Source organism: Cytobacillus spartinae (genome assembly GCF_042865285.1).
GTDB lineage: Bacteria > Bacillota > Bacilli > Bacillales > Cytobacillaceae > Robertmurraya_A > Robertmurraya_A spartinae.
Genome location: NZ_JBIACK010000003.1, coordinates 230,687 through 288,357 on the forward strand (window position 1 = coordinate 230,687; position 57,671 = coordinate 288,357).

At 37.1% G+C, this 57,671-nt stretch carries 51 protein-coding genes and 1 pseudogene (2 of these 52 running past the window's edge); 17 read left to right on the forward strand and 35 right to left on the reverse strand.

All coding sequences use genetic code 11. The features are described from left to right. On the forward strand, nucleotides 1–24 hold the 3' end of the coding sequence (locus tag ACFYKX_RS09050; protein WP_389360249.1) for a YheC/YheD family protein. The gene continues 1,317 nt to the left of window position 1, outside the view; 24 of the gene's 1,341 nt are visible here — the last part of the coding sequence; its start codon lies off the left edge, out of view; the stop codon is at nucleotides 22–24. A gap of 84 nt (nucleotides 25–108) precedes the next feature. On the opposite strand, the gene ACFYKX_RS09055 is transcribed toward ACFYKX_RS09050, so the two are convergent. After that, complete coding sequence (locus ACFYKX_RS09055; RefSeq protein ID WP_389360251.1) at nucleotides 109–1,362, reverse strand: MFS transporter; 1,254 nt, start codon at nucleotides 1,360–1,362, stop codon at nucleotides 109–111. Between the two features lie 482 nt (nucleotides 1,363–1,844). Here ACFYKX_RS09055 and katG point away from each other — a divergent pair, with 482 nt between their 5' ends. Then, on the forward strand, nucleotides 1,845–4,025 hold the full coding sequence (gene katG, locus ACFYKX_RS09060; RefSeq protein WP_389360253.1) for a catalase/peroxidase HPI: 2,181 nt from the start codon (nucleotides 1,845–1,847) through the stop codon (nucleotides 4,023–4,025). A gap of 84 nt (nucleotides 4,026–4,109) precedes the next feature. Here the strand turns inward: katG and ACFYKX_RS09065 are convergent. The 12 genes from ACFYKX_RS09065 to ACFYKX_RS09120 form a co-directional block, all read right to left on the reverse strand. Further along, nucleotides 4,110–5,665 (reverse strand): IS3 family transposase gene (locus ACFYKX_RS09065; protein ID WP_389360256.1). Its coding sequence is split into 2 segments (ribosomal slippage): nucleotides 4,110–5,029 and nucleotides 5,029–5,665, totalling 1,557 coding nucleotides; the frame shifts between segments, so codons are not numbered across the junction. A 116-nt stretch (nucleotides 5,666–5,781) separates the two neighbouring features. Continuing rightward, the gene (locus ACFYKX_RS09070) at nucleotides 5,782–6,237 is read right to left on the reverse strand and encodes a HEAT repeat domain-containing protein (RefSeq protein ID WP_389360542.1); all 456 of its coding nucleotides are present in this window, start codon (nucleotides 6,235–6,237) and stop codon (nucleotides 5,782–5,784) included. A gap of 810 nt (nucleotides 6,238–7,047) precedes the next feature. Continuing rightward, nucleotides 7,048–7,659, reverse strand: coding sequence for a YpmS family protein (locus ACFYKX_RS09075; RefSeq protein ID WP_389360258.1), 612 nt, complete (start codon nucleotides 7,657–7,659; stop codon nucleotides 7,048–7,050). A gap of 15 nt (nucleotides 7,660–7,674) precedes the next feature. Further along, a complete protein-coding gene (locus ACFYKX_RS09080) occupies nucleotides 7,675–8,598 on the reverse strand; it encodes an SGNH/GDSL hydrolase family protein (RefSeq protein ID WP_389360260.1) in 924 nt (307 codons plus the stop codon). A gap of 265 nt (nucleotides 8,599–8,863) precedes the next feature. Next, on the reverse strand, nucleotides 8,864–9,775 hold the full coding sequence (locus ACFYKX_RS09085) for a MerR family transcriptional regulator (RefSeq protein ID WP_389360262.1): 912 nt from the start codon (nucleotides 9,773–9,775) through the stop codon (nucleotides 8,864–8,866). Nucleotides 9,776–9,795: 20 nt separating this feature from the next. Next, the gene (locus ACFYKX_RS09090; RefSeq protein ID WP_389360264.1) at nucleotides 9,796–11,268 is read right to left on the reverse strand and encodes a phytoene desaturase family protein; all 1,473 of its coding nucleotides are present in this window, start codon (nucleotides 11,266–11,268) and stop codon (nucleotides 9,796–9,798) included. Next, nucleotides 11,265–12,350, reverse strand: coding sequence for a glycosyltransferase (locus tag ACFYKX_RS09095; RefSeq protein ID WP_389360266.1), 1,086 nt, complete (start codon nucleotides 12,348–12,350; stop codon nucleotides 11,265–11,267). Before ACFYKX_RS09095 ends, ACFYKX_RS09090 begins: the two co-directional genes overlap by 4 nt. An 11-nt stretch (nucleotides 12,351–12,361) precedes the next feature. Beyond that, a complete protein-coding gene (locus ACFYKX_RS09100) occupies nucleotides 12,362–13,114 on the reverse strand; it encodes a lysophospholipid acyltransferase family protein (protein WP_389360268.1) in 753 nt (250 codons plus the stop codon). Beyond that, nucleotides 13,083–13,808, reverse strand: coding sequence for a carotenoid biosynthesis protein (locus ACFYKX_RS09105; RefSeq protein WP_389360270.1), 726 nt, complete (start codon nucleotides 13,806–13,808; stop codon nucleotides 13,083–13,085). Before ACFYKX_RS09105 ends, ACFYKX_RS09100 begins: the two co-directional genes overlap by 32 nt. Continuing rightward, complete coding sequence (locus ACFYKX_RS09110; protein WP_389360272.1) at nucleotides 13,798–14,661, reverse strand: phytoene/squalene synthase family protein; 864 nt, start codon at nucleotides 14,659–14,661, stop codon at nucleotides 13,798–13,800. The genes ACFYKX_RS09105 and ACFYKX_RS09110 overlap by 11 nt, the downstream gene beginning before the upstream one ends. Nucleotides 14,662–14,854: 193 nt before the next feature. Continuing rightward, nucleotides 14,855–16,297, reverse strand: a complete 1,443-nt coding sequence (locus ACFYKX_RS09115) for a phytoene desaturase family protein (protein WP_389360274.1) — start codon at nucleotides 16,295–16,297, stop codon at nucleotides 14,855–14,857. Next, on the reverse strand, nucleotides 16,288–17,835 hold the full coding sequence (locus ACFYKX_RS09120) for a phytoene desaturase family protein (protein ID WP_389360276.1): 1,548 nt from the start codon (nucleotides 17,833–17,835) through the stop codon (nucleotides 16,288–16,290). Before ACFYKX_RS09120 ends, ACFYKX_RS09115 begins: the two co-directional genes overlap by 10 nt. A 407-nt stretch (nucleotides 17,836–18,242) precedes the next feature. Here ACFYKX_RS09120 and ACFYKX_RS09125 point away from each other — a divergent pair, with 407 nt between their 5' ends. Continuing rightward, entirely contained in the window at nucleotides 18,243–19,661 is a 1,419-nt protein-coding gene (locus ACFYKX_RS09125) for a hypothetical protein (RefSeq protein WP_389360278.1), read from the forward strand. Between the two features lie 89 nt (nucleotides 19,662–19,750). On the opposite strand, the gene ACFYKX_RS09130 is transcribed toward ACFYKX_RS09125, so the two are convergent. Further along, nucleotides 19,751–21,187, reverse strand: a complete 1,437-nt coding sequence (locus ACFYKX_RS09130) for a YcdB/YcdC domain-containing protein (RefSeq protein WP_389360280.1) — start codon at nucleotides 21,185–21,187, stop codon at nucleotides 19,751–19,753. 146 nt (nucleotides 21,188–21,333) lie between these two features. Between ACFYKX_RS09130 and ACFYKX_RS09135 the strand changes: the two genes are divergently transcribed. Then, nucleotides 21,334–22,533 (forward strand): DUF4085 family protein, encoded by a 1,200-nt coding sequence (locus ACFYKX_RS09135; RefSeq protein ID WP_389360282.1) that lies wholly within the window; start codon nucleotides 21,334–21,336, stop codon nucleotides 22,531–22,533. A 174-nt stretch (nucleotides 22,534–22,707) separates the two neighbouring features. Here ACFYKX_RS09135 and ACFYKX_RS09140 read toward each other — a convergent pair whose 3' ends face one another. Continuing rightward, the gene (locus ACFYKX_RS09140; protein WP_389360284.1) at nucleotides 22,708–22,989 is read right to left on the reverse strand and encodes a DNA-binding protein; all 282 of its coding nucleotides are present in this window, start codon (nucleotides 22,987–22,989) and stop codon (nucleotides 22,708–22,710) included. Nucleotides 22,990–23,167: 178 nt separating this feature from the next. Here ACFYKX_RS09140 and ACFYKX_RS09145 point away from each other — a divergent pair, with 178 nt between their 5' ends. From ACFYKX_RS09145 to ACFYKX_RS09155, 3 genes are all read left to right on the forward strand, one after another. Further along, nucleotides 23,168–23,488, forward strand: a complete 321-nt coding sequence (locus ACFYKX_RS09145; RefSeq protein WP_389360286.1) for a PadR family transcriptional regulator — start codon at nucleotides 23,168–23,170, stop codon at nucleotides 23,486–23,488. Further along, on the forward strand, nucleotides 23,475–24,680 hold the full coding sequence (locus tag ACFYKX_RS09150; protein WP_389360288.1) for a DUF2812 domain-containing protein: 1,206 nt from the start codon (nucleotides 23,475–23,477) through the stop codon (nucleotides 24,678–24,680). The genes ACFYKX_RS09145 and ACFYKX_RS09150 overlap by 14 nt, the downstream gene beginning before the upstream one ends. Nucleotides 24,681–24,887: 207 nt before the next feature. After that, entirely contained in the window at nucleotides 24,888–25,616 is a 729-nt protein-coding gene (locus ACFYKX_RS09155) for a YwaF family protein (protein ID WP_389360290.1), read from the forward strand. A 126-nt stretch (nucleotides 25,617–25,742) separates the two neighbouring features. Here ACFYKX_RS09155 and ACFYKX_RS09160 read toward each other — a convergent pair whose 3' ends face one another. After that, on the reverse strand, nucleotides 25,743–27,854 hold the full coding sequence (locus ACFYKX_RS09160) for a tetratricopeptide repeat protein (protein ID WP_389360292.1): 2,112 nt from the start codon (nucleotides 27,852–27,854) through the stop codon (nucleotides 25,743–25,745). A gap of 778 nt (nucleotides 27,855–28,632) precedes the next feature. Next, the gene (locus ACFYKX_RS09165) at nucleotides 28,633–29,115 is read right to left on the reverse strand and encodes a hypothetical protein (protein ID WP_389360294.1); all 483 of its coding nucleotides are present in this window, start codon (nucleotides 29,113–29,115) and stop codon (nucleotides 28,633–28,635) included. 304 nt (nucleotides 29,116–29,419) lie between these two features. Between ACFYKX_RS09165 and ACFYKX_RS09170 the strand changes: the two genes are divergently transcribed. Then, on the forward strand, nucleotides 29,420–30,796 hold the full coding sequence (locus ACFYKX_RS09170; RefSeq protein WP_389360296.1) for a PAS domain S-box protein: 1,377 nt from the start codon (nucleotides 29,420–29,422) through the stop codon (nucleotides 30,794–30,796). A 62-nt stretch (nucleotides 30,797–30,858) separates the two neighbouring features. On the opposite strand, the gene ACFYKX_RS09175 is transcribed toward ACFYKX_RS09170, so the two are convergent. After that, nucleotides 30,859–31,542 (reverse strand): SurA N-terminal domain-containing protein, encoded by a 684-nt coding sequence (locus ACFYKX_RS09175; RefSeq protein ID WP_389360298.1) that lies wholly within the window; start codon nucleotides 31,540–31,542, stop codon nucleotides 30,859–30,861. Between the two features lie 310 nt (nucleotides 31,543–31,852). Between ACFYKX_RS09175 and ACFYKX_RS09180 the strand changes: the two genes are divergently transcribed. After that, nucleotides 31,853–32,641, forward strand: a complete 789-nt coding sequence (locus tag ACFYKX_RS09180; RefSeq protein ID WP_389360300.1) for a glycoside hydrolase domain-containing protein — start codon at nucleotides 31,853–31,855, stop codon at nucleotides 32,639–32,641. A 42-nt stretch (nucleotides 32,642–32,683) separates the two neighbouring features. Here the strand turns inward: ACFYKX_RS09180 and ACFYKX_RS09185 are convergent, their stop codons facing one another. Beyond that, the gene (locus ACFYKX_RS09185; protein ID WP_389360302.1) at nucleotides 32,684–32,983 is read right to left on the reverse strand and encodes a hypothetical protein; all 300 of its coding nucleotides are present in this window, start codon (nucleotides 32,981–32,983) and stop codon (nucleotides 32,684–32,686) included. A gap of 259 nt (nucleotides 32,984–33,242) precedes the next feature. Between ACFYKX_RS09185 and ACFYKX_RS09190 the strand changes: the two genes are divergently transcribed. Then, entirely contained in the window at nucleotides 33,243–33,638 is a 396-nt protein-coding gene (locus ACFYKX_RS09190; RefSeq protein ID WP_389360304.1) for a VOC family protein, read from the forward strand. 65 nt (nucleotides 33,639–33,703) lie between these two features. Here the strand turns inward: ACFYKX_RS09190 and ACFYKX_RS09195 are convergent, their stop codons facing one another. Both ACFYKX_RS09195 and ACFYKX_RS09200 read right to left on the reverse strand, forming a co-directional pair. Beyond that, nucleotides 33,704–34,075, reverse strand: a complete 372-nt coding sequence (locus tag ACFYKX_RS09195) for a VOC family protein (RefSeq protein ID WP_389360306.1) — start codon at nucleotides 34,073–34,075, stop codon at nucleotides 33,704–33,706. A 140-nt stretch (nucleotides 34,076–34,215) separates the two neighbouring features. Then, nucleotides 34,216–36,714, reverse strand: a complete 2,499-nt coding sequence (locus ACFYKX_RS09200; RefSeq protein WP_389360308.1) for a GGDEF domain-containing protein — start codon at nucleotides 36,712–36,714, stop codon at nucleotides 34,216–34,218. A 297-nt stretch (nucleotides 36,715–37,011) separates the two neighbouring features. Between ACFYKX_RS09200 and ACFYKX_RS09205 the strand changes: the two genes are divergently transcribed. From ACFYKX_RS09205 to ACFYKX_RS09220, 4 genes are read left to right on the forward strand one after another with little or no spacing between them, the layout of a single operon-like run. Then, the gene (locus ACFYKX_RS09205) at nucleotides 37,012–38,085 is read left to right on the forward strand and encodes an iron-siderophore ABC transporter substrate-binding protein (protein ID WP_389360310.1); all 1,074 of its coding nucleotides are present in this window, start codon (nucleotides 37,012–37,014) and stop codon (nucleotides 38,083–38,085) included. Next, nucleotides 38,085–39,119 (forward strand): FecCD family ABC transporter permease, encoded by a 1,035-nt coding sequence (locus ACFYKX_RS09210; RefSeq protein ID WP_389360314.1) that lies wholly within the window; start codon nucleotides 38,085–38,087, stop codon nucleotides 39,117–39,119. The genes ACFYKX_RS09205 and ACFYKX_RS09210 overlap by 1 nt, the downstream gene beginning before the upstream one ends. Continuing rightward, the gene (locus tag ACFYKX_RS09215; protein WP_389360316.1) at nucleotides 39,116–40,147 is read left to right on the forward strand and encodes a FecCD family ABC transporter permease; all 1,032 of its coding nucleotides are present in this window, start codon (nucleotides 39,116–39,118) and stop codon (nucleotides 40,145–40,147) included. Before ACFYKX_RS09210 ends, ACFYKX_RS09215 begins: the two co-directional genes overlap by 4 nt. Beyond that, nucleotides 40,147–40,974 (forward strand): ABC transporter ATP-binding protein, encoded by an 828-nt coding sequence (locus tag ACFYKX_RS09220; protein WP_389360318.1) that lies wholly within the window; start codon nucleotides 40,147–40,149, stop codon nucleotides 40,972–40,974. Before ACFYKX_RS09215 ends, ACFYKX_RS09220 begins: the two co-directional genes overlap by 1 nt. A gap of 130 nt (nucleotides 40,975–41,104) precedes the next feature. Here the strand turns inward: ACFYKX_RS09220 and ACFYKX_RS09225 are convergent, their stop codons facing one another. Both ACFYKX_RS09225 and ACFYKX_RS09230 read right to left on the reverse strand, forming a co-directional pair. Next, nucleotides 41,105–41,509, reverse strand: coding sequence for a hypothetical protein (locus ACFYKX_RS09225; RefSeq protein ID WP_389360320.1), 405 nt, complete (start codon nucleotides 41,507–41,509; stop codon nucleotides 41,105–41,107). Between the two features lie 206 nt (nucleotides 41,510–41,715). After that, the gene (locus ACFYKX_RS09230) at nucleotides 41,716–42,372 is read right to left on the reverse strand and encodes an HAD family hydrolase (protein WP_389360322.1); all 657 of its coding nucleotides are present in this window, start codon (nucleotides 42,370–42,372) and stop codon (nucleotides 41,716–41,718) included. Between the two features lie 505 nt (nucleotides 42,373–42,877). On the opposite strand from ACFYKX_RS09230, the gene ACFYKX_RS09235 reads away from it, so the two are divergent. Next, nucleotides 42,878–45,127, forward strand: coding sequence for an Ig-like domain-containing protein (locus ACFYKX_RS09235; protein ID WP_389360324.1), 2,250 nt, complete (start codon nucleotides 42,878–42,880; stop codon nucleotides 45,125–45,127). A gap of 417 nt (nucleotides 45,128–45,544) precedes the next feature. Here ACFYKX_RS09235 and ACFYKX_RS09240 read toward each other — a convergent pair whose 3' ends face one another. Further along, nucleotides 45,545–46,165 carry a hypothetical protein gene (locus tag ACFYKX_RS09240; RefSeq protein WP_389360326.1) on the reverse strand — a complete coding sequence of 207 codons (621 nt, stop codon included), beginning with the start codon at nucleotides 46,163–46,165 and terminating at the stop codon, nucleotides 45,545–45,547. A gap of 240 nt (nucleotides 46,166–46,405) precedes the next feature. On the opposite strand from ACFYKX_RS09240, the gene ACFYKX_RS09245 reads away from it, so the two are divergent. Next, nucleotides 46,406–47,308 carry a ferritin family protein gene (locus ACFYKX_RS09245; protein ID WP_389360328.1) on the forward strand — a complete coding sequence of 301 codons (903 nt, stop codon included), beginning with the start codon at nucleotides 46,406–46,408 and terminating at the stop codon, nucleotides 47,306–47,308. Between the two features lie 263 nt (nucleotides 47,309–47,571). Here ACFYKX_RS09245 and ACFYKX_RS09250 read toward each other — a convergent pair whose 3' ends face one another. Next, nucleotides 47,572–48,015, reverse strand: a complete 444-nt coding sequence (locus ACFYKX_RS09250; RefSeq protein ID WP_389360330.1) for a hypothetical protein — start codon at nucleotides 48,013–48,015, stop codon at nucleotides 47,572–47,574. Between the two features lie 95 nt (nucleotides 48,016–48,110). Then, on the reverse strand, nucleotides 48,111–49,646 hold the full coding sequence (locus ACFYKX_RS09255; protein ID WP_389360332.1) for a M3 family metallopeptidase: 1,536 nt from the start codon (nucleotides 49,644–49,646) through the stop codon (nucleotides 48,111–48,113). 120 nt (nucleotides 49,647–49,766) lie between these two features. Here ACFYKX_RS09255 and ACFYKX_RS09260 point away from each other — a divergent pair. Next, nucleotides 49,767–50,719: pseudogene (locus ACFYKX_RS09260) on the forward strand (arsenic resistance protein). A 74-nt stretch (nucleotides 50,720–50,793) separates the two neighbouring features. On the opposite strand, the gene ACFYKX_RS09265 reads toward ACFYKX_RS09260, so the two are convergent. From ACFYKX_RS09265 to ACFYKX_RS09305, 9 genes are all read right to left on the reverse strand, one after another. After that, the gene (locus tag ACFYKX_RS09265; protein ID WP_389360334.1) at nucleotides 50,794–51,198 is read right to left on the reverse strand and encodes a hypothetical protein; all 405 of its coding nucleotides are present in this window, start codon (nucleotides 51,196–51,198) and stop codon (nucleotides 50,794–50,796) included. A gap of 57 nt (nucleotides 51,199–51,255) precedes the next feature. After that, nucleotides 51,256–51,501: a hypothetical protein gene (locus ACFYKX_RS09270; RefSeq protein ID WP_389360336.1), complete on the reverse strand. Its 246-nt coding sequence runs from the start codon at nucleotides 51,499–51,501 to the stop codon at nucleotides 51,256–51,258. Nucleotides 51,502–51,591: 90 nt separating this feature from the next. Next, a complete protein-coding gene (locus tag ACFYKX_RS09275; protein ID WP_389360338.1) occupies nucleotides 51,592–52,155 on the reverse strand; it encodes a group-specific protein in 564 nt (187 codons plus the stop codon). Nucleotides 52,156–52,282: 127 nt separating this feature from the next. Then, a complete protein-coding gene (locus tag ACFYKX_RS09280) occupies nucleotides 52,283–53,161 on the reverse strand; it encodes an alpha/beta fold hydrolase (RefSeq protein ID WP_389360340.1) in 879 nt (292 codons plus the stop codon). Nucleotides 53,162–53,408: 247 nt separating this feature from the next. Next, a complete protein-coding gene (locus ACFYKX_RS09285; RefSeq protein ID WP_389360342.1) occupies nucleotides 53,409–54,905 on the reverse strand; it encodes a serine hydrolase domain-containing protein in 1,497 nt (498 codons plus the stop codon). A 229-nt stretch (nucleotides 54,906–55,134) separates the two neighbouring features. After that, nucleotides 55,135–56,151 (reverse strand): DUF3231 family protein, encoded by a 1,017-nt coding sequence (locus ACFYKX_RS09290; protein ID WP_389360344.1) that lies wholly within the window; start codon nucleotides 56,149–56,151, stop codon nucleotides 55,135–55,137. A 325-nt stretch (nucleotides 56,152–56,476) separates the two neighbouring features. Beyond that, entirely contained in the window at nucleotides 56,477–56,971 is a 495-nt protein-coding gene (locus ACFYKX_RS09295) for a hypothetical protein (RefSeq protein WP_389360346.1), read from the reverse strand. Between the two features lie 78 nt (nucleotides 56,972–57,049). Beyond that, on the reverse strand, nucleotides 57,050–57,244 hold the full coding sequence (locus ACFYKX_RS09300; protein WP_389360348.1) for a DUF6980 family protein: 195 nt from the start codon (nucleotides 57,242–57,244) through the stop codon (nucleotides 57,050–57,052). Between the two features lie 80 nt (nucleotides 57,245–57,324). Further along, nucleotides 57,325–57,671 carry the 3' portion of an NUDIX hydrolase gene (locus ACFYKX_RS09305; RefSeq protein WP_389360350.1) on the reverse strand. It continues 112 nt past the right edge of the window, so only the last 347 of its 459 coding nucleotides appear in the window; its start codon lies beyond the right edge, outside the window — the gene reads right to left on this strand; the stop codon is at nucleotides 57,325–57,327.

Genomic DNA, 57,671 nt, shown 5'->3' on the forward strand with positions numbered 1-57,671 from the left:
GCTGGATTTAATATGTCGGAATAAACCATCAATGGTATAACAAGTGACGAAAAACGGTCATCCCCTCAGGATGACCGTAATTACATATATCCCCAGACTCTATTATCATTATTCTTGAGCTTTATACCCAGTCCCCTGCTCCTTTTCCTTAATAGACATCACACCGATTAACCCCAACAAAGCAAAGATTACTGGAGTAATGAACCCATAGTAGTAACCTCCACTTAGACTTCCGGAAACGGTCTGAAAATTATCCAATATCATTCCAAAAATGAATGGCAGTAATACTGCGCTTAGAAAGCCACCAGTATTCGCAAACCCAGTAACGATACCAGATTCTTTTAAAGGAAACGTAAGACGAACGACTGCAAACGTTAAAGAATTTGCGCCAAATCCAAAGCCTATAATAAAGAAAAGCAGATAAATTACAATTAATGGAGGGGGTTCAGTGAATAAAAGAAACGTAGACCAACATAGTAACACGATAATATGAAAGAGAATATAAGGTCGCTTAATGGCATTTAGATAACTTGACACCCATCCAATTAGTGGTGCGCCCATAAGCGCTCCAATCAGGCTTATCATAATGAGTTGGCTAGCATCTAGTCGTGTCATTCCATGCACATCCATTAAATAGGGCACTGCCCATGACCCGATAAATCCAATATAGCCTCCGACCAATCCAAAATGACAAAAGAATAATGCCCATGCTTGCCGGTTCGAAAATATTCTTCTTAATAGGAACCATGTTTTTTCATTTTGTCCTTTATTTTTCACAATTATCGTTTGCTTTGATTTTTGTACAAGTATAAAATAAAGGAAGATACTACATAAACATAAACACACTCCAGCTGAGAGAAATGCTCCCCTCCATCCAAGAAAGACAATGAGTCCCGAGAAAGGAACAGTTGCCATTAGAAAACCAAGGCTTCCTGTCATTCCTGCAAAACCAATTAATCGAGTAAATTCCTTTTTATTAAACCATTGAGCTAAAACAAGCACCATATTCACCCAGATTGTTGCATCCCCTATCCCCGTTAAGATTCTAGCGAAAAATAGGACAAATTCATGTGCGCTAAGACTATATATGATTGTACCTATACCTGTAAGTGCGGCACCGATAATAAGAAAAAAATGAGGCCCATAACGATCAGCAAGAATACCCATCGGAACTTGTAAACCCGTATATACAAAAAATTGAATACTAGTGATTAATCCTACCATTGACGCTGTAATACTAAAATCCGTCATTAATTGATCTGTAATTAATCCAGGCGCCGTTCGTTGACTTGCCATGACTAAATACGTGAACAATACAGAAGCAAATATAACCCATCTAAGTTTACTGTTTCGTTTGTCCAATGATATCTACTCCTGTTCGCTTTTATCCTATATATATGGAGCTGTTGTCAGAGTAGGAACCATATTTTTAAAAGGATCTAATTAAATCACTGTCCTCTCTTTCGTTTTATAAAGCAAATACTGTTTGTCATATTAGACTGTATTAAGCTGATGTACTAGGGATTATTCTGCATAATTCAGAAACCAGATAAATATACTTGTACAGTCATAAATTACATATGAGTAGTACAAGGAAACGTCTTTCCTTTACACAAACCCTTTAATACTAACGCATAAATCCATTTACTCATCCCAAGAAAAAATACTAAGGCATATTATTCGCTTATTTTTTCTTTATAGGTTATATTTTTTTGTAATTATAACTTAATAATAATTATTGTAATCTAGTTTATTATTTAGTATAATTACAATGTAATAATGATAATCACTATCATGTTTGTTAGTTTCTAAGAAATATAGATATATATAAGGAGGAAACAATTATGCACTCTAAAGACACTTCTAACGTGGGTGGATGCCCATTCCACGGCGCTGCAACTAGTCCAAAAACAAGTGGTACACAAAATCGAGACTGGTGGCCGAATCAATTGAACTTAAACATTCTCCATCAACATGACAAAAAATCGAATCCTCTGGGAGAAGATTTCAATTATGCAGAAGAATTTAAAAAACTAGACTATCAAGCTCTAAAGCAAGATCTTCATAATTTAATGACCGACAGTCAAGATTGGTGGCCAGCGGATTATGGACATTACGGCCCTTTCTTTATTCGTATGGCTTGGCACGCTGCAGGTACATACCGTACAGGTGATGGCCGTGGTGGCGGTAATACTGGTAATCAGCGTTTCGCTCCACTAAATAGCTGGGCTGACAACGGAAACTTAGATAAAGCACGTCGCCTACTTTGGCCGATTAAGCAAAAGTATGGAAACAAAATTTCTTGGGCTGACTTAATGCTTCTAACAGGTAATGTTGCGATTGAATCAATGGGCGGTAAGACATTTGGTTTCGGTGGTGGACGCGCAGATATTTGGCATCCAGAAGAAGACATCTACTGGGGTACTGAAACAGAAATGTTAGGTAATAACCGCTACTCAGGTGAACGTGATCTTGAAAATCCTCTTGCAGCCGTTCAAATGGGTCTTATCTATGTGAACCCTGAAGGTCCAGACGGTAAGCCAGATCCGATTGCAAGTGCTCGTGATATTCGTGAAACCTTTGGACGTATGGGAATGAACGATGAAGAAACGGTTGCACTTATTGCTGGTGGTCATACATTTGGTAAGGCACATGGTGCTGGAGATGCTGCTCAAGTTGGTCCAGAGCCAGAAGCTGCTCCTATTGAGGCACAAGGCTTAGGCTGGTTAAGCACTCACGGCAGCGGTAAAGGCCGAGACACTATCACAAGTGGGATTGAAGGTGCTTGGACTGCCAATCCAACTCAGTGGGATAACGGTTACTTTGACCTTCTGTTTGGATACGAATGGTGGTTAACAAAGAGTCCTGCCGGTGCATATCAATGGCTTGTTGTAGATCCTGATGAAAAGGATCTTGCACCAGATGCAGAAGATGCAAGCATTAAAGTTCCAACGATGATGACAACAGCTGATATGGCATTACGTCATGACCCAGCTTATGAAAAGATTGCTCGTCGTTTCCACGAGAACCCAGAAGAGTTTGCAGATGCATTTGCTCGTGCTTGGTTCAAACTATTACACCGTGACATGGGTCCTGTTTCTAGATATTTAGGTCCTGAAGTTCCACAAGAAGAGTTAATTTGGCAAGATCCAGTTCCAACTGTTGACTATGAATTAACAGAAGACGAAGTGGCAAAAATTAAAACATTAATTCTAGACTCTGGTCTAACCATTGGCGAGTTAGTGACAACTGCTTGGGCTTCAGCAAGTACTTTCCGCGGTTCAGATAACCGTGGTGGCGCAAATGGTGGACGTATTCGCCTTGCTCCACAAAAAGAGTGGGAAGTAAACCAACCGGAACAACTTGCAAAAGTACTTGGCGTGCTTGAAAACATTCAAAGTCACCTTGAAAAGAAAGTCAGTCTTGCTGACCTAATTGTACTAGGTGGTAGTGCTGCAGTAGAAAAAGCTGCACAAGACGCAGGCGTAGATGTAACTGTTCCGTTTGCTGCTGGACGTGGCGATGCTACACAAGAGCAAACAGATGTAGAAAGCTTTGAAGTACTAGAGCCTGTAGCAGATGGTTTCCGCAACTATCAGAAGAAGCAGTTCAGTGTAAGTGCAGAAGAGCTTCTTGTGGATAAGGCTCAATTACTAGGCCTTACTGCACCAGAAATGACTGTTCTGATTGGTGGTATGCGTGTTCTAGGTACGAACTATGGTGGTACACAGCACGGAGTATTCACTGATCGTGTAGGTACACTTACAAACGACTTCTTCGTGAACTTGCTTGACATGGGAGTTGAATGGAAGCCTGTAGACGGTATGGTATATGAAGGACGTGATCGTAAAACTGGTGAAGTAGTACGTACAGCAACTAGAGTGGACCTAGTATTCGGTTCTAACTCTGTCCTACGTGCTCTTGCAGAAGTCTATGCTCAAGAAGATAACAAAGAAAAGTTTGTATGTGACTTTGTTGCTGCTTGGGTGAAAGTGATGAATGCGGATCGTTTTGATCTTAAGTAATCACTGAAACTAGAGGTAAAAAATAAAGCACGCAAACCTTGAACTGCACCCTGTCAAGTAGACAGTGGAAATAATAAAAATGATTTAAGCGGCTTTAGCTCTATATTCCATAGGGCTAAGGCCGTTTAGTCGTTTTTGATATCTATTGTAATTATAAAAATGGATATATTCATTTATCGCAAGAGAAAGTTCCTCAAACGTCTTATATTTATGTAAATAATACTTCTCACATTTCAGTGTTCCCCAAAAAGATTCCATTGGTCCATTATCAATACACCGCCCCACTCGTGACATACTTTGTGTCATCTTTGCCGCATCTACCTTACGCTTAAATCCTTTAGAAGTGTATTGGAACCCACGATCACTATGGATAAGTGGCTGTTCACCATCTAATAGTACTGTAGCTTGGTCAAGTGTTTTGAATACAAGTTGATTATTATTGGAATGTCCTAGAACGTAACTTACAATTGAACCATCATAAAGATCACGAATCGCACTTAAATAGGCCTTCTTTGACTGGCCATACTTAAATTCTGTAACATCCGTAACCCACTTTTCATTTGGTTTTTCCGCGGTGAATTCCCGATTTAATATATTTTCTGCCACATGTTGAGGATTAGAGCGTTTATATTGCTTTTTCTTGACCTTAATGACAGAACGTAAGCCAGCCACTTTCATTAGCCGATAGATTCTTTTATGATTAAGTTTCTCATTAAACTGCCGATTCATGTGAAGAGTCATTTGGCGGTAACCAAAGGTCCCATCAACTTTTCTATGAAGAATTTTCATCTCTTTGATAATTTCTTCATTTAGAAGCTCACGGGGAGAAGGGGTGCGATTTAGCCACTTATAGTATGCAGAACGGGCAATCTCTGCAATTTCACAAAGTAAAATAATGCTTAAATTCTCTTTCTGGTTAAGCTCCTGAATAGCAATGTACTTATCCTCAAAGCGGATTTGGCTTATTTTCGCCTCCTTTCGATCTCCTCTAACTTTTTTAAGTATAAATTTTCCGCACGTAACCGTTCATTTTCTCTTTCTAACTTTTTCATTTGAAGTTCGATTTTCTCTTCTGGAGTTAGTTTAGCTTCTTCTTTCTTATTACCACGTTTATCTTTCAGGGCTTCATCTCCGCCATCGTCATACTTCTTAACCCATTGATAGACTTGTTGATAAGAAACGTTATATGTATTAGCTGCTTCTTGATAATCTTTTCCGTTCTCCAAGCAATCCATTACAATTTGTATTCGTTCTTCCCAAGTCGTTTTTCTTCCTTTAGTCATAGAGCTCGTCCTTCCTTTTGACGTGTCCTTTAAATCTCTATGACTATTATACTTCTTTACCCAACCTCTGAGGACAGAAGTACTCGATATTTCATATAATCTAGCAACCTCACGTATCGAATACTTCCCAGACAGATAATCTTTAATGGCAGCTAGCTTCAAATCCTTTGAATACATCTTCCAAGTAGAAGACTCATTTAGACCTTCCAAGCCATACTTATCATACTTGTGTTTCCAGTCTAAAATCGTTGAATGGTGCACGTTGTATTTTGACTCAAGTTTATATGCTGAATAATGCTCATCTAATGCCTTTAATATCTTGATTTTCTCTTCTGCAGAGTAAGATCTTTTGGACATAAAAAATACTCCCCCATAAGCAGTCAGATTTTTATTTTTTAATCTGTCTACCTATAGGGGAGCATATCACCTCCCTTATGGAGAATTGCGTGCTTTTTCATTTGAGCTATTAATTCCTATTTAATATCTAAGCTTGCCCATGTCTCTTTAAGCCACTTATTAAAGTTCTTTCCTTTATTTCCTTCATACGTATCGTATAAATCCATTCTCATTTTTTTCACTTTTTCTTTAAAATCTTCAAAGGAATGATCCTCCGGTAAGCTTTTCTTTATTCTTAGTAAGATCTTATTTGTATCTTTAAAAAGCTCTCCTGTTTTCTTTTCAGGCATCGTAACGTCTTGCCCCCACGAAACCAACTGATCGTAGGCAGCTTCCTGTACTCGATAAACAGAATCCCCTTTCAGACGGTACTTCAATAATTCGATTGCCTCTTTACTTTTCCAAGCCCCTAACTTATCAATCGTATCCAAGCGCTCTCTCCAATTAGAAGCTCGATTAAGTGACTTTTTCAATTCATCAAAGTTATCCGGAAGGTTTTTCTTTGTAACACTTACTTTAAAGTCAGACTTTATTTCTTTACCTCTAGCTTCATTATTCCGCAGACCTGACCTTGAACCCTGTTTCCTTGTATCTGCTTTCAATTCACTTTTTCTACTATCTGGTCTAGTCGCTGTTTTTCTAACACTTTTAGTTCCAGTATTCTTACCATCTGTTCTTGTCTCTTTATTTCTGAAATCTATTTTAGTGCCACCACTCTTGCCATCTGTTCTTTCTTTATTTCTAAAATCTGTTTTAGTTCCACTGCTCTTAACTTCTGTTCTTGTCTCTTTTTTCCTAGAGCCTGTTTTACCAGCGCTTCCTCGAAAATCGGATTTTGTTTCTTTATTCCTCATACTTGTTCTTGATTCGTTTTTTCTCAATCTAGTCAATTCCTTTCAGGAGAAACTATCTTAAACCTTAGTCTCATTCTGCCATTATAAACCACATCAAATACGTTTGGATGATTTTTTTATTAAGGCTCTTTTCGTAATATTTGTTCTATTTAAGTACTTTAAACTACTTTTAAACGGATTATGGTGCCGTTTTCTTTATTTTGAGAAGAAAAGATGCCACAAAGCAGCATAGAATCCGTGTTGGAGACCATATAGAAATAGCAACAATTTATGCGAAAACAGCCCTTATAAAAGAAAAACTTTGCGAAAACAATGGACGTCCAGATTCCTACTATACTACACTATGACCTGATTGGAGGAGTAAAGTGAACATAAGTAAGGAATTAAAAGAGGCACGCCTCCCTCCCCTAATAGAGGATAATTGCGTGCCTTCTTGTTTAGAAGTATAGGTAAGGTTACTTTGACTCTTCGTTCGAATGTTCAGTAAACCTATAAACCCAATGTTTTATTCGGTACTTTAATTCTGAACGAGATATGATCATTCTTTAAATCAAAACTCTGTATCTTTACTTTAAAGTTACTTTTTACTTCCATTTGCGTTACGGCAATATAGATAAGTTGGTTTTTAGGGTCAATTTCAACCCATTCAGGTGAACTTAATTCCTTCTTCACGTATTCAAGAATCTTTTTTTCTGGCAATTTCAATAATCCAAGTGACATATCTGATGCATACAAGACAAGGTCTCCGTTTTCTTGTACGAAGGGTTCCAACGTGATGGATATTGGAATTTCAGTTTGGAAGGCTTCAACAGATCCCATTAATTGAACATGTTCATTTAAATTGACTGTATATTTATTATCTTTATCCTTCATGAAATGATCTACATATTCATTGACTAATTCACTCAAGTTTTGCTTGCTTGAATGGATTGTAAATTCAGCACCTGGTTCCTCTTCAATAAATTCCTTTATAGGTATTTCTGTATCTGATACGGGCCAAAATAAAAAAATGAAGAAAGATAAAACGATAAATCCATTTACTCCAATTATCCCCAAAAATAATTGTTTCCATGATGGTTTGGGTTTAAATTGTACTTCCATCTCATTCCCCTTTTTCTATTCAATATCCTCGATCGGCAACTCAGTTTCTTCATATTTATTTAAATACTCAAGGACTCGCTGTGCCATTAATTTATACCCTGTCGTATTTGGGTGAAAATTATCAGCAGCTAGTAGATTAATAGTAGGATTCGAGAATAAGTCTTCTATTGGAATATAATTTATATTCTCAAACTCTTCTGTAACCTCTTCACCTGCTCGATTCCACTCATTAAGGATTTCCTTTAGCTGCCCAATATGACCAAAGTAAAGCTCAAATGGATTATAAAATCCAATCAAATAGATTTGCGTGTCTGGGTTTAACTCGTTCACTTTATTAAAAATGCTAGTTAACCGCTCAACATATTTAATTTTCTCTTCTTGAAAAGGCTCTATAGTTAGGTTTGTATAATTGCTTCTAACAACGTTCATAATATCATTTGCACCAATTGTGATTAAAACAATATCAGCATCTTTTATAGCTGATGCGATCTCTTCTTTTTCTAACCTTTTTAATAATTGATCGGTTCGATTTCCTCTTTTTCCGAAGTTTTCGATAGAGATTTTTATGTTATTATCTTCAAATGTGTGGTTTAAAATACCTACGTAACCGCCACTCTCTGTTTCATCCCCGACACCTTGAGTCAGGGAATCACCAATAGAAACGATTTTTTTATCATGACTAAAAAAATTGATTGCCCCTTCTAACACTTCTCTGACTTTTTCTCTTACTGCTTCTGCCACTGGTTTTTCATCTATGTTAGTTGCTTCTGGTTCTTTCATGACTGTAGACTCAACAGAATTCATACCTTGTGAGTTAGTAATAGTTGAAGCAACACTTACACTTTCTTCCTTTATTTCACTATTGTTCTGAACAAATGAATAAAGAAGGAAACATAGTAAGATGACACTAAAAGTAATGATTGGAACCTTCTTCTTCACGTATATTCACCACCAGTTTTATATGAAATAAAAGTTGTCTAGAGTATCTAGTATATTTTTCAACATTAAGAAGACAATAAATTATTTTATCACCCATCAACTGATAAAGTAAGAGAATTTTATATATTCTCACTCCTTTTTGAGGGTTAAAATGTTGGAAATTCCTTAAAAGTACCTTCCGCTAAAAAAAGAAAAAAGCACGCAAAACTCCCTTGCTATGGGAGATTTGAATGCTTTTAAAACATAGGGATGCTCTGGTGTTTCCTTACCCAAGAATCTCATCCAACGAATCCGTATATTGAATATTCCTAAGCTTTACTTTACATTCTGTTAGGAACTTATAAGTTCCTGGCCCACCTATATAGAAACTAGTGTGCTTTATGTTTGCAGCAAATTGATCTAATTTTAGAAGAAGATTTGGATCTTTCTCGAAAGGAACAGTGGTTATTGCCGATAAAACTACGCGGTTAGGCTGAAGCTTTTCAATCGTTTTTTCAATGGAACCTTCTGCCGGGGTAGCTCCTACGAAGACCGTTTTCCATCCCTTTAGCATGGCGAGCAATAAAAGCAGCATGACAGGTACTTCGTGTAGTTCGTTAGGAAGACATGCCCCTAGGATTGTCGGAGCATTGTCTCGATATTTGTAATTCCTTCGTAACTGAACAAGAAAATCCCTTACCACCATACTTGCAATTGCCTCTTGATATTCTTCCCATTCCCCTTTTTCTAAACGTGAACCTATTTCACATAAAAAGGGGATGACAACCGTATGGATAAAATCCTCTAACCCTTTTTCATGGTAAGCTTGCTGTAAAATATAGTTCATTCCTACTTCACTTAGATTTGTACCTTCCTTTAACAATTCTAGTACATAATCATTTAACACTTGAAAAGAGTTCTCCGTTTGCCAAATAGAATCGTCAGAACTTTGGTCCGAAGAAGACTCCTCTTTTTCCACGATAAGTGCGGCTTGTTTGACTGTATATCCTTGATCAACCAACCTTTTGACTCTAAGAAGGCTGTTTATATTCGCTTCTGAATAGATTCGATACCCATTTTCAAGTCGTTCGGGAATGATAATTTCATATCTTTCCTCCCACTTTCGTAGGACTTGTTTGGACAATCCTGTTATTTCTGAAGCTTGCTTTATGGAATAAGTAGGGTGTTCTAAAGTCATAAGTACGTACCTCTTTAAGGTTAAGAATCTATTATTGCTTTTGCAACAAGCTGTCCAGACTTGGTGACAATCGGTGTTCCTCCCCCTGGATGTGTGGAACCTCCTACAAACCATAAACCTCCGATATCTTTCGCTTTATTGTTCACCTTAAAAAATGCCTGGCGGAATGAATTTGATGACATTCCATAGATGGCTCCCTTATATGCACCCGTTCTCTTTTGCAAATTATCAGGAGTAGAGAGTTTTTGTATTTCTACAGAATCAACCAAATTGATTAATCCTTTATTTTCCAATTTGGTTTTAATTCGTGAAGCGTAATTGTCCTTCAATTCATCCCAGTGAACATGTTTGGTTTGGGCAGGTGCATTCACTAGAACGAATAGGTTGCTTTTACCTTTGCTACAAAGCTCAGAATCTGAATACCCAGAGTAACAAATATAAATCGTTGGATCTTCTACTGCTCTCTTTTGATCAAAAAGGTCAATAAACTCCCTTTGATAATCTTCCGGAAAAAAGACGGTATGGTGCTTAAGGAGAGAGAATTGCTTTTTCACTCCTAATAACATGACAAACCCAGACAGAGATGGCTCAATTCTGTCAATTTCTTTATTCGTCATTGAAGGGCGATCGTTTTCTTCAATCAGTTCACGATAGATCGCAAGTGCATCGCCATTTGCTACAACTTGGTCAGCCTCGTAGAACCCATGATCTGTTTCAATTCCTGTCACCTTTTTATTTGATACACATATCTTTTTCACTTGTTCATTCTTTTTGATGGTGACGCCTACTTCATTTGCGAGTTTTTCAAATGCCTCAACAATGTAGTAGGTTCCTCCCTTTATCCCGTAAATCCCTAAGCTCCCCTCTAGATGTGCCATCATACTAAAAACCGCTGGAGTCTGATAAGGGGAAGAACCCACATAAGTGGCATACCTTCCGAACATGGCCAATGTGTTGGGGTGTTGAAAGTATTCTTCTAACAGATTTTGAATGGACGTAAATGGCTGAATACCGATAAAACCCTTAATCAGATTGTAATTAAAACGGTCACGCTTTCGGACCAATAGCCGATTTAGAAACTCTTGCTCTGATATGGTATAAAGTCTATTGGATTCCTGAAGAAATGAACGGTACTGACGAGCATCTTCTTTGCTGTAGCGCGAGATTTGTTCTTCCATTTGCTCGATATTAGAAGATAAATCCACGATACTTCCATCAGCGAAAATATTTCTAGTCATCGGATTGATAGGATAAACGGTTAAATAGTCCTCGCGCTTCCTGCCTGCTGCCTTAAATACCTCATCAAAAGCGCTCATCATCGTGATCGTACTAGGTCCTAAATCGAATGAGTAGTCTCCGTGTACTTCCCTTGTTAATTTTCCGCCTAGCTCTGCTTCCTTTTCAATTAAGGTTACCCGATATCCATTAACCGCTAAGTTAATCGCACATGATAACCCTCCTAGCCCGCCTCCAATGATGATCGTCTTCTTCACAAATAGCTCCTACCTTTCCATGTATATCCCTTATTTGTCCAACCTCTCATTGCCGAATCGAGGCCAATGCAAAGGACGAAAAAAATACTAACCGGCAGCATTAACCCATACCACCATGTAAGACCATTCTTATAATCAATCCAGCCCTTTGTAAACGCTCCTATGATATAGGCGAAAAATGCCAGAATAAGAACCGATTGATTATTCCATTCAAATACGAAAACAAGAATGGGGAATAGATATAACCCAAAATAATAAAGAAGGATGATCAATAGAAGGAGAAAGTTTCGATTTAAGCCAGGAAATAAGTTTTTTCGATACCCTTCCCATACATCAGATGCCTTCTCATACATTCTCATATACGCCACATTTGTAATATCCGCCAGCACAAAAGGATACAAATTACGTTTGACTAGTTTTGCTAGTGCCATATCATCGAGAAGATCGTTCCTAATTTTTCGATGCCCACCAATGGTCATGTAACAATTCTTTTCGATAAAAATAAAGCCTCCATGTGCCGCCGCAAATCTAGGATTATTTGATTTCCTCACCCACTTAATCGGTAAATGGCAAGCAATGACAAACATCATCATCGGGACAACAAGCCTCTCCATCCAGCTTTGAACCACTTGTTTTGGAAAACCAGAGATCATGCCTGTTCTTTGTGTACAAGCAACATTGCATACTTTTTCTAATGCTCCATTAAAAAGTCTTACATCAGCATCCAGAAATAATAGCCAATCCCCTTTTGCTTCCATTGCTAGTTGGTGACAAGCGAATGACTTACCGGTCCAACCTTGTTGTAGCTTAGCCCCTTTAATTAATTTGATGAAGGGGTATTTTTTCATCCAATCCTTAACGACCTCTGCGGTATCATCTGTTGAATGGTCATCTAGTACAAGAACCTCATAAGGAGGAGTTTTTTGTTTTACGATGGACTGCAAGCAATCACCAATACGCTTCCCCTCATTCCTCGCTGGGATAAGAATGGAAATGGTCTGGTCCGTTTTTTTAAAAGAATCTTTTGGGAGGATTGGGAGATGTTGTAGATTCCAAATGACCCAGAGTAACTGAAGAATCAATATGACACATATTAGGAAGAGTGCGTACTCCATTTGGATAAGCCTTTCTTAATAGTGTCAAAGTAATCACTGGTGGATTTTCCTGTCTTTAAAAGTGAGCGAAATGGCGTGCTGCCTTGGAAATCTACGTTTTCAATAACCATATTTCGATGAACCTCTAACTGATGTACTAGTTGTTTTTCTAAGAAAAGAGCCAATTCACCTTTGTTAAAATTTGCTCGATTAATGATGATCTCATCTCCGAACAAGATAGAGGCTGTCGGTTTTTGATACTGGTTAAAGGAGTAGTGAAGGCTTACAGGTTTCACGACGGACTTCTCAAACCTCGTTAAAAGGAATTCTGCCCCCCTTTGAAACTGAAGTGGACGCTGTTCTTGATGAAAAATTCCTCCTTGCGGAAACATCCAAACAGCCTTTTCAGTATTCATGAGCTCCTCAGCATATCGGAAAGATTTTCTGATTTCACTTAAGCGATCTTTATCCACTGAAAAGGCTCCTAACTTACGAAAAAAGCGATAGTGACTAAGCTGTTTTTCTTCCATCATGATGTAATGCTCTTTTTTGGAAAGCTGCTCTAACACTTGAAAAAGTAGAATCCCATCCCACCAAGAACAGTGATTAGCCATATAGAGAGTCGGGTAGTTTGCCTTCGAATCTATTTCACCTGCATAATACAATGAGTGAAAATTCTTAGGGATTAAGTACTTTTCTTGATAGTGTTTAAACAGCCATCTAAAGCGAGCGCTTTTTTCGGCGTAAATCAATACGATTTCTCCCTTCTACGGTGAGAATAAATAAGAATGCTAAGAAAAATAACTCTGGCATTCCTGCTTTCCAAGCTAAAAGACCAAACATAAGAAGCATGGCTTGAAAAAGTCGAGTTGCATAAGGGGCCATTTTTTCTTTTTCCTTAAACAAAGGAAAGAAAAGTGAAAGGAGTGCCCCAATTAAAAACCAACTAATAAAGTTCGTAGCAGGTATCCCATAGAACCCTCCGTGTCCACCCCAAATCCAGAACGAACGCTCCAACGCAACAGGGTCTAAAATGAGGTCAAGTACTACGACCCAAAGTCCCGTTTCAATGGCTCGTTTCCACTTGGAGGCTTGCGTGGAGAGAAGCATACTGTTCAAAATAACTCCTACCCAGGCAAAAGCAATTGTCACCGGAACTCCCCAAACAAGGAACCCTAATGTATCCGTATATTGATAAGAGCCAAAAGGAAAACCAGTATTCACCCCTATTACTTCAATAAAAAAAGTAATCAACCCAGTAAACAGAAGGCTTGCATACATGAGCCTCTTCTCTTTCGAAAGGGAAAAAAGAAGTTCAATTGTGCTAAGCGCATAAAAAACTAGGAACAGACCGTTAGCAAACTGTAGATAGTCCGGGACCTCGAAAAAGAGCATGAGTATTAATCCAACGGTATACCAGCCAAAGAACAAATAATTAAGCTTCAATGGAACGTGCCTCATTCCCTAAAGCATCTTGAAGGGCAGATAAATAGATGGCTTTTTTCTTTTTATCACTTACTACTGCTCTCTTCTCAAAAACTTGATAATCATTTATTTTTATCGCTTCCATAATGGCTGCATAGTAACCTGCTGCAAGCTTGATGGAAAAGGCACTTTGAGCAGGATAAGAATCAAGATTAGCTAACCCTTTTTCAAACCAATTATGGGCTAGACCCATCAGACCATTCATTAATCGTTTAAAATGGAAGTTAATCGCTTTTTCTTCGAAGTCAGATTGTGTGTAAAGATATTGGTCCATCCATTCTGTAGGGATATAGCGCCTCCCACGTTCTAAATCCTCGCCGACGTCACGGATAATGTTGACAATTTGCATTGCCTTCCCTAGATAAATACCTGCCTCTTTTACCTCAGGAGTTGGATGATCATGAAGGACAGGAAGAAGCATTTCCCCCACAGAGCCTGCAACCCTTTCACAATAAATCTCTAACTGATCCATAGATTGATAGACTGTTAGGCTTAAATCCATTTTCTGCCCAGCTATTTGCTTGAAAAATGGACCTTTTTCAATTGGAAAGGTGCTAAAAAGCCATCTTAAACATGGCCATATAAAGTGCCCTTCTGCATGGTCCAAATTTTCGAATAAGCCTTCTAGTTCATCTAATGTGTATGGGGATGATTCTGGCTCATCTACAGAGTCATCTATCATTCTGCAAAAGGCATAGATGACAAAGACAGCTTCTTTTCTTGGTGACGGAAGACTCTTAAAAGCCGCGTAAAAGCTTGCTGAATGTTTCTTCATTATTTCTTCACAATGAACGACTAAATCTGAATGAATCATGCTCCCAGCTCCTTTTTTATTAAGGCTCTTTTCGTAAACCTTGTTACAATTTAAATCCTTTAAACTCTTTCAAACGGAGTACGTTGCTGTTTTCTTTTTTTGGGGAAGAAAAGATGCCATGTAGTAAGAAGAATCCGATCTTGATTCTTCTCATCTAAGTACTGTTGAAGAATTAATTCAAAATAGCAACAATCTAAGCCAAATCAGCGTTTATTAATTCACTTAACATCCGAGCACCCTGTAATACAATGGGAACTCCACCACCTGGATGAACCGAAGCTCCCACACTATAGAGTCGATCAACCTTATATGGAGAAATTTGTGGTCTAAATCCTCCTGATTGAAATAAAGTAGGAGCAATCCCAAAGCTCCCTCCTTGATACAAACCATCCTTTAATGAATCTGCAGGTGTTCGAACTTCCATCCAATTGATCGCACTCGTTAATCCAGCAAAATGTCGTTCCTCTGCCTTTTTCATCACCTTTTCAACGAAGGAAGCTTTCTCTTCTTCCCAATTAATCTCCTCACCTGAAGGAACTGGAATGAGAAAATAGAGGACACTTTCACCTGGAGGAGCTGCCTCTGAATCGAGTGCAGTTGGATTAAAGATATAAAAAGATGGATCATCAGGTATTTGATTACTTTTAGATACTTGGTTCATATGTTTCTCAAAGTCTTCAGGTAGATAAAATTGATGTGCCTTCGTGTTTGGAAAACGTTTATTAACTCCCAGGTAAATAAGGACGCAACCAGAAGAAGCCTTGAATTTTTTCTCACGTTCACTTACTTGAACCATTGGATATAGATGAGGAAAATCACCATTGAAAACAACCGCATCACAATCAACATGTTTGCCGTTTACAACAAGCCCCTTACATACTGCCTTTTCGATTTTAATCTTTTCGACTTTTGCTTGTAGATGAATCTTTACTCCCGCCTTTTTACAAGCTTTTTCTAATAGTGGAACCAGACTGTAATACCCACCTTTTAAATACCAGATTCCGTACGCATGTTCACTATAGGATACTAATCCGTATAGAGCTGGCGCTTCATATGGCGAGCCTCCAATGTATAAGGACTGAAGCGAATAGGCATCTTGAAGCTTTGGATCTGCAAAGTAGGAGGCATTAAAGTTCTTCAACGTTTTGTATGCTTTTGATTCTGCTAGAAGTTTCATATTTTCAAAGGTCATGAAATCTCGTTTTCTTTTAAAGGTTTTGCTTAAAAACGCCTTCATGCCCAATTCGTATGTTCGAGACATATCCGAAAGATAACGCAGAAAGTTTGATGACTCTCCAGGAAACAGCCTATCAACCTCTCTTAATTGAGTGGGAAGATCCCTATATTTTGTAAAGGTTTCACCATCGTGAAAGTGTATATCATAGAGCGGTTCACATGGAATGAGCTCTAGTTCTTCTTCGGGGATTCCTGCATCGTGTAAGATTTCTTTTAACAGCTCGGGCAAAAGGACAATGGTTGGTCCTTGGTCGATTCGATAACGATCATTCCCTTGATAGGTAAGTCTCCCGCCTAAGAAGGATTCCTTTTCAAATACGGTTACACCGTATCCCTGTTTTGCAAGGAGCAATGCGGTCGTTAGCCCCCCTACTCCAGCCCCTACAATTCCTATTTCCATACCGAGGACTCCTCTTGTGAAAACCCTTTATTTTTCGAAAAGTAACTTTTCTTTTTCTCATATTGATTGATTAATAGATTTGAGCTAATCCGAGCTGATTCAAATATAGTGGGCAATCCACTTCCCGGATGTGTGCCTCCCCCTACTAAAAAGCAGTGGTCCACATCATCAAACTTGTTGTGTGGTCGGAAATACATCATTTGGTCTAGGCTGTGGGCTAAGCTAAATGTTGCTCCTTTATAGACATACATTTCATTCTGCCAATCAAGTGGAGTAATGATTTTTTCCTCTTCAATGGACGAACGGATATCTTTTAGCTCCGGTTCGCGCTCTAATAGGGTTAAAATTCTTTCTCTCACGTTTTCTCTTTCAGCATCCCAGTCAATGTCAGCTTGTAAGTTTGGAACTGGCATTAACACATAAAGAACGGATTTTCCCTGCGGTGCTAATGTCGGGTCAAGCTTGGATGGATGATGAACATAAAGGGACGGGTCCTCTGAAAGGACCATTGTTTTCGTTGTGTCTTCTACATTATTTCTATAGTCATCTGCAAAGAGAATCATATGATGAGGCAAATTTAACGGTTTGTTCACGCCTACATACAACATATAGGTGGAGCATGAGAGCTTTCTCTTTTCAATATTTTCTCTTTTGTACTTTTTCAAATCCGACTGTTCAAATAGATTCGTAGCTGCATGACCGAAGTCTGCGTTAATGACGACATCATCACCATTCACTTTCTCTCCGTTTTCTAGAAGTAACCCTACGGCTCTACCTTGTTTAACTAGAACCTTCTTCACACCTGTATCGGTATAGATATGTCCTCCATATTCGCGGATGACCGCTGCCATCGCTTCACACAATTGATTCACCCCACCTATCGGGTGATGGAGACCAAACTTGTGCTCAAGATAGGAGAGGATCGTAAATGTCCCCGGGCACTCCCAAGCAGACATTCCCAAATATTTTGATTGAAACGAAAAAGCATATTTCAACCGCTCATCATCAAAATAAGTGGATAAACGGCCATAGACCGTATCAAGTGCATTTAATTTAGGTAAAGCCCTAAGCATATTTCCCGTAATAAAATCAGTGAGTTTCGTAAAAGGCTGCTGAAGTAGTTTCGTTACATGCTCAAACTTTTCTCCTTCAAGCTCCATGAACTTCTCGTAACCAGCTGAACTACCTGGAAACTTTTCTTCCAACTCCTTTAGCATCTTTTCCTTGTTTCTTGATGGTGAAAAAGTATGCTCACCAAATTTTAACGTATATAAAGGTTCTACTTCCTTCATGTCAATATAATCATGTAGATTGCGACCTACCGCTTGAAATAATTCCTCAAGGATGGAGGGCATCATAAAGAAAGTCGGTCCTACGTCAAAGGTATACTCTCCAAGTGTAAGTTTTGAAGTTCTCCCTCCAATAAAAGATTGCTTTTCGTAAATATGGACATCATAACCCTGTGCTGCAAGAAGCATTGAAACAGCTAATCCGCCCGGCCCAGCCCCTACTACCGCAACTTTCCTTTTATTACTCAAATGAACCCCTCCTTCTTTATATTTTTTTCTACATTATACATTTTGTATAATTTTTGTGCAACTTTATATAAATACTTGTACAACGTTTGTGCATGAATATTTTAAAGGGAGCTGAGCTTTTCAAGGTGAAAATAATTGTCCTTTGATAGATTGCACACAATTTTTATCCAAGGCAAATAGATTTAGTGGACAAAAAAGCATGGGGACGAATCAGGTGCTTTACTAAACACCTAACCCGTCCCCATCTTTTTTTATAAATAGTTATTTCCATAACCTTTATCCTTTTTAAAGTTTGCCAAATTTGTCTGAATTTAATTTTGACAATCCCCTCACTCTGTTTGGGCTTTTCACATAGTATAAAACACACACAGCTTTGAAACATATAACCACTCAAAGGAGGAAAAAGAATGGAATTAACCGTATCTCACTGGCTGTACGCCATTGTTACCTTGGCGGTTATTGTTACCATGATTTTTAGAAAAGGGGTTGTCTTACCAACTTTAATAGGAACCTTTCTTGTCGCCTGGATTTATAAAGGGAGCCTTGTTGGTGGATTTACTTCTGTCTTTAACGCCAATCTGATAGCTGCCAAAGAGCTTTTTAGTATTTTTCTAATTATCACCTTTATGGTTGCCCTACTACATTCCCTTAAGGATCTTGGTTCGGATAAACGAATGATTGCTCCGCTGCAAAAGGTCATGATAAATGGTCATATTTCTTACTTTGTTCTTATTGGAGTAACGTTTGTGATCTCTCTATTTTTCTGGCCGACCCCTGCTGTACCACTCATTTGTGCGCTGTTAGTACCAGCTGCTGTTAGATCTGGCCTCCCAGTTATGGGTGCTGCAATGGCCGTGGCAATAGCCGGTCAAGGGATGGCGCTCTCCTCGGACTACGTTATGCAAGTCGCACCAGGTTTAAGTGCAACGTCAGCAGGTCTAGAAACTTCTGCCGTAGCTGATAAAGCACTTGTCCTATCACTGATTTCGGGTGCGGTTGCCATTGCAATTGCCTATTTCGGAATGAGAAAAGGTATGAGAAAGAAAGATGATCCAACGATTGATAAAGAGCTAGAAGGATTACAAGGAAAAGAAGATAAAACCAAAGTGGTGGAAAAACCTTTTTGGAGTAAGGCTTTTGCGATACTTGTACCTGTTTCAATGCTTACCGTGATGATTTATATGATTTCAACCAAAGTCGGTGGAGGTCGTATGGGAGGTTTCGAAGGTGGAAATGGTGCAGCGTTCATTGGTGGTGTGGCTGTCTTACTTTTAAGTTTAGCAACCATCACATATGGTAAGACTCAAGCTTTAGATCGAATTAGTGAGCACATTACAAATGGATTTGTGTTTGCGTTTAAAGCGATGGGTCCGGTCATTCCAATTGCAGGGTTCTTCTTCCTTGGTAGTGGAGACTTTTCTGGTGCAATACTAAGCCTTGGTGATGACAGCACTCCCCCTGCGTTCCTATTCGATTTGGTCCATTCCTCTCAACAATTCATTCCAGAAAGTTCAATTTTAACAGCATTTGGTATTCTAATTATCGGTATTATTACCGGCTTGGATGGCTCTGGTTTTTCAGGTCTACCCTTAACAGGTGCTTTATCTGGAGCACTATCCTCTGGACAAATCGATGCCGCCACGTTAGCAGCTATCGGCCAAATGGGTTCAATTTGGACTGGTGGAGGAACATTAATTGCTTGGTCCTCCCTAGTAGCAGTAGCTGGCCTTTGTAATGTTCCCGTCATGGATCTCGTTCGGAAAAACTTTGTGCCCGTTATCCTAGGGCTGATTGTTTCGACGATTATTGCTTTGATCATTTGGTAGATGGATTGATGCGATGATTTGCTAGGTAAACATAGGGACGGTTCTTTTGTTTGATAAAAACACTAGATCCGTCCCCTCTGTTTCCACAGCTACTTATCTTTTGCTGTGATTACCTCCCCTGTCCTAGCATCAATGTACCTAATGGGTGTTCTGGAATATCGATCACATGCTTGATAAACAAGAATGTACGACTCCGATTCTCCACCATAATCTTTGTTCCATGACAGTTCAAAGTCTAAATGATTGAAAAATATATCTCTTGCTTCATTTTTAGAAATTGCAGGTTCTGTAGAGATTTCGCTCAATTGTTCAATATCCATGCTTGGCCCGCTGTAGTGATCGACTAACCCAGTTTCGCGATTAACTGCGACTACTACGATTTCTAACTGAACGGGGATTCCCTTCCCATTATGAACACGAAACGAAAATACTTCTTTCTTTCTTGTATCCTCAAATTCTTCTTCACTATCTCGAACCATTAATTGCAGATACTTATCATAATCTGGAAGGATTGTTTGTAGAAAATCAATTGCTTTTACCAAACATTCCTCACGAGTAAGTTTGAGGTTGCCACTTCTTTCATTGAACCACACAAAGCTTCTGACAATTCCTGTTTTCTTTGAAATAAAGGCCTTAACCGTATCTTCTGAATGTCTCTTGAAAAAGCTATCCATGGATAAATCATGATCCTCCATCTTCCAATTCCTGTCGCGCCACACAACGCCCTTCTCTTCTCCCATATCCACTTCTCGAATCATTTCCATTCCCTCTGTAATTCCAATGATCGTTTCTAAAGATAAATCCTTTTGTGCGGCTGTATTAGGAGGGGGTTGAAGTGAAACATAATTTTCTTGCACATCTTCATCATGAACAATACTTAAGGTCGGTGACAACACATCCGCTTTGTATGTCATGAAAGATGGCTCAGGTTCATACACAAGACGAATTCCATCTTCCGCTACATGATGGAGATTTGTATACAAGTTAGTAATCGTTTGTTGGAAATCAAGTCTATTATGTACGTGTTCGATCAGTTTCTCTTTTTGAATTAGAGTGGTTGGAATTTCTGGTATTTCCAGAGCAGCCTTATAAGAAAATTTCACAATATTCCCCTCTGAATCTACATCAATCAGACTACCCGCATGCTTTAATGGTAAGTCCATAACGATTCGTTCATAGTAAAAACGATAAGCATCATTTAGTTTCTTCATCTCATAGAATGTCAAATCTTCTAAAGCATTAGGATAATGCAGCAGTAAAAATTGTTCCGCTCGTTCTTGACGCTCTTCTACACTTAAGTTGATTTCATTAGTGTGTGAATGGTTCATATCAATCGTTAAGCTAGTCAAATTTCCCTCTAAATCTAGTTTTACCGTAATGCCTTCATCGCGTTCTTCGTTTATCCATGAAAACATAGCCTCTCCATCTCCATTTTCCCCATCCGCATACTCCTCTATGATAGTCTGAAAATCAGCAGGAATTTTAACCATTGATCGGGCTCGTTTTCTTAATTCTTCTTTTAACATACTCGACACCCCTAAATGTTATCTTTTGTATAAGTACCGTTACACCAATTAGAAACAGACCTTCAACTGTCTCTCACCAGAATAAAAGATTATTAGAAATCCATTTATAGTATACTATTTTTACCAACTACTTCCGAGGTGATACGATGTGGAATATATCGAAAGAAGCGAAAGAAAAGTTTTTAACATATAATCTCCTTCCTATACCTGAATCCGACGACGAATGGGAATCCGTTTTACGAGAAGCAAATGAAGAAGGCGAAGATCTTGTTTCCCATTTAAAAGAAGAACTTGAAGAGGTAAAAGAAGAATTGATACAGGTCTTGCCAAGTCGTTTTATACCCTATGTAGAAAACGGGACATTAAATCAGCCATCGCTACCTAAAACAGTACGAGAAGATTACCTACAATGGGTACAGGAAGCGAATAAAAAATTTGAAGATCTCTTAGATGCTGCGTTTGAACGTAAAAAACAAGCTCTTCCTTTTTTATCAACTACCATTCAGGACGTCTTTGAGGAAAGTTTGCATGATTCTAGGATTGAGAGAATGGTACGAGACGGGGATACTCTTCATCTTTACGTGAATACAGATGGTGGTTTTTCATCAAAATCGCTTATTCATTTGATTTTTGAAGGTATTATTTTTGAAGAATCAGATTTGCCCCTTCATGTTGGACAGTGGTTTATTTATGATGAGTTACAAAAAACCGATGATGGATTTGCGTTCCGTGTATTATTTGAATGCCCGGAAAACCAGTGGACCATTGCGATGAAGGATTTAGATGCTCAGTATTTTTTTCGTCCAAAGGAATATACGAGATTGAGAGATGAAGACAAGCTTGAGCATACGTCTATTTCTGAATATATTGGAATGTTAAATCCAGAATATCGTTATTGGTTCATTACTCCACATGTTGAGTGTGCCATTGAATCATTGTCTGAAAACATTGTTTTAGAAAATCATCGCTCGATTGAAATAAGAAGCAATGAGTTGGTGGTTACATCAGGGTCAGAACGCTTTGTATATGATCTCAACGAATACAATCCGATTCAATTTATCTATACCGACATTTACGAAGATCCTTACGCTCAATTAAATGAACCTGTGCCTTACGAAGAACTTGAAGCAGCAGCCTTGAGTGATGATTTAGAATTCCAAGTACGTGCATGGAACACGATGTATGCAAATCCTAAAGAATTGGCAGACACGATCAATCTAGTATTATTGAAAATGGAGATTACAGAAGAAAACGAAATGATGTTATACGTATATGCTAAGCACTTTTATACACAAGAGATTTTGACAGAAGTAGTCTTAGAGAAGTACCGAACATTAATGGATTAACCATACAAAGGAGGTTCAGTTAGTATCTGGTTACTTAATCTAGGTAGCCTGGTCCTCGGATTAATTGCTGGATCCTTTCCGTTGTGAATCTCACGCGATATAGCTTCTCACATGTAACAAGGGACGGTTCCAGCATATCCTTGATGGAACCGTCCCTTGTTTCTCTGAAAATCATTATTTATAAATTTTATCGGATGACATCCATTCTAAAAATGGTTGGTATGGATAATATCTAGTTCCTCTCAACTCCACTTTTGGTGCATCAGGATATTTGCTTAACAGTTCGTCTACTTCATCTTTTTTTAATCCTAGATAATGATGTAAGTCACTTTCTTTTATTAACGTCGGATACTCAGATGAGCTTGCTTTCGGATTTTTAAAATTCTTTAGTCCATCTCCTATAAAATAGCCCAGTGCCGCTAAGCCTGCACCAATCCAAAATAAACTGATTTCCATCCTTATTCCCCCTCCATATAGCCTTTCTCTTTAGTACGAATAGAGTAGAGGAAAGTTCCATAAACATGGGGCACTTCTCCCCTTTACACTAGTTGTTCCATAACGTAATATTATGTTATACGATATATCGTGATACATAATATCGCTACACATACTATTTTACGAAGGGATGTAAACAATGGCCTATACCGGGGGACCGATGACGGAAGCCATGTATTATGTACTCCTAGCGTTAATGCGTCCTAATCATGGGTATCAGCTTATGCACGCCATTACGGAAGTTTCAAATGGCCGATTAAAGATGGGACCTGGGACACTTTATGGGGTACTTTCACGCATGCAAAAAGATGGACTTATCTCACTAGCAGAAGATGATGGAAGAAGGAAGACCTATCAAATTACACATGAAGGCGAACAGGCGCTGCGTACAGAATATAGTCGCCTAAAAGCTCTGATCAAAGATAGCAACCTATTAGAGGAAGGTGATGAGATTGAATAAGGCAGTACGCAAACTTCGTCCCAGCGATTATTGGCGAATTGGTGAGCATGAAAGCTGGTTCTCAGACATGGCTGCTAAAGGATACCATCTTAAAAAAATGGGAATTTATTTTGCCCACTTTGTTCAAGGTGAACCGAAGAAAATGAGATACAGAATCGATGTCTCCATAAAAAAGAAAATTACACTTGAACAAATAGAGATGTATGCCGAAATCGGCTGGAATTTTGTAACGAGCTATGGTCTTTTTCATGTATATTCATCACCCGCTGAACTCGATGCGCCAGAGCTTCATACCGACCCTGCCGAGCAATCCTTTACATTAAAAGAAATGTACAAAAGATTAGCGCTGAATGCTAGTTTGGTTGCGATTTCCATGATCTTAATGATTGGGATGTTGTGTGCTATCTGGTTCCTTGATGGGACACCTACCTTAGTATTAATTGAGGGCGGGGTTATTCAACAAACAATTTTAACTTTTTTCATCGGATACTTGGCCTATTCCTCGCTCCAAGCAGCCCTTTCCATTCGGGCTTTGCGAAAGAACCTTGCCGAAGGAAAAGCAATCAATCACCATGCTCCATGGAAAAAACACTACCAAATAAACTCTATTATTATGGTGCTTTTCACAACAGTTGTTGGACTGACCGCCATTATACCATTTATACAGATTGCAAAAGGTGATACGAACACATTGCCAATGGTTAGTACAGACTTACCCATTGTTAGATTACTAGATGTGGAGCAGAATCCTGCTTTAATCAGAGGAGAGTCTTTCTACATGAGTGACAAGGTAGATTGGGGCAACCGCTATACGTATGATTGGAGTCCGTTAGCACCCATTCAATACGAATCAGATGAAAATGGTGTGGTTCCAGGAGAAATGTGGGAGGACGGAAGTGGTGAGTACTCACCAGGCATTTTTACCAAGGTTTATCAACTTAGTGTTCCATCTATGACGGACCAATTAATTTCTGATTTAATCGAAAGATATAGGTTTGAAATCAGCCGTGAAGATTTCGTGGAGACTAATCATCCGGAATTGGATTCTTTATTCGTTCATGAGGATAAGGAGAGAAAAGAAGTATTTGCCTCTAAAGGAAAAGCTGTTATATATGTCCGTTATTATGGCTATGCAGATATAAACTCAGTAATTATGAACATAGTAGATAAAATTGATCTGATATCACATTAGCTGAAGCTACTAAACTTAAAAAGAAGAATACTAACCCATTCTCATTCACAGGGATTGGGTTCTTTGTCTTTGTTATTTGCTATTAAACAAACAATCTTCCTTCCTCTTGCTGATACATAAGGATTGAGAAAAGGAATACATTTCCGCATAGAAACCAAATGAAATGGAAACCTTATGTTTGTTCATCACAAACTCGAGGTGATAATAGTGGATTGGTTTGGGCTTAGTAATCAGTCTTTCGATTTTGATATGTTTTCAAGAAATCATTTAATTATTTTGGGCATCTTTATACTTATAACCTTTTTAATTTTTCTAAACCGTAAAAAGTTAAGTGATGACAAATGGAGAAGAGCTGAGATAGGAGCTGCCTTTTCTTTAATCTTGATTGAAGTGACCAATCAGGTATGGATGTATGGAAATGGAGTATGGAAACTAGGTCGTTCCATGCCCTTAGAACTTTGTAATATTGGCCTGATTCTATCTGTCGTTTTACTCCTAACTAGAAAAAAAGTAATGTTTGAAATCCTATTTTTTATTGCAATATTGGGTGCTACCCAAGCAATCGTTACTCCTGCTTTAAAATACGATTTTCCTCACTTTCGATTTATTCACTTCTTCTATGCACATATGATGGTTGTCTGGGTACCTTTTTATTTTTCATGGGCAAAAGGGTATAGCTTAACCTTTAAATCTGTTATAAAACTAACAGTTTTTATCAATCTACTCTTACCTGCAATCTTGTTCATAAATAAGCAGGCCGACGGAAATTACTGGTTTTTACGACATAAACCTAAAAGCACAAGTTTCTTCGATCTTTTGGGTCCATACCCTTGGTATATTCTATCTTTGGAGGGTTTATTAATTGTACTTAGTTTAGTCGTATGGCTTATCTCAAGGAAATGGAATAGAAGTGTTGAAAGACGTTCTTTTACGTAGGCTTTTTTTGTAAACTTTGTTGCATTCATATGGTGCTGTTTTCCTCATTTGGTGAAGAACAATTACGTGCTAGAAAAAAACAGGGACGGTCCCAGTGTTTCTACAAACACCAAACCGTCCCATGCACTAAGACCTTTCAGAGCTTAACTCCCCCACCCTATTCATCAACTCATACTGACGAAGCTTCAACTTAAACAGGGTAAGTGGATCACTATAAATCTCAGGATTTTCTTTCATTTTGTTTAGACCAGCTTTATTTTTATGAACATGATCATGTGCTTCCGTTATGGCTAGATTTAGCATTTCATACGGAGTCGAAAAAAACTGGTTAATGTCTCGTTCTATCGACTTCTCAAATAACTCTAATTGCTGGAAAAAAGGATTGATAATAGCTTGTGCTGATTCACTGTAATCAGCACTTTCTATGAATTGTTTGTACTTACTTTGCAGCTTTTCTTTATTCTTTGCTAATTGACCTATCTGACCAAACAGCGTTCCAACACTTTTCATAAACAATTGTGAAAGGGTTGAACGCATGAGGATATTTGTTTTTTCAAGATGTACAAGTCCATTTGTCATTCGACTTGCATCTCTTCTCCAGTCATCAAGAACCTTAAAGTCACAATTTAGGATAAGCTTCTCTCCACCATATTGCTTATGAATGCTTTCACTCACTTCAACTAAGAAGGTTTGACAAGCTCTTAAATCATCCTGACTATCCCTTATCCAACCTTGGATCGAATTTTGAAAATCCTGTGTGGCTGTGTCTTCCAAATAATCAGCTATTCGCTTATTCATCTCTTCATTGATTTCAATATGAAGCTTTCCAAAATCACTGTCTTCCTTGACCATATCAGAACAACTTTGCAGCAATTCTGGTATTTTCACCATTAAAGACTGTCTGAATTCAATTTTTAGATTACGAAATGATTTTTGAATGGCTCGAACCTTTTCAACTTCCAGATCACTCAACTGATGGTGAACTCCGTTAAGTTTGGAGGAAAGCTCCTCATTCCACTGAATTTTATTAATAAATGCATTTTCCTTTTGCACTCGTTGTTTAATCAGAGTCTCAATCATCTGCTTAATCATGGACAGAACTTCAGAGGTGGGCAGCTCTTCAGGGTTAGGCCTATGAGATTCATAATGTCCATCACCTACTAATAAGCCTTCTTTCTTCGACCAATTCTTAATAAATGCATAGAATCTCCATCCGTCCTCCATCCCATAGGGGTATTGGCTAGACATATGGTGTGAGTTCGCAGCCATCTCTACCATAGAAGCATCCAAACAATCCGGATAAAACTCACTCCAAGCTAGAGCTGCTGATGAGGATACGATTATATTTGAACCAGATGAAATTCTCATCCAGTTCGTTAGATAAAACTTCATTAGTTCCGAAATATCTCTGATTAAAAACTTTCCGCTTATTAATTCAAAGTACGATTCTTCATATAAATTAGGAAGCTTATTCCATCTATATGGGCCCTCTAAGTCTACATCCGTAAGAAAACGGTTAATCTCATTTAGCCATGGAAAATACGAATTTGTTTGTTTATAGCTATTCCACAATAATGCAGCAAGGTTTTCAAATTCCAGTTGATCGAGATCATACAAAGTTTGTAAAGCTTCAATAAAGTGCTCTGGTTTAATTTTTACCGTATATCCCTGTTCAACATATTGTTTTAAAACCTTGAACCACGAAAGCCTTTCTGTTCTTACTGCCTCACGATTAGCAAGTTCTATCGCACTGCTCCAATCCTTATATTCCTCAAAGAAGGTTCGAGCTATCTCTGTCACATTTCGGTAATCTGGATTTAGGTTCACTGCACTTTTGATATAGTGGTTCGCTTCTTCAAGTTTTCCGAGTCTTTTCTTTAGTGAAAATAGCTGCAGCAAGACTTCCATTTTCAAACTAACCGAATCGGTTTTTACTGATTTGTAGTAATCTTCTGCAATTGCGAGCAAATCCATCTCATAATGGGCATCTGCAATATTTTTTAATGCCCAAGCTTTTAAATCATCATCTATATGTTCCCACTTAAAAATGGCTGCTTCATAATCCTTATAAAGGAAGTAAACCTCCCCCTGACAAAAGCGAATGGAGGAAAAATCCGGAATCTCCTTTTTCTTCTCATCCATATACATTTCACTCAATATCTGAATAGGGTGACCCTCTTTCCCTTCTAACAGGTGTTCATAATAGGATTTCGTTAGTAGTTCCTTCTCAGATGTCATCTCGTTCCCTCCCAATTCCTGAATCAGAAGTAAGCTTAAATACTAGTTAAAATCTTATCTACGAAACGATTTATTTCACTATAGATAGAAAAATCTATTCCAATTCATTATTCACTATAGTAATCGAGGGAACTTTGGTTTTTGTGGGGGTATCTTATTTGTAAGGTGTCTTTGATTATGCAAAAGCTTGGCAAATCTCACTTTTAACATGTTCTTGCTATAATAACCAAACGTAAATCGCCAGTGCAATGAGAGACAGTCCTATGACCACAACATATATTAAGGTTAAATTTGTTGTATTCCTCTTTGTTGAGCTTCTATAGTCTTTGTCGGGTGTCCTAGTTATCATTAAAGTCCAAACTCCAGAGATAACTAGAATTAATAAAACTAATCCAATTAAAATCTCCATATTCCACCTCTTCCATTTCTATTACATCTAATCTACCATAACTCACTAGAAAAAATCTTGAACCCCTTTCATTCATCATCCCTTAAATGTGGTTCTTCGGGCTAAGAGAATACAATCTACTAAACTAATTAATTATTATTTAGGTCACTCACTTTCCCCTTTAACCTTAACAGTAACAACAGTCCCTATAATAAATTTATTGATAAAATGAAACAGGTATCCTTCTATAAACTCCAACAAAAAGAACTAATCTCCATTCATGAAGACTAGCCCCTAATTAAGCGGTAATTTTCCCGTTAGATAAACCCATCAGTTCGAGTACATACAATTAGAAAAGTTTAGGATTTTTACCCGAAGCAGCCTCTAACCCTAAAATCTTGAGCCCAGTCGTTGAGGCCGTACCTTTTCGAACAAATATTGTGCTCCATATAATAAATATGCTTTGTAATGGATGTAGAAAAAGAATTGAAAGTAATTTAATCGATTTAACCGAATGATTTTAATTTTCTTAAGAAAAGGCATAAAAACAAACGTAAAGAGTGCATTAGCAGTGGCATTAAGTAGGACAAACTTTTTAAAGTTTCCATACGATGCCTTTAGAATCCAGATAGAAAGGGGAACATAAGGACCAATATCAAAAGGAAGTTCATCCCTTATAAATGATTTTGGCTTATCATAAAATTTCCACCACTTGTTTCTGTGCCCATAAATGTGACTTACAAATTCAACAATTCCAATTATAACACTCGCTGGAATATACCGTTTGATATTACGTTTATCTAGAAATAGTAACGATAACCATGGGATGATTATGATGGTAAGATTAAATAATATGTGCCGCCTCGATATCATATAAATTCACCTCAAATTGAATTGTTCCTTTCTTATTTAAAGTGTCCAGATATACACAAAAAATCCACTATATTTACGCAACAACCAACTATTAAATAAATTCATGGGCATCTAACCTTAGTGCTTTCAATTAGAGAGTTCATATAGACTAGATGACCCAAAATTTAATAAAGGTAATTAAACCAACATGTAGAATTTATATAATAAAATAATGTAGCGAACTACGCTTAATAATTTGGGGCTATTTAAGAAGGAGTTCACTTTGTAGACTCTTAGCTAACTTATTCATAAAGGTAGGGAAAATATGGAATTAAATGCAGCTGAAATTTTAGATCGAATTACGGATGGGTTTTTCTCATTGGATAATGAATGGAATTTTACATATGTGAATAAAGAGGCTACACAACTATTATTTCGTGATCGTGAAGACTTAATTAATAAAAATATTTGGACTGAGTTTCCTGGAGCGGTCGACTTGCTATTTTATAAGATGTATCATAAAGCTGCTAAAGAACAGATTGCTGTATCATTTGAAGCGTATTTTCCACCTCTGCTAGCATGGTTTGATGTAAGGGCTTATCCATCACAAAATGGATTATCTGTATTTTTCAAAGATATAACCGCAAAGAAACAAAAGGTATTAGAAAATGAACAGCATTATAAATCTTTGTTTGAACAACACCCTGATGCTGTTTTTTCCTTCGATTTAGAGGGAAACTATTTAAGTGTTAACGCTGGTATGGAAGAATTACTTGGATATACATCTGATGAATACATGAGTTTGTCTTACGCCCCATTAGTAGCCGAAGAGTTTTTAGAGCATACAAATGAGTACTTTAATAGAGCAGCAAATGGGATAACACAAAATTACGAAACGATTGCTATACATAAAGAAGGTCACAGTGTGCCTGTTAGTGTGACAAACATTCCAATCATCGTTGATAACGAGATTGTTGGAGTATATGGAATTGCAAAGGATTTAACTTCGCAAAAGCAGGCTGAAGATATACTCTTGCGGCAAGAAAAGCTATCGGTCGTGGGAGAATTATCAGCATCCATTGCTCATGAAATTAGAAATCCCTTAACCTCTCTTAAAGGATTTTTGCAACTTTTGAAAGGATCTTTTGAAGTAATACCTAGTTATTACGATATTATGACTGATGAAATTTCAAGAATTGAAAGTATTACAAGCGAACTGTTACTACATGCTAAACCCCAGGCTCATAACTTTCATCAAGAGAACATTCAAGAGCTAACGAACCACGTAGTTACCCTACTTAGCTCTCAAGCACTTATTAATAACACTTTAATAACAGTAAACTCTACTAAAATCCCCCCTATTAATTGCATCGGGAATCAGATCAAACAAGTATTAATTAATTTATTGAAAAATGCAATTGAGGCAATGCCAAACGGTGGAGATATAAAAGTTGATTTAGCTGTGACCTCTAACAAGGAGATTTGTATTCATATAGCTGATGAAGGTTACGGAATTCCAAAGGAATTTCTAAATAAGATAGGTCTTCCTTTTTATACAACTAAAGAAAAAGGGACTGGTCTTGGAATGATGACTACCACTAAGATCATAGAAAGTCATGGAGGAAGAATGAATATTTCAAGTGAAGTTGGAAAAGGAACTCAAATCAATGTCTATCTTCCTATTGAACCTATATTGTCTTAATATTCAATGGCCCAATCCCTATAAAAGGAACTGGGCCTGAAAAATCATCAAAAAGCATTTTTTTACAAATATATCTCTATTTTATTTGTATCTCTCAATTCTTCAATCAGTTTTTCCACTTCTACTTGTTGCTTTTGTGCTACTACCTCTTGCTCAAGTTGGGCTCTTATCTCCTCTAATTCTTGAACTTCTTGTTCTTGGCTCTTAGCCATTTCTTTCACCATTTCATACCTCGCTTGTACCTCTTCTTCTGAGGCCGTCTGCGTTCCTATATTTGACTCCACATATTGGGAGACTAAAAGGTCCTGTTTAATATCTCCTTTTAGAGATGATTCTGTTAAGTTATTAGCTTCTAAAGCCTCTTTATATTGCGACTCGTCAGAAAATTGTCCTTTTAATTGATTTAATTGGGCATCAACAGCTTCTTCCTCTACTTCAATCCCTGCGTTCTGGGCTTGTTGAGTAAAAAGCTCTGTGTTAATTAATTGATCCATTACATTCTTTTCTAATTCATCTAACATCTCATCATTAAAAGATGATTCGTCCATACCTTGCTGAACATAATTCTTCTTGGTTTGATCTACGGCTAAGTTATATTCAGATAAATATATTTCCTTTCCGTTTACAGAAGCCACCACTTCTTCATCAGAGCCTGCCCCCTCATCTGATGGATTGTTACTGCAAGCTGCTAACACAAGTAAACAACTTGCTACTAGTAAAAAGCCTGTAAAAATTCGTTTGAACATCTATTCCCTCTCCTCTCATTAGGCTTGGCCCCCATACTAACATAGACCACACTTACCATTCAAATGTTGTAAACCATTTGTCATTACATTGTTAGATTTCTGTAAAGCTCGTTAATGCAGTTACCTATACGTCCTACGCCCGACTTGAATAGTCTGTTTATGACTACAAACAATCGGGAGTGAATAGACAATTTTCAAAATAAAAAAATGGCTATTAATTGTTCTAGGGGTATTCATCCTTACCATTGGTAGCGCTTGTTCGTGGAACTCCTCTGAGGAAACATCTACACCTATTGAAGAGCAAAACGGTGTGGAACAAAATGCTGATGAAGCGGGAGACAGTGAGGACGAAAATACTGATGATGCAGGAGACAGCGTGGATGAAAACACTGTTGATTCCGGAAGTAGCGAGGATGAGAACGCTGATGAAGCTGTACACAACGAGGACAACCCCGAATATGTTTGGGGGTTAGATACTGCTAGTATAGTAGACGAGCTTTTTTTTGGGTGTGTGGAGCAAAATTACGGTGAGCCTGCTGCATTCGGTAGATACCTTGAAACAAAGGAGGGTGTGTCGTATGGAATCACCGCAGAAGAAGTCTCTTTTTTCAAGGAAAGAGATATTAAGATTATCCCCATCTATAATCACTTTACAGATGCTACCGGCTATGAGAAAGGTGTTAGTGAAGCGGAAACAGCCATTCAATATGCACAAGAAAATGAGGTGCCGGAAGGAATCTACATTTTCGCCGATATTGAACCCACTTATCCAGTAGACTCTAGCTTTCTATTAGGCTGGTATGAAACAATAATGGATTCTCCTTATCTAGTTGGTTTCTATGGGATTTTTAGTGAAGGGGAACCGTTAACAATTGCTTACGAAGATCTCTTAACAAATATTAAGGATTCTTCGGAAATTGCCATCTGGCATAGCTCAGAGCCATATGTTGGAATAACAACTAAAGAAAACGCCCCATCCTTTCGTCCAGAGGTTCCTGATTTTGTGAATGTAACCATTTGGCAATACGGAATTGATGGAGATACTTGTAATATTGACACGAATCTTCTTCGCTCTGATATTCTAGATAAACTGTGGTAAAAAAGAGAGTACCCACTCATGATCTGGGTACTCCTCTTCTCTTTAGACAAGTTCATTTATTTTGTGCTTATCTTTACGATGAACCAATAATTTTAATACTGTTGGATTGGGCTGATGGTGACTATTTATCCTTAAATCAGTAGTGGCTACACTTCTATTCTGGATTTCAGATTTTAATTTACAGCGAATCCCTTCTGATTTAAGCTGTTCGTATTTTTCTCTAATGTTCTCTTCTGAGTGTAAATCGGAACCCGTCATAACTGTTTTCCAGATTACTGTCGAATAAACTTTCCAAATTACCAAAAGGATTACGATTATTGCTATAGTAGTGAATACTGTCACTTTAATCCCTCCTTCAAGGTATTTCTGTTTATATACCCTACTTACTAAGTTATAAACGTAAGCTCCTCCGTGTGAAGTTTGATTTCTTGTTTGAAAAGTACTGTAATAAATTTGCTTGCAGCTTGAAGGATCAGGATCCCACTCTTTGCTAGCCGATATACCAGTTCCCTTGAATGAAAAATTTACTTTCTATTAGGTCTGTGGACAATGTAAGGTAGACATACTAATTACTATAATTATGAAAAATAAGGAGGTACACATGGGGAGATTAGTACATTTTGAAATTCACGTAGATGACATGGAACGTGCGAAAAAGTTCTATGGGGAAGTATTTGGATGGTCATTTCAAGATTGGAGCGAATATGCTGGAATGCCTTATTTTGGAGCAGTAACCGGCGGAGAAGAACAGCCGGGAATTAACGGGGCTTTAATGCAACGACAAGGTCCTGCACCAGCACCGAATCAGCCTTTAAATGGCTTTTCATGTACAATGGGAGTAGAAGATTATGATAGTATTGAAGCAAAAATTCTTGATAATGGCGGTATGGTAGCACTGCCAAAGTACGCTTTACCTGGTATGGCGTGGCAGGGATACTTTAAGGATACAGAAGGTAATATCTTTGGCATTCATCAACCAGATGTAAATGCAAAATAGAACGCATTATTAATAGAGAAAAGGCATGTTTAATATGCCTTTTCTCTTTTTACTTCTGTGGCCCTTTATCGGTGTTGATCAATTAAAATGGGATTCCCATCAGGATCTTCTATTGTAATAAATGCTGGTCCTTCTGTTGATTCATCAGCTTCTTTGATTAATTTAACTCCCTTTTTCTTTAACTCCTGTTGCAGTTTTCGGACATCTGTAAAATCTTCTAGATTTTCAGCATTTTGATTCCATCCTGGGTTAAACGTCAGTAAATTTTTCTCAAACATTCCTTGAAAAAGCCCAATTACCGTATGTTCATTTTTCATAATAAGCCAATTTTGATTGATATCCCCGCCTAACGTTTTAAATCCTAAGTTCTCGTAGAATTCTTTTGATCGATGAATGTCTTTAACATTTAGACTAATAGAAAATGCTCCTAGTTTCATAGAGTCTCCTCCTTTAAGGTATATAACTTAGAAATTCTATTAATGATTAGTTTTCCTCATCTAAAATGGACTAGTACTGATCCATTTTTGCCGGAAGTTTATGGTAGAGGTAACCTGTCCCTCATACCTTTTTTCCAGCTTCAACTAATCTCCCAATAACAACACACACGATTCTTACCTTGCTCTTTGGCATACCTTTCTGCAAGATCAGCTTTGTCTATGAGCTCCTGCATCGTGGTAGGAGAATCCTTATCAACACTCGATACACCTACACTTGCTGTTATCTGGTACGTATCGTTCACATATATTTTCCGTATTTCATTTAGAATGCGGTGGGCTACCCCCATGGCCATCTCGGAATAGGTGTTAGGTAGAATCACAATTAATTCCTCCCCACCATAACGGCCAACAATATCGCCACTGCGTACAGAATGCTGGATGGCTTTAGCCACCTTCTCCAAAATACGATCCCCTTCTGCATGACCGAACTGGTTATTGACGTATCTAAAATTATCAATATCTAACATAATAAAAGAGAGGTCGTTTTGGTAATCAGTTGTTTTATGAAACTCTTCTTGCAACCTTTTAATGAAAAAGTTTCGGTTATATAGGTTCGTCAAATCATCCACATGGACTAACTCGTTAAAGATGACATTTTCAATCTTTGGAGAGGTAAATTGCAAAAATTGTTCTAGATAATAGAAGCTTTCACCAGAAAGAATTTTTTGATTCTTTATCAGAACAATGGCTACAACCTCCTTCTCATTGGAGAAAATCGGAAAACCATTAAAATACGAGTTGCCGAACTGTAAATGACTTACTCTCTTTTCTTTAATCACCTTCGTTAAGGTTGCGTCCACTTTTTCATCAGTCACCTCTTCACTTTGCAGCTTATCACTGACAAATAAAGTCTTCGTCCTTTTTCTATCGATAATAAAATGAAAGTAAACTTCATCGAACGTCATATTTTCATGTAAAACCTTCGTTATATTTTTACAGACATCCTCTAGGTGATTAGCAGAATGAACCAATCGAATGCTGTCAAACATGATTTCATTGTTGGTTAGAAGATTCATTAATTCTAGCTGCTTATTTGATGAGATTTCTAACAATAGTTGATCAATTGCTTTTATATTTCGTTCCATTTCTGTTTGTCTCAAAAGATTTGTGACCCTAGTAAAATAACTCTTTGCCCTAATAAAATATAGCCTGGCTTGGATATAAGACTTAGTTTCCAAGTAAAACAATCCCTTATAATAATAGACATAGCTCAGATAACCAAAGTAACCTTTGTTATAAACCAACTTCTCAAAGGAATACACATACTTTGCGAAGGCTTCTTCCTGGCCTGTTTTGATTAATGAGTCTAATAGAATCATTAAAAATTCTATCTTTAATTCTACAGTTAGGTTTTCTTTTTCGAGGCATTTAGTTGCAATTGAAATGGTTTGATCATACTGCTTAAGTAAAGAATCATATTGGCATTGAAGTAATAATTGATTAACTTGATCCTTATGTTTTTCGCACATTTTTTTGACAAAGGGCCAAAGCCTCTTTGCTTTCTTTTCTTCATTTTGTCTTAAGTAGATTTTAAATTGAAAAACTAGTGCATCCACTCTAGCAATCGTCAGGTTTGTACTCCTCAGATTAGGTTTTAATTCATGAATCAGCTTTAACGCTCGAGGATAATCCTCAATGAGATAGTAAAGCTTTACCAAATTCATTTCATTGAAGTTTGAATTGATGGATTTTCCTAGCGCTTTTGATTGATCGGCCAACTCTAGGGCATGGCTGGTGTCCCCCAAATACTGATAGAACATAAATAGATTTGAATTGGTTGCCATCTCATGTTGTTTATTTCCTAACTTTAATGCTAGATCCCTAGACTTTAGCATGTACTCCTTAGCTTTAATAACGTTCTCTTCCAATAATCCAATTCCCATTAGGTTATAGATGTTCATTAACATAGATGGTTGGTGGCTCTGCTCCGCCAAAGATTCTGCTTCATAGATGAATGGGGCCCTTTCTTCCCAGGTACTACCGTTCAGCAACTGTAGAATATGCAGATTGTATATCCAGCGTATATAGTCTTCTATTTTCAACTTTTCTCTAAGCATCATACTGTTCGCTTTATGATACCGGACCATCTCATGAATAAGCGATGTATCTCGGCCAGTATAAGAGTAAAAATATCCTAAAATCACTTGGAGTTGTAACTTCTCAAATGTAGAGACTGACGGAGAATGGAGACGTTTTAAGTAAGAATTCTCATATTGCTTCAAAAGTGATAAATCACGAAGATCAATACTGATATATCCTACTCTTATAAAGGCATATATAGAATGATGCTGCATGTATTGCTTATTAAAAAGGGTTAACGCATGTTTTAGATTACCGCTTTTTTCTAAAACATTCCCAAACATGAGCTGTACACTCAAAGGTGGCTCTCTGTCCACATAGTTTTTATAAAGTACAAAAGCCTCTTCTATGCTTTCTTTAGCATCGGAAAAAAAACCTTCCCTATAAGCTTTCCTAGCTTTTAGTAGACGAGAGGCTAATGCATCCCTGCCCTGACCGGCTTCTTCACAATGCGAAGCCTTAGCAACCTTGATATTCCCTTTTTCATTTACGTCATGCATGTGACGAATCTCCTTACATATCTTTTCATTCATGAATTGAACTAGGATTTTTAATATATGTATTCCACAAAGAAACTTGTTTTTCCTTCTTCTGGAACAAGGGGACAGCTTCACTATCTTAGCTTTACTGAGGCACGGTAACTCACCTTCTTCTCTCCCTTTTTTATCCGAAATTTTGTCGCTTGTGTGACAATTAAAATATTTAGTTGACAATCTATTATAAAATGATGATAATGATAATTATTATCACTGATAACAATTTTCAATCACATCAACGTATTAAGGAAGGGATTTAAAATGAAGGCTAAACAAAAGATCTTATTCATCACTACATTACTTATGACCATGCTTATGGTTGCTCTAGTTGGTTGTTCAAGTCAGGAAACAAGTACAGAATCCGAATCAGCTTCAACCGAAGAGTCTAAAACAGAAACAGCTACTTCTGAAGAAGAATCAAAAACTGAATATCCAATTACAATCAAGCATGCATTGGGTGAAACGGTAATTGAAGAAAAGCCTGAACGTGTTGTTTCGATTTCGTGGGCAAATCATGATGTTGTTCTTGCTCTTGGTGTAGTTCCTGTTGGTTTCTCAGCTGCAAACTATGGAGTTCAAGATGATAGCGGAATGTTACCTTGGACTGCAGAAAAACTAAAAGAACTTGGGGAAGAGAACCCTACTATCTTCCAAGATACGGACGGTCTAGATTTTGAAGCAATTTCAGATGCTAATCCAGATGTTATTCTTGCAGCATACTCCGGTATTACTCCAGAAGAATATGAAACATTAAGTCAAATCGCCCCAGTTGTTGCTTATCAAACTAGTCCTTGGGTAGCTTCATGGCGTGAACAAGTGACATACAATTCAATGGGGATGGGAATGGAAGAAGAAGGCAAACAACTTATTGCTGATACAGAGAAATTAATTCAAGATAAAGCAAATGAACACCCTGAACTCAAAGGAAAAAAAGCTGCATTCGTAAGTCTTAACGCTGCTGATTTATCGAAGTTCTATATCTACTCACCAACAGATCCACGTGGTGCGTTCCTTGCTGAGTTAGGAATGGAATACCCTGAAAGTATTACAAGTCAAGTTCCTGAGGGTAGTTTCTATATTGAAGTAAGTGCTGAAAATGCAGATATGCTTAATGATGCTGATATTTTCGTATCATATGGGAACGATGATACTCTTGCCGCTCTACAAGCTGATCCTATCCTTGGAAAAATCCCTGCAGTAGAGAGAGGTTCTGTTGTTATCATTGGAGATAACACTCCACTTGCAGCGGCTGGAAATCCAAACCCACTTGCGATTCAATACTCAATTGACGAGTATTTAACTTTACTTTCAGAAGCTGTAAGCAAGTTGAAATAATGGCTAACATATCCGTTTCAGAAAATAAGCAGTTTCTTATTCCGAAAAACCTCATAAAAGTATTGATTCTTTCTATGATTTTACTCGGTATAAGCGTATTGGCTTCTCTTGCTTTTGGGTCTCGTACGGTGGGATGGACAGAACTAATGAATGGTTTATTCCATCCTGATGTACAATCACACGGAGCAAGTGTGGTTCGCCATAGGATTGCTAGAACTGTATTTTGTATCATGTGTGGGGCTGCATTAGGAGTCTCCGGGGCTCTTATGCAATCGGTTACCCGCAACCCTATTGCAGATCCCAGCATATTAGGAGTTAACACAGGGGCAGCACTATTCGTCGTTTGTGGAATATCCTTTTTCAATATGGGTACGGCTAGTCAATACATTTGGTTTGCATTAGCAGGAGCAATTTTAACTGCCATTTTTGTATTCGGAATTGGTTCGATGGGGAGTGGCGGTGCCACGCCCCTCAAACTCGTTTTAGCGGGTGCTGCTACAAGTGCTGCCCTTTCGTCTCTTGTAATGGCCATTATGATCCCCCGCACAAACGTGATGGATCAATTTAGATTTTGGCAGGTTGGTAGTGTTGGGGCAGGAAACTGGAACTCTATCACGATCTTTATTCCTTTTCTAATTATAGGGATATTAATCGCGTTACTCACAGCTCCTGCACTGAATGCATTGGCATTGGGTGATGAAGCTGCTACTGGTTTAGGTGTACGAACTGGCACACTTAGACTTATTGCTGCTTTTGGTGGCGTTCTATTGTGTGGTGTAGCAACAGCATTAGCAGGTCCTATTGGCTTTATCGGTTTACTAGCTACCCACGTGATGCGACTTCTAATTGGACCTGATTTGCGATATATTATTCCGATGTCAGCTCTTTCAGGTGCGGTTATTTTAACGATATCGGATGTGTGTGGCAGGCTAATCGGTTCACCTGGTGAGCTTGAAGTCGGGGTAGTGACTGCATTTATCGGGGCTCCTATCTTAATCTTAATAACTATGAAAGCGAAAATGCGTGCGTTATGATGAATGAATCCGTGAATCTTATTATGGTAGGTAGAACCAAGAGACGTCGTCGTTTTATACTCGTGACTTCCATCCTTGCAATGATTGCTTTCGCACTTTGCTGCACAATGCTTATGCTCGGAAACACGATTTATCCCGTTCAGGATGTAATACGTGTTCTACTTGGTGAGGACGTGAAAGGTGCAACATTTGCAGTCGGTACGATTCGTTTTCCGAGAATGATTGCAGGTATTTTTGCTGGATTTGCGTTTGGAGTTTCTGGATATGTCTTTCAGACCATGTTACGAAATCCTTTGGCAAACCCAAATGTGATTGGAATAACAGCTGGTTCAAGTGCAGCCGCTGTTTTTTGTATCATTGTTCTTCAAGCAAGTAATACGGTTGTATCGATCGCTTCTGTGATCGGTGGACTCGCTACAGTGATAATTATTTTCTTATTATCGAGAGGAACTTCTTTTTCAATTGGTAGATTAATATTAGTAGGAATCGGAATTCAAGCGATGTTAAACGCTATTATTTCCTATTTGCTACTTATCGGTCAGCAACACGATATTCCTACTGCAATGAGATGGTTAAGTGGTAGTCTAAATGGAGCTAAGATGGAAAACCTTTACCCTCTTATGATTACCGTTCTAATTTTTGCCCCAATTATAATCGGACTTGGGAGACGATTAGATATGTTAGAACTTGGGGAGCAAGCAGCTACTTCACTGGGAATCCATACAGATAAGACCAGACTTGTCCTTATTATCAGTTCTGTTCTTATCATTGCCTTAGCTACCGCTACAACAGGACCCATTGCCTTTGTCGCATTCCTTTCTGGACCCATCGCAAAAAGATTAGTTGGTGTTGGGTTTTCAGGCGTTATTCCAGCAGGACTTGTTGGCATCATTTTAGTTTTAGCATCCGATCTTATTGGGCAATTTGCATTCACTGCTAGATACCCTGTTGGTGTTATAACAGGTATTCTTGGGGCACCATACTTGATCTACTTGCTAATCCGAATGAATCGAAAGGGAGATTTATAATGAAACCGACACATACTTTTCAATCTGAAGGAATCACTGCTGGATACGATAATAACACCATTTTACACGATGTAAGCATTTCAATTCCTAGCAATAAAATCAGCATTATCATTGGATCCAATGGGTGTGGAAAATCGACATTACTTAAAACGATGGCTAGGCTGATTAAACCTACATCTGGGCAAGTTACGTTGGACGGAAAACCGATTCAAAAAATACCTCCGAAGCAGCTAGCCCGTGTGTTAGGGCTTTTGCCGCAATCCCCTATTGTTCCTGAGGGAATAACCGTAGCAGATTTGGTTGGAAGAGGAAGGTATCCACATCAATCGTTTCTAAAAGGCTGGTCAAAAAAAGATTATGAAGCGGTTGCTGAGGCAATGGAGATTATGAAGATTACTGAATTTGCGGATCGACATATTGATGAACTTTCAGGCGGTCAAAGACAGCGTGTGTGGATTGCAATGGCTCTAGCACAACAAACAGACATCCTGTTTCTTGATGAACCGACCACCTATTTAGATATTACCTATCAAGTTGAAATCCTTGACCTACTGACAGACCTAAACCAAAAACTCGGAACAACAATAGTCATGGTCCTTCATGATATTAACTTGTCTGCCCGTTATGCTGACCATATATTTGCTCTTCATAGAGGAAAGCTAGTTGCAGAGGGTGAGCCATCAGAGGTGATATCAAGCTCATTGATTGAGGACATTTTCGGTCTTCACTGCACGGTCATCGAAGACCCCGTTTCGGGCTCCCCTTCTGTCATACCGATTGGACGATATCATAATAAGGTGAGGCAAAAAAGTAAACAATGGGTTTAAAAAAGTAAGTACCTTTACCGGGGTAAAAGTGCCTGTCACTCCTCGAATACTGTCGGTGACTTTGACAAAAGTTGAGGAGTGACAAGTACTTATCATAAACCTAAACTCTACCTTTTAGTAGAATATAAACTTAATTGATCGGTTCTTCTGTTTCTCTAGTAATCATCCATTTATCGTTAATCAATCTCCAATTTTCAATGGTGAATAACCGTGCTAATACTTGCTCCTCTTTTACAATCAATTGCTCATAAAACACTACGGCACTTTCGTTATTTCTTAATCGAATGACTCTATTTTCAAACCTCTTACTTGCACCTAAAAAATGTTTAACTGATTGCTCCATACCACTTACAGCTTCCTGTTTGGTGAAAAAAATTGGTTTTCCACTTCCACTATTAAAGAAAGCTACATAGTAATCCTCTGTCATTCTTTCTACTGAGGATGTGTCCCCTGAACTCATTGCCTGGTTCCAATCGAGGATAAACTCGTCATGCATTTTGGTAAATTCATTTAAGCGGTTTTTTAATTCAAGCATTGTAGGCCCTCACTTTGAATCTAATTTGTTAGTCTGTTGTTCGCCACAACTATTCGTTTTTCCTTCAAGCTAAACTACGTCGTTAAAATAAGAGGCGACTGCCCTAACTAGACTTTATGTACATTGACCTTCACATGATTATCCTTATACGCCTTAAAATTACATATCTCTGTCATGTTAAACTATAAATTTTCAAGTATACGAACTTATGTAAAATAACTTAGCAATCTTTCAAAGGACCTGATCTCATCATACGGTTTAATCCCGGTATCATTTTTGATCCTATGAGGGTTGAGCCATATGCCCTTTATATTTGCATTTTGACAACCACGAATATCCTTTTCGATGTCATCTCCAACGAATAGTGCAGCTTCCGGTTGCACATTAAGCTTATTTAATGCAAATTCAAATATGCGTTTGTCGGGTTTACTAAACCCCACTTCTTCAGAAATAAGGATAGTTTCAAAACAACTATGTAAATTAGTGTTGATGATCTTTGCTTTTTGCCTCTGAGTTGAGCCGTTTGTTATAATGGCCACTTTAACATACCTCTTTATCGTATTTACAATATTTATAGTATCTTGGTTTATGGAAAAGCATTGAGGAAAATGATGATTCCAAAAATCTTGAATGGAACTTTGTGCTAATCTATACTTTGGTGGGAATTCATCAAAAAAAGACTCCAAAACTCTTACTTTTTCATTATTTCCATAGTCTCTTTTATCATAATCTTTGAATTTTTGTAGCATTTTCTTTTCTGTTGAATGTTTAACAACCCCATAACACTTTTCTAAAATTAGCAAGAACATGTTCTCTACTGCCTTTTCCCTATTAAGCAAGGTATCATCTAGATCAAATAGCATTGCCTCATAACCTCTCAAATTCCATCACGGCCTTTCTGGTAAAAGTGCCTGTCACTTCTCGATTTAAGGATAGTGGTGTGTTTCTTCTTGTATACAAATATGCATAATACGAGTAGCAATTGGCACGTTATCTTAGGACAAACGATATAACTAAGTCATACTAAAAATAGGGTAGCGAGGAACCACAGCATAGTATTTCCCTCAATATAAAATCCATCTTTTAACTATACTGCAAATAACTGCTGTGTTTGTAGTATAAATAGGACCCATATTGCCTCCACGTCAAATCCTAATCCTGGTATACATGTGCACAAATATAGAAGGTGCATTCTATTACTCTTTTGAAGGCGATACCGTAGATAAGAAATCGATACTTTAAGTGAAATACTTCACAATAATATATGATGATAAAGATAAGCTAATTATCAGTTAAATAGGCTTCAACACTTACATATTTCCAAATTACTCATAAATTGTACTAATTATACTAAAAGGAGTGAATATTTTGGGCATAAGAATGTGCTCAGAGTTTGAAAGACTCTTGAGAGCTATGATTAACAAAAGAATTCAGTTAATAATCCCTGCAAGTCCCCCTGCTGCACGAAGACCAAATATTACCGGAAAATTAATAGAAGTAACTGAAGAGATTGTAAGAATGGAATTATCATCAGGGCATGATAATTCCCAAGAATCAAAGATTGGTGTATATCGAATAAAAGATATTATTGGATTTGTGCCAGCTAGTGACCAAGGGTGTGGTGAAGAAGACCCTTTAACTGAACCCCTTAGTAATCTTATTGGAAGGCAATTAGAGGTTTATACAACTTCCCAATTGGAAGCAGTTTCAGGGGTATTAGTAGAAGTACAAGAAGACTTCATCAGATTAGAAGTAGACAATACTCAAGGTGGAAAGGATATCGTCACTATAAGAACTAGCGACATCACTAGATATGTTGATCGTGGTAGACCTGATCCTGGTACTGATCCTGGACAGGTTATTCTTTCTGTTACTGTGCAATGGCCTGATGGTGCCGAGCATCCTGATGAAGTCAATGTCTCCCTAATAAGAGAAGATGTTGTAACAGTCGTCCGTACAATTGATAATGTGGCAACCTTTCAAACAGACCCGAGTGGAGATGTTGTTATTAAAGGAGAAGATGTCCCCGGCTTTATTACCCCAGCTAAACAAATTCGCTTAAAAGGTAGCCAAAGCTATGTGACAGAAACCTTAGAATATGTAGCAAGTGATATACCTGTTGCAGGCATTAGAATAGATAATATTGAACCATTTCGATTATTTGAGGGTGAACAAGGAGAACTAACTGCAACGGTACTTCCTGAGAATGCAAATAACCAATCTGTTTCTTGGAATAGCAACACACCATCTGTTGCTACTGTTAACGATCAAGGAATAGTAAATGCAATTTCTGAAGGAGAAGCTCTTATTTCAGTAACTACAGATGAAGGGGGATTTTCTGATTCAATTATAGTAAGAGTTGTCAGTATAGAACAAGTAATTAACCCCCAACCAATTACTGCTATTAGTGGTGAACTAGTTGTACTTCCTGAAACTGTTTCTGTAGTTTTAAGTGATAATATGACAAAGAGTGTACCAGTAACGTGGGAAACAGAAACTGGCCAACCGGTGGGAAATACATTTGAAATACCCTCAGATCCTGGTACTTCTTACACACTAATTGGAAATGTAGAAAATACCGTCCTAACTGCTGAGTTACTAATTGCAGTAGATTCTAGTCAAGATGCTGTTCCAGTTACAGGAGTACATGTAGAACCACAAACTTCGTCTTTGTATGTGGGTGGAGAATTACAGTTAACTGCAACTGTTACCCCAGAGAATGCTACAACACAAACTTTGACTTGGCGTTCTTCCGATAACAATGTTGCAACCGTCTCGGAAGATGGATTAGTTAAAGCAATTTCACCTGGTTTTGCAGTTATAACTATTGAAACAGTTGAAGGTGGGTTTCAAGCTTATTCACAATTAACAGTTACTGCCGTACCAGAAATTGAATTAATCTATCCAACCCAAGAAGTTTACACAAGTCCAGAAGAAGTAATGATAAACGTTGAGAATTTAGTTGAATATACACCAATTATTGTACCAACCACCTACTATGTGAGAGTAGAACAATCAGGCAGCAGTCGTTTACTTGGAGAAGGTGAAGTGGTGATTGGTCCTGAAACATCAGTATTCAACCTATACACAGCAACACTTTTTAGAACAACTAACAATTATAGTGCTAGATACTTTGTCACTATGAGTACCGATCCTACCTTCCCACCAGAAGAAGATTTAACATTACGCACAAACTTTACTATTGGAACAGCAGTACCAACAGTACCTCAAGATAACATTAACGTTACCAAAATAATGGTTGGTGGTCCAAGAGCAGGTAATCCAGAAAACATTACCTTTATTCTTGCCAGAGAGCTAAGTGGGATTGACATCGCAGACGTAACATTTGAAGACTACTTAGACAGTAGCACTGGTCTATTTATTGATGAGGTAAAAATGATAGGAATGACTAATGAAGAAGGCATAGTCATTTGGGAAGAACCTCGAGAAACACTAAAGCTAGGAGGATATGTATTACTTGAGGGAACACCACCAGGATATATAAATAATTTAAATTTACCTGATCCTAATTCCGAGGACGGATCGCTGTTGAAAGAAGTTCATTTAACAAGAAACTCAGTAATAAATCGAAATGTCATTAACACGTATGTAGGTTAGTCAAACATTAGTGAACAAAGACTTTACAATAGATAATAAAAAAGGGAAGAAATAAATTCTTAAGGTTAATTTCTTTCCTTTTTTATTAAACTTCCCTGTCCTTTCTCGATTTCTGTCGGTAAAAATGACTAAATGGAGAAGTGACAGGCATTTATTTATTTCCCCTAACTGTTTATAAACATATTCATCATGAGCTAGAGTTAATGTCTTTGCTTTAAGGTAGCTGCAAGAAATCCAAAATAAGAAAGAAGTGAACTTGCACAGATCCCGACTTAAACAATCTGATGATAAGAACTAAAGGAGGACAAACATATATTCAAATCATTATCGTACGTATGGTAAAAGCGCTTGTCACTCCTCGAATACTGTAAGTGAGTTCGAGGAATGACCATAATTTTTTTTATTAGCTTTTTCCGTTTAGTCATTATTAGCTTTTTCATTATTACCCATCTTTTTATATGCAATCGATCTTGCTTCATGGGCTCTTGAAATACCTTGAGAATTTTGAATCGGTGTAAGGATTTTAATTGCTTTATTTGCATAGTTAATAATCTCTTCATTAGTTGCACTAACTATCCCTTTATTACCTAAATCCGCCATAATAATCCAATACCAACCTACACCTTGAAGGTATTCACTTGTATTCCCTGCTTCGAATACTTTTTTTGCTTTCCTTAGGAAATTCAACCCCTCTTCAATTCTTCTACTAGAAAGTAGATTTATTCCTGTAGAGAATAGACTTTGAGCATATGCAATCGTACTTCCTGAAAGTCTAGCACTCTCCATTTCTTTCTTATTAATCTCATTAGCTTCTTCTGTTCTCCCTAACTCCCGTAACATTCCAGCTTGACGTAAATAGCATTGAGCCAATAGTTTTTGTGCTTGCGTAAAATTAACTTCATTATTTTTCATATATTTATGAATTTCATTTTCTATTTGTATATACTGTTGTAATGCTCTGTCGTATTTATCTACTTGCTCAAATGATACTAAAGTTTCCTCTATTTTTTCTTCTAGGTAAAGGAGTTTGTTTGACATTTTTCGGCTCCGTTTCATTATCTTTTATGATATCGAGAAGTGACGAGCACTTATTTTTTTCCATCTCAATCCCTTCACTACTTTAGAAATTCTGCACTTATTTACCATCAATGAACTAGAGTTAATCTCCCGCCTTGAAGGTAACTGCAATAAATCCAAAATAATAAAGAATTGAACTTGCACAGACACCCATGTTTAGACCATATGATAATTAGATAGTTAAACTAAAGGAGGACAAACATGTATTCGAATCATTATGGTCCACATTACTATGATTATTATCGCATGCCAAGTGACATTCACCTTGTAAGTGATATTCAGAAAGCCATTAATGCAGAGTATAGTGCTGTTGCTTGTTATAAGAAAATAGCAAATATGGCACCTACAAAGGATGAAAGGAACAGAATTATTGAGATACAAAAAGATGAAGTACGTCATCTTGAAGAATTCAGCAGAATTTATACAAACCTAACAGGAAAAAAGCCATCCTATCAAGTCATTGAGGAATGTCCAGATAAGTATAAAGCAGCAATACAATTTGCTTTTAAAGATGAACAAGAAGCTGTGGATTTTTACTTAGATATAGCTGATAAGGCGCAGGATCCAGTGATTAAAGAAAGGTTTCGGCGTGCAGCGGCAGATGAACAAAACCACGCTGTATGGTTTTTATCTTTTTATACTAAACCAAGGCCAACAAGCACCAATCGGCAAAATAACAATTATGGTGCCACAGGGGCATTAAGTGCCTCAACTTTAACTTTCCCTCAAATGTTGACATATGCCCTTCAAGACGAGTACCTTGCTCAAGCAAGATATGATAATATTCTAGGAAACTTTGGATCTATACGTACATTTGTACAAATAAAAGAAGCTGAGATGAGACATATAAATGCTTTATTACCGCTTTTTGAACGTTATCAAGTGCCATTACCCGAGGATAAATCGCTGTCATTCGTCACAACTCCAGAAAATATTAAAGCTGCATATGCAGCTGGTGTTCAGGGGGAAATAGACAATATTTCTATGTATGAAAAATTTCTATCCCTGAACATTCCAACGGATGCTCGAACCGTTTTTTCTCAACTACGTAATGCTTCTTTGAACCATCTTGCAGCATTTGAAAGAGGTCTATCAAGGATGTAGTATATAGTCTGGTAGGAATTAAGAAAAAATAACTTAATTCACTCATTTATTAAAGAAATTCTAACAGCTGAATCCACCATTATCTAGAAAATTTAAAGACAACGTTAATTCTACACTCTTGCACACTCTTTCATGATATTGAGGCTTGATCTTTAATGTAATGACCTCTTTCGGTTAAAAGTGCCTGCCACTCCTCAAACACAACCGTTGATCGAAAAAGTTGTGGATTGACAGGTACTTATCTAATCTTAAAGGGACAACTTTTATCTTTGTCTAGAAATCAGTACGATAATAAATAGAAAAACGAAAAACACTAAACCTGATATCATCCAAAAATTAAAACTAAATATATTTATTATTTTATTTCCTATTGGTACATCATGTTTATAAATAGCTTTAACATACTCATTCGGTCTTGTTTCAATGGCTATTGCCTCTTTTATCAGTACACCATTTATTTCAAAATAACGAGTGCCAATCTTATAATAGTTAGAGGCATTTCCATAATAATCACCAGTATAATCATCTGCTCGTGTTTCTACTTTTCCAATTACTTTGCCAACATCATTAGTCGCAATGCTTTCTTCTTCCTTTACTTCGTATACCTTTCCTTCATGAACAACAAACCAATATGCCCATTCTAGAGCGTTAACTTTCGAGTTGGCACTGAAAACAAATATTAAGAATAAAGCCAAAACCTTTTTCAAAAGTTGACCTCCTAACAAATAGACGATTTGACAAGGTGTCTATACCTCTTCAAATACAACCTTTTAATCCAAAAGAGTTATTGAGTGACAGTTACTTATTTTATAACTTTACTTAATGTGTCAGCTAAATAGGAAAACGTAAAATCCTCATCACAGAGCCGCTTTACTCTTTCCTGCCAAGAGTAAAGTTGATTAGGCTCAATATATTTTTCAAGAAGTTCGCTAAAAACCTCTCGATTATTATAAAGACTTTTGATTTTAAACTTCCCACGAATCATATCTCTAACTGCTAGTGCAAAGTTATAGTCCTGAAAAAATGCTGGATTTTCGATATAAAACATCTCACTGCCCGGATGAAAGGTTTCACCTTCATATCCAAATACAGTTTTATAGCATTCGTCTGCAATCTCCTGGAAGCTTCTTTCAGGATTTCTATATAACTCATATTCAACTAGACTATAATAGTAGTTGATTTGGACAAGCTTAAAATCAGTTAACGCATTCACGTCTTTTATTTGTCCTAATATCTCATCGGTTAAATCAAAATTTCTTTTTAAAAATTTTTCATCCGTTACGATTGTTTGAAATAATTCAGCGATGGATTCAGCAGCTATGCTTGAATAAAAACGATAGAATTCTGGGTAATCAAAGGAACCATAGTGACCGTCCAAAATATGTCCCATCTCATGCATTCCAGACAAAACTACAGAATATGCATCTCGTTTATTTACAACTAGTTTAAGCTCATTAGGATTAATGTTAACGGCAAAACCACCATAAGGAATTTCCAACGTTTCAATGGTCACAGAAATGCTTTGTAATGGTATCCCGAGACTATTTACTGCATCACTTAACACTTCTTTTAGTCGTTCAGAGGTAAAAATACTACCTTGAATCCTATGAAAATTAAAGGTGGTAAAATATTGATCATAAAAATGCATACTCTCCCATCCAAACTTTTCATTTATCCGATTACTCCAATACGCAGAAGAATCCTCTAAATTCTTGAGTAAGGCATCCATTTCCGCTATATAACTCTCTATATTAATTTCTTTTAAGCTACATCTAAAATGATAATAGTTGTCATATCCAATACCCTGAGCTAGTTGGTTTCTCTTTTGAATAAGCGTTCTGTATAACTCTTCATTTTCTCGTCCTATTCTTTTTGATTCAAGAAAAAGCTTTTTTCGGAGTTTTCGATCTGGATTTTCCATTACATTGGAGTGAACAGTACCCAAGTTATACTCTTTTCCATCCACCTTAAACGTACTTTCCATTAGTTTCTTTTGTAATGCTTGCTGTATTTTGACTATCTCTGGATGGCTATCAAGTGATTCTTGCTTCATCCTCGATAAAAGCACATCCATTCTTCTGCACCAAATGGGCTCATCCCTTAATCTTTCTTTCCAAACAGTGAAGGTATGTATAAGCTCTTTATTTGTCATTAGTTCGTGTTTGATATGTTGAATTTCTTCGATCCTATTACTATCATGTTCTTGTGAATACATCAGATAGTAAATGCGCTCTTCTTCTTGGTATAAATCGTCCAAGTTCTTAATAGCAGTGTGGTATGCAGATTTCCATTCGTTAACGTCTGAAATTTGAGTTAATCGGTCAAAACCTAGATTCACTACTTACCCCTCCTTATTTTCAGTCTTAATACAATTTAGCAACCTGTTACTAGAATAAGCAAACCTGTAAAGCTATGGTAAAATTACTTGAGCAATATACTTTAGAGGTTGTGATACACAATGAGCTTATTTGAAAAACTATATACTCTTATTATTTTCTTAGCAGTCATGATTGGTATAAGGCTAGGACAAATGGAACTCATAAGATCGAATGCTGAAACCTTTATGCTTCCTTTATTAATAGCCATGCTTTATATAACTTTCTTACCAATACCTATGGAAGTGATAAAGAAATCCTTTAGAAATCGGAAATTTACATATACCGCAGTGATGATAAACTTTGTCTGGACACCGATCCTGGCATGGCTACTAGCGATGGGCTTTCTAGGTGATCATCCCGCTTTGTATATTGGATTTATCATGCTCATGGTGACGCCCTGCACAGACTGGTACTTAATCTTCACAGGGATGGCAAAAGGAAATGTCGCGCTATCAACAGCAATACTACCTTTAAACTTAATCTTACAAGTGATTTTACTACCTATTTACCTGCTTATTTTTGGCGGAACAACTGGGGTTATAGAGTTTTCGTTCTTAGTGGAATGTATCTTGATTGTTTTACTCATCCCATTAGGTTTAGCTTTTCTAACAAAATGCTTTTGAGAAACAAACAACCTTTAAGAGAAACTCTTATTTCAAGGCTCAGCATGTTACCAATCATTTTTCTAAGTCTGGCCATCGTTGCGATGTTCGCATCACAAGGTCAGTTACTACTTGATCATCTAGATCTAATGTGGCAAATTACCATACCGATTCTACTATTTTTTATAGTGAATTTCTTTGTTGGTCAGAAGATTGGACAACTGATGAAGTTTCCGAACTCTGACAGAATAAGTTTAAGCTTGACCACTTTAGCTAGAAATTCACCAATCGCTTTAGCAATCGCGATGACCGCATTTCCGGATCAACCTTTAATCGCTTTAACGCTAGTAATAGGACCCTTATTGGAGTTGCCTGTTCTAGCTGTACTTACCCAATTTTTATTAGTTATTTATAAAGATAATGGAACTTGATGAAAGTGCCTGTCACTCCTCGACAACTGCCAAAAACGAGGGTACCAGGCACTTTTATAATGACTAATTTTACTTCAATTCATCAAACTCTCGATAAAATCATAATCAATTGCATAATCCTCCGATTTATAGAAAAAACCATTATACCTAATCGTATCACTAGAATTTATAATTAGTTCTTTTATTTCTTTTCCTTCTTTATTGAATATGGTTGTTCGAAAACTAAATCCCAAATATCCGAATGAAGGTTTCCCTTTTTGAAAAGTGACAGCGTTTAAATTACTAATAATATGATGAATATGGCTTTTATCTGTAATCTCGACTATGTCCCCGGAATTCCCATTAAAAATGGTTATTTTAGATACATTAGTTGGTTCAACATTTACAACTTTATGTGGTACAAAACTTAATGCAAAAACCACAATCAATATTACTGGTACGACTATGACTCCCCATTTAATCCATCTTCTTTTATTCAAATAAAAAACCCCTTTTGATTTGTCACTGGTCAATTAATAAGTAATTCTACCATCCTATTAACACTTTTTCACATATTCTCGGATATTGAAATGCATTAGTATCACTGCGATAAGCAATACCCCTTCCCATGAAAGAGCAAACTGCCAAAGGCTTGCTAAGATGTGTAAAAATCCACCGATTAGTTCTAATAAAAACAATAAGGGTAGCGTTAGAAGAACATTTTCATTAGGATCAATCGTTCTTTCTAACATCATATTTAGATAATCGCTAAATCGATATCTTTCTTGTGAGATTGAGAGCAAAATAAACCCCGTAATAACTATCCACTTTTTCATTACTTTCAAAATGATATAGATTCGAAATTTCGGTAATTTATGAGGTTAATCTACCTTCTATTTGAGTTCATTCCAAGTGATGATTTCAACATTGCTAACTTCTACTTCTCCAAGACTGAGTACATGTGGGATATAAGGAAACAATCCAAATTTATTTCCTTTTCTACTTTTTTCTTTGTAATATTCAAACGTAGATGAAGGCAACTCTGTAAGTTCTCTATAATCCTTAATATCTAATAATCTAATTTCATCTTCCTCAATAGGTGCCGCTGGACCTTTGTATTTTTCTTGAGAGTAAAGGTAGATCGCATTCTGGTTGTTATTCAGTTTATCAATGGGGATTTTTAAAAATGATTGTTTTTCTTTCGTTTTAATTTCTAAGGCTGTAATAGCTTGGTAGACGTAATGAGGGTGTAAAGGGAGAAAGTGTACAACATCATTCCATAAACAATCTAATTGTGGAATTTGTTTTTTTAGCAGTTTAGGTCTTTCCGGGTGATCAAAATACTTTTCTGTATACTTCTCATACAATTCAGGATAAGACTCCTCCATAGAATTTAAGGGTATCAGTTTATCCCCTTTCATCTGACTCGGTACCATGTGATATACATATTGTTTCATAAACAACACCTCCGTTTTTATGGTTAGTCTTTCTCCTCCCCTTAATGAGCTAATCTAAAGGATGCATTGCTCCACGATATGAAAGCAAAGCATCCTTATGGTTTTGATTAAAATTTCTTCTCCTAAACTACTTATTCCCATTATTTTTAACCAAAAAATTGATTATTTGTTCATTCACAATATCAGCATATTCGATGGTAAGTGAATGATTAGCACCGGGTATTATTTGTGTTTCTAAGTTGGGGATATACCGTTTGGCATTAGCAATTGTTTTTCTAGCAGGATAAATGACTTCATTCTCACCGACAAGTAATAAGGTAGGGGGATGAAAATTTTGAAATACCTCCTCTGTGAAAACTGAAGGCATAACTCGCAGAACTGGCTTAGCATTACTGTAACCTGCGATCACTTGATCCCTAAAAATAGGATGAAGCGGCTTCTTAGTACCCGAAAACCATAGAAAAGCCTTATCAATTAACTTTTCAGTATGAAATAATAATGCTGGGTAAATTTTAATAAAAATGAGTGGACTCATCTTAGAAAAAGTTGCGGCCGGGGCAAAAAGTAACAACTTTGATACCCGCTCTGGATAAGTAATGGCAAAATTTAATGCTAAGAATCCCCCCATGGAATGCCCACCTAAATCACAGGAATCCAACTTCAGTCCATCCATAACCTCCAAGAGCCACTGGGCTGCTTGTTTCTTATTTTTAATCATGGTTTTAGCCTTACTTTTTCCGAAATCCCCGATTGTGTCGATAGCAAATACACAACGCTCGGAAATTAAGTGCTTAATATTTGGATACCACATCGTGCTACTCATGGTCATCCCGTGAAGTAACAAAAGAGGCTTCTTACTCAAATCTCCGAAGACAAGTATGTGTGTCTCACCAAATGATGTCTGTATATTTTTCGTTGAATATGGAGTTCCTACCATCTCTAAAGACTTATCATAAAAATGATAATATTCCATTTCGGCTTTATCATCTTTAAATATTGAAATCATTTGGATCCCTCTTATCTATATATTTACTTCTGATAGGATGCCTTTTAACTACTGGTCTACACATCGAAGATAGAGCCATCCTTAAAAGGATAACAAATCATAAACAATTAATTTTTCAATGAAAATATCAATATCTATATTTTACCATACTTAGTTATCTCTTTATCGTAAATCAAATGCCCGAAACTCACTGGTTACTTAAATAATTGAGCGTCAGCCCTTCTTGTACGCCCCGATTGTTGAATCATCACATCTTTAATTCAGACGAATCTTTACGATGATTAGTTTTTCGTATAAAAAGTGTTCGCACAAGTAACGCAACTGAAAAGATAGAATACATTATAGAAAAAATCAAGATAGCCGATACAAGATCAGGTTCCTTTTGAAATGAAAATATCGTGGGGACTCCAATTTTAAAAGGAGCATAAACATGAAGATAATAGAATACCCCTAGATAAGCAGCAATGATCATACTAGTAAAACCAATTTCCTTAGCGCTAAGTTTTACGAATGAGAATTTCCTTTTCTTCATCATGATTTGGACAATCGTTACTCCCACTACAACTAGAGTGATAATAGAGAAAAAGACTGCAAGAGATCGTAAAAGTTGAGCATCCGCATTTAATTTTGAGTAGTCTGATGCCAATAATGGTACTGGTTCTTCTCCTTTTACTATTTTAAATATATTGAATCCCGTTCCTAATGTAATAGATTGTTTGGAATTGGATAAAAGAACAAGGCCGAACGTTTTATCTGATGATAGTACCATCGTAGAAGTAAATCCTGGTAAACCACCTTCCATATATACATTATGTGGATCAACATACCAATTGTAAGCCATTCTATCTTGAACTGGTTGGAACATTTGGTTCAAGCTACCTGTATTAATCATAGATTCAGAATGACTAATTCCATTGTTTAACAGAAGTTGGATAAACTTTGATAGATCATGAACATTTGAAGATAAGCCTGCTGAAGCGGAAGTGGCATAAACTAACTTTTCATGATAAGGTTTTATCTTTCCCCAATGATAGCGATGCCCCATAGCAGTATTGGATAAGTGACGATCATCAAAGATAAAATACCCTGTACGATTCATTTCAAGTGGAGCAAAGAGATGATCTTGCATATAGGTTGTAAAGGGCTCACCTGTAACTTCTTCTATTACTAGCTGCAACAAGTCTGTATTCATATTTGTATATTCATAAATGTCACCTGGTTTTCCTACCAATCTAACATCCTTTAGTTTCTTTTTGATTTCCTTCATAATTTCTTGACTGTCTGTCTGCTCAATGTCGTGGACATTAAGCCTTCCTGGCAACCCACTAGTATGGCTTAGTAAATGCCTAATCTTAATTTGCCTAGATAATTTTTCATCCTTTGTGGAGAACCAAGGGAGATAATCTACTACAGGTTTTTCAATGTCAATGTGTCTCTCCTCTTGTAGCTTCATAATCGCTAAGGATACAAATACTTTTGACAATGAACCGATATGAAAGTTCGTATTTTCATTTATTTCAAGAGAGTCATCTCTTATATCTAAAGTGCCATACCCTTTTGAAAAAACGACACCATTATGATCGACAAGTGCAAATGACATACCTGGGATATTATGTGTCTCCATGTTACGTTTGATCTCAGCTTCAATCTTAATTATTTTTTCATTTTGGGTAGCTATAGTTGCAAATGCTTCATTTTGTTTTGGAATAAGAAAAAAAGCACCAATTATTAGGACTCCAATCATCGTTATAACTATTTTAATTCTGATTACTCTCTCCCCCTATGTATAGCAAGCTCATACTTACTATCCATTTTACAACTATTTGGAAATTATTATTATACTTTTCACTAATTCACCTGCCTCTTTACTATAAATTAAAATCCCTTCCCCTTTTTGAAAGTTTCGTTGAATGATTATATCGAAAAAACCACCAATTATTGGTGGCTTATCATTCGCTTTACTTTTTCGTTATTTATTTCTTTTCCCTTATTAACTCATCTCTATCTGCTGCTATCGGGGGCTGTTCCATCCAACCATTTTTTATCATAATATTGGCTCCATCCTCAGCATACATTTGGATTTCTAAGGATAGCCTGTTATACATTGAAGGAATGTCTCCTCTCGGACTTTGACTTGCTCCTGTCCCGTAGTATCCAACACTCATAGCAATCAAACCGGATGTAAAATACATCATGAGGCGTTCCGAAAATGTATGTGTTGTACTATTTGTTACTTCTGAATCCCAAGTCATGGGTGCAGGCAGTTTGCTCTCTTCTAACTTTCCCCTAAATAGTTTAAGATGTTTATTCCCAATTTCTATTCCTTTTAAAAAGAATTGTTTTACGTCTTTATTCTCTGCAACCTGACTAAAGCCTGTGAGAGTTGCGACTCCTAGTGCATTTCTTTGGAGATTATTAAATAAATTATCTACTTCGGATGCTATTAACGGTCTTTTCTCCCCAAAGACATCTAACATAAACCATTGCTTTTTCACGACTTCAACTTCTTCTATATAAGGTATACTGGGAGCTCTTATAAACAATCCCTTTGATAGCAATAAGTCCGTTGAACGTTTATTTAATTCAATGGTTTCTTCAAGGCAATTAATGAAATAAGCCTTTATGTCACTTCTAGCAGATGATGATACAGCAGCACCATATAGAGTTAGTCCAACCTTGGACATTTGGTTGATAAAATTTAATACAAAACTGTCAGAATATAGTCTAGGCGCATTTATATCAATATCTTTTTCAGTACAAAAACCATGAGGAACTTTACTTTTTTCATCTGTTAATAAAGCTGTAATCTTTTGAGTATGTAGTTTGGAGATCTCTAAAGCATATTCAATAACTGGTTGAATTTCCTTATCTTCAGCTTTTTCTAAAAAATAGGTAAGGATGCATATGCTAGCACTATCATTTAAATATTGAGACCATAGTTGAGCTAACTCACCAGCAGTAAGTGGAATTGGGATATCTTTGTCAAACATGATAACCTCCAAATTATGAATAATTGTTAAAGATATGTTCTCCAAAGATTTCCTTTAGTATGTATCATCGAAAGGATTGGGGTTTTTGTAGTCGCTATTTTTAATAGGCTTCTGTTACTGTTGAATTTGATAACTGAACGAAAAGTGGGAAACCCCAAATACAAGGGTTTCCCATTTATACTTTTTCGGCATTTTTACTGTTAGGAGTATTTGATACTTCAAATATGAACGGTGATAATAGGAATTCCTTATTATGAGAAGAAATGCATCCTTTAGCACATAAACTTTTAATATCGCTTCCTCCTAAAATTGAAAGGTTGATAAACTATGATGTATTAGAGCCCATCCTCTCATTTATTAGAGATTCTTTTTCAATCTTGCATATCCACTTATAGTATATTACTAAACTGATTAACAATATTGGATCAATGAGAATGGAATACCACAATTTCCACCATCCATAATGAAAGTACCCCCATGGTTCAGGTAATAGTGCTACCACCTCATATATGACGATAAATATTAACCAATACAGGTAATACAAAGCCTTTTTCAATCCTGTTGAGTTAAATGGATACCAATTTAGAAACATCATATTTACTGGAGGAACTAGAACCGTAACCGTCGGTAAATCCAAAATATCAACGTCTTTAGTAAAGTACCAATAACCTTTAAATTTATGGTCAATATATCCATCAAACGCCATTTGAAGAATAATAGTAAAAGTCCAAATATGAATAATTTGATTTTTTGTCAGCCGTTTATTCGTTGTAAAAGCGACGATATTAAAGATAATAATAGCAATAAAAAGACCAATCATAATAAATCCCTTTCTTCTTATTACTATTACTGTATCCTTTTCTGCATTCACTATACTGTACGGTAGCTTAACAACAAGTTATAGTTCCGCCCCACACCACGGACAGAAAACAATTCCTATACTAGAAGATCCACCATCATGAATGATCAAACCATAGTCTTTATCAACTTCATCAAAGATAATTACTTTATCAGGACATTCAAATGGACTTTCACGAATATGACATTTGAAATTGGCATGGTAATCCATATCCTCGCAACAATGTTGTTTCATAGTTGTATTCTCCTTAAACCTCTAAATCTTAATAGCTCAATTTAGCAAAAAGATCAAAGCCGGAATTGATAACGCATCCTCTAGCTCATTAAGCACTTCTGTATGTATTCATTTATTATCGGTAAGTCAGGTGGATTAATATTGGAAGGGATATCTGTATAATGATAGAATTTTAATTCTTTAACTTCATTCTCTTCTTTTCTTAATACACCTTCATAATCACTACATATGTAGACAGTCACGACATTGTAGACCTCATCTCCATGAGGATACTTGTAATAATATTCTTCTCCCGAGAAGACATTAAATAAGGTTAAGTTCTTTGCTATTAAACCTGTCTCTTCAAACAACTCTCTTTTAGCTACTTGCTCTAATGTTTCCCCAAGTTCTAATGACCCACCAGCTAGCCCCCAACAATGATTGTCCC

Excerpts from the sequence above, each read along its gene's own strand:
- katG (WP_389360253.1), top strand. The coding sequence starts at position 1,845 with ATGCACTCTAAAGACACTTCTAACGTGGGTGGATGCCCATTCCACGGC.
- ACFYKX_RS09075 (WP_389360258.1), bottom strand. The coding sequence starts at position 7,659 with ATGGAAGTACAATTTAAACCCAAACCATCATGGAAACAATTATTTTTG.
- ACFYKX_RS09085 (WP_389360262.1), bottom strand. The coding sequence starts at position 9,775 with ATGACTTTAGAACACCCTACTTATTCCATAAAGCAAGCTTCAGAAATA.
- ACFYKX_RS09110 (WP_389360272.1), bottom strand. The coding sequence starts at position 14,661 with ATGATTCATTCAGATTTAGTCGTTCATTGTGAAGAAATAATGAAGAAA.
- ACFYKX_RS09115 (WP_389360274.1), bottom strand. The coding sequence starts at position 16,297 with ATGGAAATAGGAATTGTAGGGGCTGGAGTAGGGGGGCTAACGACCGCA.
- ACFYKX_RS09125 (WP_389360278.1), top strand. The coding sequence starts at position 18,243 with ATGGAATTAACCGTATCTCACTGGCTGTACGCCATTGTTACCTTGGCG.
- ACFYKX_RS09130 (WP_389360280.1), bottom strand. The coding sequence starts at position 21,187 with ATGTTAAAAGAAGAATTAAGAAAACGAGCCCGATCAATGGTTAAAATT.
- ACFYKX_RS09135 (WP_389360282.1), top strand. The coding sequence starts at position 21,334 with ATGTGGAATATATCGAAAGAAGCGAAAGAAAAGTTTTTAACATATAAT.
- ACFYKX_RS09140 (WP_389360284.1), bottom strand. The coding sequence starts at position 22,989 with ATGGAAATCAGTTTATTTTGGATTGGTGCAGGCTTAGCGGCACTGGGC.
- ACFYKX_RS09145 (WP_389360286.1), top strand. The coding sequence starts at position 23,168 with ATGGCCTATACCGGGGGACCGATGACGGAAGCCATGTATTATGTACTC.
- ACFYKX_RS09150 (WP_389360288.1), top strand. The coding sequence starts at position 23,475 with ATGAGATTGAATAAGGCAGTACGCAAACTTCGTCCCAGCGATTATTGG.
- ACFYKX_RS09160 (WP_389360292.1), bottom strand. The coding sequence starts at position 27,854 with ATGACATCTGAGAAGGAACTACTAACGAAATCCTATTATGAACACCTG.
- ACFYKX_RS09165 (WP_389360294.1), bottom strand. The coding sequence starts at position 29,115 with ATGATATCGAGGCGGCACATATTATTTAATCTTACCATCATAATCATC.
- ACFYKX_RS09170 (WP_389360296.1), top strand. The coding sequence starts at position 29,420 with ATGGAATTAAATGCAGCTGAAATTTTAGATCGAATTACGGATGGGTTT.
- ACFYKX_RS09175 (WP_389360298.1), bottom strand. The coding sequence starts at position 31,542 with ATGTTCAAACGAATTTTTACAGGCTTTTTACTAGTAGCAAGTTGTTTA.
- ACFYKX_RS09190 (WP_389360304.1), top strand. The coding sequence starts at position 33,243 with ATGGGGAGATTAGTACATTTTGAAATTCACGTAGATGACATGGAACGT.
- ACFYKX_RS09195 (WP_389360306.1), bottom strand. The coding sequence starts at position 34,075 with ATGAAACTAGGAGCATTTTCTATTAGTCTAAATGTTAAAGACATTCAT.
- ACFYKX_RS09200 (WP_389360308.1), bottom strand. The coding sequence starts at position 36,714 with ATGCATGACGTAAATGAAAAAGGGAATATCAAGGTTGCTAAGGCTTCG.
- ACFYKX_RS09205 (WP_389360310.1), top strand. The coding sequence starts at position 37,012 with ATGAAGGCTAAACAAAAGATCTTATTCATCACTACATTACTTATGACC.
- ACFYKX_RS09210 (WP_389360314.1), top strand. The coding sequence starts at position 38,085 with ATGGCTAACATATCCGTTTCAGAAAATAAGCAGTTTCTTATTCCGAAA.
- ACFYKX_RS09215 (WP_389360316.1), top strand. The coding sequence starts at position 39,116 with ATGATGAATGAATCCGTGAATCTTATTATGGTAGGTAGAACCAAGAGA.
- ACFYKX_RS09220 (WP_389360318.1), top strand. The coding sequence starts at position 40,147 with ATGAAACCGACACATACTTTTCAATCTGAAGGAATCACTGCTGGATAC.
- ACFYKX_RS09225 (WP_389360320.1), bottom strand. The coding sequence starts at position 41,509 with ATGCTTGAATTAAAAAACCGCTTAAATGAATTTACCAAAATGCATGAC.
- ACFYKX_RS09230 (WP_389360322.1), bottom strand. The coding sequence starts at position 42,372 with ATGCTATTTGATCTAGATGATACCTTGCTTAATAGGGAAAAGGCAGTA.
- ACFYKX_RS09240 (WP_389360326.1), bottom strand. The coding sequence starts at position 46,165 with ATGTCAAACAAACTCCTTTACCTAGAAGAAAAAATAGAGGAAACTTTA.
- ACFYKX_RS09245 (WP_389360328.1), top strand. The coding sequence starts at position 46,406 with ATGTATTCGAATCATTATGGTCCACATTACTATGATTATTATCGCATG.
- ACFYKX_RS09275 (WP_389360338.1), bottom strand. The coding sequence starts at position 52,155 with ATGAAACAATATGTATATCACATGGTACCGAGTCAGATGAAAGGGGAT.
- ACFYKX_RS09280 (WP_389360340.1), bottom strand. The coding sequence starts at position 53,161 with ATGATTTCAATATTTAAAGATGATAAAGCCGAAATGGAATATTATCAT.
- ACFYKX_RS09285 (WP_389360342.1), bottom strand. The coding sequence starts at position 54,905 with ATGATTGGAGTCCTAATAATTGGTGCTTTTTTTCTTATTCCAAAACAA.
- ACFYKX_RS09290 (WP_389360344.1), bottom strand. The coding sequence starts at position 56,151 with ATGTTTGACAAAGATATCCCAATTCCACTTACTGCTGGTGAGTTAGCT.
- ACFYKX_RS09295 (WP_389360346.1), bottom strand. The coding sequence starts at position 56,971 with ATGATTGGTCTTTTTATTGCTATTATTATCTTTAATATCGTCGCTTTT.
- ACFYKX_RS09300 (WP_389360348.1), bottom strand. The coding sequence starts at position 57,244 with ATGAAACAACATTGTTGCGAGGATATGGATTACCATGCCAATTTCAAA.